The 56143-nt window shown below is 38.9% G+C and carries 67 protein-coding genes, 1 other RNA gene and 1 pseudogene (1 of these 69 cut by a window edge); 50 read left to right on the top strand and 19 right to left on the bottom strand.

The features are described 5' to 3' along the window. The 15 genes from O3798_RS00345 to O3798_RS00275 all read left to right on the top strand — a co-directional run. Positions 1-54 carry the 3' end of a branched-chain amino acid ABC transporter permease gene (locus O3798_RS00345; protein WP_285252194.1) on the top strand. Its footprint begins 909 nt before the window's first position, so 54 of the gene's 963 nt are visible here — the last part of the coding sequence; its start codon lies beyond the left edge, outside the window; its stop codon occupies positions 52-54. Further along, the gene (locus O3798_RS00340; protein WP_371462426.1) at positions 51-824 is read left to right on the top strand and encodes an ABC transporter ATP-binding protein; all 774 of its coding nucleotides are present in this window, start codon (positions 51-53) and stop codon (positions 822-824) included. The genes O3798_RS00345 and O3798_RS00340 overlap by 4 nt, the downstream gene beginning before the upstream one ends. Beyond that, complete coding sequence (locus tag O3798_RS00335; RefSeq protein ID WP_048710981.1) at positions 825-1529, top strand: ABC transporter ATP-binding protein; 705 nt, start codon at positions 825-827, stop codon at positions 1527-1529. A gap of 2 nt (positions 1530-1531) precedes the next feature. Further along, the gene (locus O3798_RS00330) at positions 1532-2173 is read left to right on the top strand and encodes a CBS and ACT domain-containing protein (RefSeq protein WP_371462424.1); all 642 of its coding nucleotides are present in this window, start codon (positions 1532-1534) and stop codon (positions 2171-2173) included. Positions 2174-2863: 690 nt separating this feature from the next. Continuing rightward, on the top strand, positions 2864-3658 hold the full coding sequence (locus O3798_RS00325; RefSeq protein WP_371462422.1) for a hypothetical protein: 795 nt from the start codon (positions 2864-2866) through the stop codon (positions 3656-3658). A 247-nt stretch (positions 3659-3905) separates the two neighbouring features. Beyond that, on the top strand, positions 3906-5135 hold the full coding sequence (locus tag O3798_RS00320) for a MalY/PatB family protein (protein WP_371462420.1): 1230 nt from the start codon (positions 3906-3908) through the stop codon (positions 5133-5135). Between the two features lie 10 nt (positions 5136-5145). Further along, complete coding sequence (locus O3798_RS00315; protein WP_371462417.1) at positions 5146-5532, top strand: RidA family protein; 387 nt, start codon at positions 5146-5148, stop codon at positions 5530-5532. Between the two features lie 113 nt (positions 5533-5645). Next, positions 5646-6170: a hypothetical protein gene (locus O3798_RS00310; RefSeq protein ID WP_285252188.1), complete on the top strand. Its 525-nt coding sequence runs from the start codon at positions 5646-5648 to the stop codon at positions 6168-6170. Between the two features lie 43 nt (positions 6171-6213). After that, positions 6214-6726, top strand: coding sequence for a hypothetical protein (locus O3798_RS00305; protein ID WP_371462412.1), 513 nt, complete (start codon positions 6214-6216; stop codon positions 6724-6726). Between the two features lie 13 nt (positions 6727-6739). Continuing rightward, positions 6740-7195, top strand: a complete 456-nt coding sequence (locus O3798_RS00300; protein ID WP_371462406.1) for a hypothetical protein — start codon at positions 6740-6742, stop codon at positions 7193-7195. Between the two features lie 14 nt (positions 7196-7209). Beyond that, a complete protein-coding gene (locus O3798_RS00295) occupies positions 7210-7659 on the top strand; it encodes a hypothetical protein (RefSeq protein ID WP_371462404.1) in 450 nt (149 codons plus the stop codon). A 72-nt stretch (positions 7660-7731) separates the two neighbouring features. Further along, positions 7732-8085 (top strand): hypothetical protein, encoded by a 354-nt coding sequence (locus O3798_RS00290; protein ID WP_371462402.1) that lies wholly within the window; start codon positions 7732-7734, stop codon positions 8083-8085. Between the two features lie 71 nt (positions 8086-8156). After that, the gene (locus O3798_RS00285; RefSeq protein ID WP_048711055.1) at positions 8157-8606 is read left to right on the top strand and encodes a hypothetical protein; all 450 of its coding nucleotides are present in this window, start codon (positions 8157-8159) and stop codon (positions 8604-8606) included. 57 nt (positions 8607-8663) lie between these two features. After that, positions 8664-9113: a hypothetical protein gene (locus O3798_RS00280; protein WP_048711054.1), complete on the top strand. Its 450-nt coding sequence runs from the start codon at positions 8664-8666 to the stop codon at positions 9111-9113. An 88-nt stretch (positions 9114-9201) separates the two neighbouring features. Further along, entirely contained in the window at positions 9202-10455 is a 1254-nt protein-coding gene (locus O3798_RS00275; RefSeq protein ID WP_048711053.1) for an NAD(P)/FAD-dependent oxidoreductase, read from the top strand. A 285-nt stretch (positions 10456-10740) separates the two neighbouring features. Here O3798_RS00275 and O3798_RS00270 read toward each other — a convergent pair whose 3' ends face one another. After that, the gene (locus O3798_RS00270; protein ID WP_048711052.1) at positions 10741-11100 is read right to left on the bottom strand and encodes a hypothetical protein; all 360 of its coding nucleotides are present in this window, start codon (positions 11098-11100) and stop codon (positions 10741-10743) included. A 146-nt stretch (positions 11101-11246) separates the two neighbouring features. Here O3798_RS00270 and O3798_RS00265 point away from each other — a divergent pair, with 146 nt between their 5' ends. The 4 genes from O3798_RS00265 to O3798_RS00250 all read left to right on the top strand — a co-directional run bounded on the left by O3798_RS00265 (position 11247) and on the right by O3798_RS00250 (position 15224). Beyond that, positions 11247-11957, top strand: a complete 711-nt coding sequence (locus O3798_RS00265) for a hypothetical protein (protein ID WP_371462400.1) — start codon at positions 11247-11249, stop codon at positions 11955-11957. Between the two features lie 23 nt (positions 11958-11980). Continuing rightward, positions 11981-12736, top strand: a complete 756-nt coding sequence (locus tag O3798_RS00260) for a DUF4336 domain-containing protein (protein ID WP_371462398.1) — start codon at positions 11981-11983, stop codon at positions 12734-12736. A gap of 152 nt (positions 12737-12888) precedes the next feature. Beyond that, positions 12889-13167 (top strand): DUF6110 family protein, encoded by a 279-nt coding sequence (locus tag O3798_RS00255; protein WP_048711049.1) that lies wholly within the window; start codon positions 12889-12891, stop codon positions 13165-13167. Positions 13168-13379: 212 nt separating this feature from the next. Then, complete coding sequence (locus O3798_RS00250) at positions 13380-15224, top strand: heavy metal translocating P-type ATPase (RefSeq protein ID WP_371462396.1); 1845 nt, start codon at positions 13380-13382, stop codon at positions 15222-15224. Between the two features lie 497 nt (positions 15225-15721). Here the strand turns inward: O3798_RS00250 and O3798_RS00245 are convergent, their stop codons facing one another. Further along, positions 15722-16483 carry a D-alanyl-D-alanine carboxypeptidase family protein gene (locus O3798_RS00245; protein WP_371462394.1) on the bottom strand — a complete coding sequence of 254 codons (762 nt, stop codon included), beginning with the start codon at positions 16481-16483 and terminating at the stop codon, positions 15722-15724. Positions 16484-16684: 201 nt separating this feature from the next. On the opposite strand from O3798_RS00245, the gene guaB reads away from it, so the two are divergent. From guaB to recR, 16 genes are all read left to right on the top strand, one after another. Further along, positions 16685-18163 carry an IMP dehydrogenase gene (gene guaB, locus O3798_RS00240; protein WP_371462392.1) on the top strand — a complete coding sequence of 493 codons (1479 nt, stop codon included), beginning with the start codon at positions 16685-16687 and terminating at the stop codon, positions 18161-18163. 893 nt (positions 18164-19056) lie between these two features. Further along, positions 19057-20865 (top strand): glutamine--fructose-6-phosphate transaminase (isomerizing), encoded by a 1809-nt coding sequence (glmS, locus tag O3798_RS00235; protein WP_371462390.1) that lies wholly within the window; start codon positions 19057-19059, stop codon positions 20863-20865. A gap of 453 nt (positions 20866-21318) precedes the next feature. Next, entirely contained in the window at positions 21319-23208 is a 1890-nt protein-coding gene (locus O3798_RS00230; RefSeq protein ID WP_371462388.1) for an N-acetylmuramoyl-L-alanine amidase family protein, read from the top strand. A gap of 335 nt (positions 23209-23543) precedes the next feature. Then, the gene (locus O3798_RS00225) at positions 23544-23996 is read left to right on the top strand and encodes a low molecular weight protein-tyrosine-phosphatase (RefSeq protein WP_263090157.1); all 453 of its coding nucleotides are present in this window, start codon (positions 23544-23546) and stop codon (positions 23994-23996) included. 1 nt (position 23997) lies between these two features. Beyond that, positions 23998-25119, top strand: coding sequence for an AI-2E family transporter (locus O3798_RS00220; protein WP_371462386.1), 1122 nt, complete (start codon positions 23998-24000; stop codon positions 25117-25119). After that, positions 25106-26401, top strand: a complete 1296-nt coding sequence (locus O3798_RS00215; protein ID WP_371462384.1) for a hypothetical protein — start codon at positions 25106-25108, stop codon at positions 26399-26401. The genes O3798_RS00220 and O3798_RS00215 overlap by 14 nt, the downstream gene beginning before the upstream one ends. A 4-nt stretch (positions 26402-26405) precedes the next feature. Beyond that, positions 26406-26900, top strand: a complete 495-nt coding sequence (gene tadA / locus O3798_RS00210; RefSeq protein WP_371445411.1) for a tRNA adenosine(34) deaminase TadA — start codon at positions 26406-26408, stop codon at positions 26898-26900. A 122-nt stretch (positions 26901-27022) separates the two neighbouring features. Then, positions 27023-27289 carry a SemiSWEET family transporter gene (locus O3798_RS00205; protein WP_048782409.1) on the top strand — a complete coding sequence of 89 codons (267 nt, stop codon included), beginning with the start codon at positions 27023-27025 and terminating at the stop codon, positions 27287-27289. Between the two features lie 218 nt (positions 27290-27507). Further along, positions 27508-28053, top strand: coding sequence for a DUF6609 family protein (locus O3798_RS00200; RefSeq protein WP_371462382.1), 546 nt, complete (start codon positions 27508-27510; stop codon positions 28051-28053). Between the two features lie 214 nt (positions 28054-28267). Continuing rightward, complete coding sequence (locus O3798_RS00195) at positions 28268-28498, top strand: hypothetical protein (protein ID WP_371462380.1); 231 nt, start codon at positions 28268-28270, stop codon at positions 28496-28498. A 305-nt stretch (positions 28499-28803) separates the two neighbouring features. After that, on the top strand, positions 28804-29619 hold the full coding sequence (locus O3798_RS00190) for a hypothetical protein (protein WP_371462378.1): 816 nt from the start codon (positions 28804-28806) through the stop codon (positions 29617-29619). Between the two features lie 721 nt (positions 29620-30340). Next, positions 30341-30440, top strand: an RNA gene (gene ffs, locus O3798_RS00185) — signal recognition particle sRNA small type. Positions 30441-30509: 69 nt separating this feature from the next. Beyond that, positions 30510-32654 carry a UvrD-helicase domain-containing protein gene (locus tag O3798_RS00180; protein WP_371462376.1) on the top strand — a complete coding sequence of 715 codons (2145 nt, stop codon included), beginning with the start codon at positions 30510-30512 and terminating at the stop codon, positions 32652-32654. A gap of 62 nt (positions 32655-32716) precedes the next feature. After that, a complete protein-coding gene (dnaX, locus tag O3798_RS00175; protein WP_371462374.1) occupies positions 32717-34441 on the top strand; it encodes a DNA polymerase III subunit gamma/tau in 1725 nt (574 codons plus the stop codon). A gap of 17 nt (positions 34442-34458) precedes the next feature. Beyond that, positions 34459-34776 carry a YbaB/EbfC family nucleoid-associated protein gene (locus O3798_RS00170; protein ID WP_048713938.1) on the top strand — a complete coding sequence of 106 codons (318 nt, stop codon included), beginning with the start codon at positions 34459-34461 and terminating at the stop codon, positions 34774-34776. An 18-nt stretch (positions 34777-34794) separates the two neighbouring features. Continuing rightward, on the top strand, positions 34795-35391 hold the full coding sequence (gene recR / locus O3798_RS00165; protein WP_371462373.1) for a recombination mediator RecR: 597 nt from the start codon (positions 34795-34797) through the stop codon (positions 35389-35391). 468 nt (positions 35392-35859) lie between these two features. Here the strand turns inward: recR and O3798_RS00160 are convergent, their stop codons facing one another. From O3798_RS00160 to O3798_RS00080, 17 genes are all read right to left on the bottom strand, one after another. Beyond that, positions 35860-36549: a hypothetical protein gene (locus O3798_RS00160; protein WP_371462371.1), complete on the bottom strand. Its 690-nt coding sequence runs from the start codon at positions 36547-36549 to the stop codon at positions 35860-35862. Continuing rightward, positions 36528-36683 (bottom strand): hypothetical protein, encoded by a 156-nt coding sequence (locus O3798_RS00155; protein ID WP_371462369.1) that lies wholly within the window; start codon positions 36681-36683, stop codon positions 36528-36530. Before O3798_RS00155 ends, O3798_RS00160 begins: the two co-directional genes overlap by 22 nt. Next, complete coding sequence (locus O3798_RS00150) at positions 36676-37215, bottom strand: tetratricopeptide repeat protein (protein ID WP_371462367.1); 540 nt, start codon at positions 37213-37215, stop codon at positions 36676-36678. The genes O3798_RS00155 and O3798_RS00150 overlap by 8 nt, the downstream gene beginning before the upstream one ends. Positions 37216-37277: 62 nt before the next feature. Beyond that, on the bottom strand, positions 37278-37742 hold the full coding sequence (locus O3798_RS00145; RefSeq protein WP_371462365.1) for a hypothetical protein: 465 nt from the start codon (positions 37740-37742) through the stop codon (positions 37278-37280). Between the two features lie 297 nt (positions 37743-38039). Beyond that, the gene (locus O3798_RS00140) at positions 38040-38621 is read right to left on the bottom strand and encodes an Imm26 family immunity protein (RefSeq protein WP_371462363.1); all 582 of its coding nucleotides are present in this window, start codon (positions 38619-38621) and stop codon (positions 38040-38042) included. A 144-nt stretch (positions 38622-38765) separates the two neighbouring features. Beyond that, on the bottom strand, positions 38766-39170 hold the full coding sequence (locus O3798_RS00135) for an NTF2 fold immunity protein (RefSeq protein WP_371462361.1): 405 nt from the start codon (positions 39168-39170) through the stop codon (positions 38766-38768). A 23-nt stretch (positions 39171-39193) separates the two neighbouring features. Further along, positions 39194-39778, bottom strand: coding sequence for a hypothetical protein (locus O3798_RS00130; protein ID WP_371462359.1), 585 nt, complete (start codon positions 39776-39778; stop codon positions 39194-39196). A 69-nt stretch (positions 39779-39847) separates the two neighbouring features. Further along, a complete protein-coding gene (locus O3798_RS00125; protein ID WP_371462357.1) occupies positions 39848-40300 on the bottom strand; it encodes a hypothetical protein in 453 nt (150 codons plus the stop codon). 96 nt (positions 40301-40396) lie between these two features. After that, positions 40397-40774, bottom strand: a complete 378-nt coding sequence (locus O3798_RS00120) for a DUF4279 domain-containing protein (RefSeq protein ID WP_371462355.1) — start codon at positions 40772-40774, stop codon at positions 40397-40399. 22 nt (positions 40775-40796) lie between these two features. Then, the gene (locus O3798_RS00115; protein WP_371462354.1) at positions 40797-41117 is read right to left on the bottom strand and encodes a hypothetical protein; all 321 of its coding nucleotides are present in this window, start codon (positions 41115-41117) and stop codon (positions 40797-40799) included. Positions 41118-41262: 145 nt separating this feature from the next. Continuing rightward, on the bottom strand, positions 41263-41682 hold the full coding sequence (locus O3798_RS00110; protein ID WP_371462353.1) for a DUF2750 domain-containing protein: 420 nt from the start codon (positions 41680-41682) through the stop codon (positions 41263-41265). A 2-nt stretch (positions 41683-41684) separates the two neighbouring features. Further along, positions 41685-42113 carry a DUF2750 domain-containing protein gene (locus O3798_RS00105; RefSeq protein ID WP_371462351.1) on the bottom strand — a complete coding sequence of 143 codons (429 nt, stop codon included), beginning with the start codon at positions 42111-42113 and terminating at the stop codon, positions 41685-41687. 362 nt (positions 42114-42475) lie between these two features. Beyond that, positions 42476-42991: an SMI1/KNR4 family protein gene (locus O3798_RS00100; RefSeq protein WP_371462349.1), complete on the bottom strand. Its 516-nt coding sequence runs from the start codon at positions 42989-42991 to the stop codon at positions 42476-42478. An 82-nt stretch (positions 42992-43073) separates the two neighbouring features. After that, positions 43074-43823 carry a hypothetical protein gene (locus O3798_RS00095; RefSeq protein ID WP_371462347.1) on the bottom strand — a complete coding sequence of 250 codons (750 nt, stop codon included), beginning with the start codon at positions 43821-43823 and terminating at the stop codon, positions 43074-43076. An 87-nt stretch (positions 43824-43910) separates the two neighbouring features. Continuing rightward, positions 43911-44285 carry an ankyrin repeat domain-containing protein gene (locus tag O3798_RS00090; RefSeq protein WP_371462345.1) on the bottom strand — a complete coding sequence of 125 codons (375 nt, stop codon included), beginning with the start codon at positions 44283-44285 and terminating at the stop codon, positions 43911-43913. Between the two features lie 352 nt (positions 44286-44637). Further along, positions 44638-44955, bottom strand: coding sequence for a hypothetical protein (locus O3798_RS00085; RefSeq protein ID WP_371462343.1), 318 nt, complete (start codon positions 44953-44955; stop codon positions 44638-44640). 71 nt (positions 44956-45026) lie between these two features. After that, a complete protein-coding gene (locus O3798_RS00080; protein WP_371462341.1) occupies positions 45027-45503 on the bottom strand; it encodes a hypothetical protein in 477 nt (158 codons plus the stop codon). Between the two features lie 640 nt (positions 45504-46143). Here O3798_RS00080 and O3798_RS00075 point away from each other — a divergent pair. The 15 genes and pseudogenes from O3798_RS00075 to O3798_RS00005 all read left to right on the top strand — a co-directional run. After that, positions 46144-46551 carry a hypothetical protein gene (locus O3798_RS00075; RefSeq protein WP_371462340.1) on the top strand — a complete coding sequence of 136 codons (408 nt, stop codon included), beginning with the start codon at positions 46144-46146 and terminating at the stop codon, positions 46549-46551. Positions 46552-46561: 10 nt separating this feature from the next. Then, on the top strand, positions 46562-46942 hold the full coding sequence (locus tag O3798_RS00070) for a TIGR02328 family protein (protein WP_371462338.1): 381 nt from the start codon (positions 46562-46564) through the stop codon (positions 46940-46942). Continuing rightward, positions 46935-47402 (top strand): hypothetical protein, encoded by a 468-nt coding sequence (locus O3798_RS00065; protein WP_371462336.1) that lies wholly within the window; start codon positions 46935-46937, stop codon positions 47400-47402. Before O3798_RS00070 ends, O3798_RS00065 begins: the two co-directional genes overlap by 8 nt. Positions 47403-47413: 11 nt before the next feature. Then, entirely contained in the window at positions 47414-47899 is a 486-nt protein-coding gene (locus O3798_RS00060) for a hypothetical protein (RefSeq protein ID WP_371462334.1), read from the top strand. Positions 47900-47919: 20 nt separating this feature from the next. Beyond that, on the top strand, positions 47920-48396 hold the full coding sequence (locus tag O3798_RS00055; RefSeq protein WP_371462333.1) for a hypothetical protein: 477 nt from the start codon (positions 47920-47922) through the stop codon (positions 48394-48396). A 28-nt stretch (positions 48397-48424) separates the two neighbouring features. Continuing rightward, positions 48425-49453 carry a hypothetical protein gene (locus O3798_RS00050; protein WP_371462331.1) on the top strand — a complete coding sequence of 343 codons (1029 nt, stop codon included), beginning with the start codon at positions 48425-48427 and terminating at the stop codon, positions 49451-49453. A gap of 9 nt (positions 49454-49462) precedes the next feature. Continuing rightward, complete coding sequence (locus tag O3798_RS00045; protein ID WP_371462329.1) at positions 49463-49936, top strand: hypothetical protein; 474 nt, start codon at positions 49463-49465, stop codon at positions 49934-49936. 11 nt (positions 49937-49947) lie between these two features. Beyond that, the gene (locus tag O3798_RS00040) at positions 49948-50454 is read left to right on the top strand and encodes a hypothetical protein (protein ID WP_371462327.1); all 507 of its coding nucleotides are present in this window, start codon (positions 49948-49950) and stop codon (positions 50452-50454) included. Between the two features lie 11 nt (positions 50455-50465). Then, positions 50466-50930, top strand: coding sequence for a hypothetical protein (locus tag O3798_RS00035; RefSeq protein ID WP_371462325.1), 465 nt, complete (start codon positions 50466-50468; stop codon positions 50928-50930). A gap of 24 nt (positions 50931-50954) precedes the next feature. Then, positions 50955-51641 carry a YjjG family noncanonical pyrimidine nucleotidase gene (locus O3798_RS00030; protein ID WP_371462323.1) on the top strand — a complete coding sequence of 229 codons (687 nt, stop codon included), beginning with the start codon at positions 50955-50957 and terminating at the stop codon, positions 51639-51641. 126 nt (positions 51642-51767) lie between these two features. Next, positions 51768-52658 (top strand): alpha/beta hydrolase family protein, encoded by an 891-nt coding sequence (locus tag O3798_RS00025; protein WP_371462321.1) that lies wholly within the window; start codon positions 51768-51770, stop codon positions 52656-52658. A gap of 757 nt (positions 52659-53415) precedes the next feature. Then, positions 53416-54660 carry a DUF6161 domain-containing protein gene (locus O3798_RS00020; RefSeq protein WP_371462315.1) on the top strand — a complete coding sequence of 415 codons (1245 nt, stop codon included), beginning with the start codon at positions 53416-53418 and terminating at the stop codon, positions 54658-54660. A gap of 374 nt (positions 54661-55034) precedes the next feature. Continuing rightward, positions 55035-55292, top strand: a complete 258-nt coding sequence (locus tag O3798_RS00015) for a tryptophan synthase alpha chain (RefSeq protein ID WP_371462313.1) — start codon at positions 55035-55037, stop codon at positions 55290-55292. Further along, positions 55243-55527, top strand: coding sequence for a helix-turn-helix transcriptional regulator (locus tag O3798_RS00010; protein ID WP_371462311.1), 285 nt, complete (start codon positions 55243-55245; stop codon positions 55525-55527). Before O3798_RS00015 ends, O3798_RS00010 begins: the two co-directional genes overlap by 50 nt. Before the next feature lie 40 nt (positions 55528-55567). Beyond that, positions 55568-56143 (top strand): annotated as a pseudogene (locus O3798_RS00005) (hypothetical protein); the annotation flags it as partial.

Raw genomic sequence — 56143 nt, 5'->3', positions numbered from 1 at the left:
CTAGGAGACTTCAAGTTTTCTAAGAAGAAAGAAACAAAGGAGAGTGGGAAGTGATGTTATTAGAAGTTAATGGACTAACAAAAAACTTTGGCGGACTTTCTGCTGTTTCTAATGTTTCGATGAAAGTAAACAAGGGCGAACTCATCGGACTCATCGGGCCAAACGGAGCTGGGAAAACGACTTTCTTCAACTTGTTAACAGGGGTTTATGAGCCAACAGAAGGAACGGTTAGCTTAGAAGTAGACGGACAGTTGAAAAACTTAAACGGTCTACCACCTTACAAGCGTACAAGCCTTGGAATGGCGCGTACCTTCCAAAATATTCGCTTATTTAAAGACTTATCAGTACTAGAAAATGTAATGATTGCCATGCACGCACACTCGAGTGATTCATTGTTCTCAACATTATTCCGTACGAAAAAATACTATGATACAGAAGCAAAAATGCGCGAAGAAGCAGTGGAATTGCTAAAGATTTTCAACTTGGATTCACTTAAAGATGAAAAGGCGAAAAACTTAGCATACGGGCAACAACGTGAACTAGAAATCGTTCGTGCCTTAGCGACAAAACCAAAAATCTTATTCTTAGATGAGCCGGCAGCAGGGATGAACCCGCAGGAAACAGCTCAATTAACAGAATTGATTGCTAAAATTCAAGCAGAGTTCGATTTAACAGTCGTGTTAATCGAGCACGATATGTCGCTTGTCATGAAAATTTGCCAACGCATTTACGTGTTGGAATATGGAAGACTTCTTGCAGAAGGGACTCCAGAAGAAATTAAACAAAATCCTGCAGTTATTAAAGCGTACTTAGGAGGTGAGTAGATGTTAGAAGTTAAAAATTTATCAGTTCATTACGGAATGATTCAAGCCGTACGTAATGTAAATTTTAAAGTTAACGAAGGGGAAATCGTGTCTCTTATCGGGGCAAACGGTGCTGGGAAGTCAACCATCTTGAAGACTTTATCGGGACTCATCCATCCTTCAGAAGGCGAAATCCTATACTTAGGTGAGAACATCGCTTCAACATCTGCGAAGAAAATCGTTGAGAAAGGGCTCGTGCAAGTGCCAGAAGGACGTCACGTATTCCCAGGATTAACGGTAAAAGAAAACCTTGAACTAGGGGCATTTCTACGCAAGGATAAAGAAGAAATTCAAAAAGATATGGAAGCTGTCTTCGAGCGTTTCCCAATCTTGAAAGAACGGAAAGACCAAGATGCACAAACGCTCTCTGGTGGGGAACAACAAATGTTAGCGATGGGCCGCGCGTTAATGAGCCGTCCAAAACTATTGTTCCTCGACGAACCTTCAATGGGGTTAGCGCCAATCTTCATCCGCGAGATTTTCAAAATCATTCAAGAAATCCAAAAGACAGGGACAACGGTTTTACTTATCGAGCAAAATGCGAAAATGGCATTGTCGATTTCAAATCGTGCGTATGTACTAGAAACTGGATCAGTGGTATTGAGCGGTACAGGACAAGAGTTGTTAGAAAGTGATGAAATTCAGAAAGCATATCTAGGAGGGTAATCATGGAAGTTAAAGATTATATGTCAACCAACGTTATTACAGTAACGCCTGAAACAACGGTTATGAAAGCTCTAGACTTAATGAAGGAGCACGACATTCACCGCTTGCCAGTTGTGGAAGATGGTAAGTTAGTCGGACTGTTAACAGAAGAACTTGTTGCAGGGCATTCACCTTCAATGGCGACAAGCCTATCGATGCATGAGTTGAACTACTTATTAAACAAGACGGCTGCAAGCGAAATTATGCAAAAGCAAGTTTTAACAGTGAAGGCTCATATATTATTAGAAGAAGCGGCGTCTCTGATGCGTCAACAAAAAGTCGGCGTCCTGCCAGTCGTAGATGCGCGTGGACACGTGGAAGGGATTATTACCGACAAAGATATTTTCGATGCCTTTATCGAAATTTCTGGATACAACACTCCAGGTTCTCGTTTATTCATTGAAATTAATGAGGATAAACCAGGTCCTCTGGAAGAAATTTCAAATGTGTTGCGCGAAAACAACGTGAACGTTTCGACAATTTCTGTATTCCATCGCGATGGGAAAGTGCAAGTGGTGCTTCATGTGGACTCTACTGAGCCCGATGAAGTAGCGGACTTTATCGCACAAAAAGGCTATCGCGTGATTTCAGTGATGAGAAAATAGTGGGAACTACGTCCCCCTAGGATAACTCCATAGTATTGATAATAGAGGCACCGGGCCAAGTCTACGTCTTGGCTCCTACCGAGCTTCAAACTGCCACTTAGAAATAAATTTCTTAGTGGCAGTAATTCACATCGGTTGCTTCTCTCTATTATTCATACTATGGAATCCTAGGGGGACTCCGTTTTTTTACCAATTCTGTGATGCGCAGTTATCACGTGATGTCGTTTTGCGGAGTCCGCACTTCATCTTTGGCAAGAAACGGGAAAAAGATTTAAAAAGTGATAGAAATAACTGCACCAGCCTGAGCCTTGGTCTCAGGCCTTGCGAAAGTCAAAGAGCTCCAAAGCGATTCTAGCTATGGAGCTCTAATTCTTTTCGCATGCGAATCGTTATTTCTATGACTATAGAGTCCAAGGATTTTTTTGCAGCGCTACCTTAGTTTTTTCATCGCTAATCACGATTTTGTGATGAACTTGCATCGGGCTCAGTCTTCATCTCAGCTCCTATCTTTGTAGTGTTCATACTATAGAGTCCAAGGATTTGATTAAAATCATGTAGATTAAATACAGTGTTGAGTGGTATTATATAGGTGAAAGCAGAGTAGTGAGAACGTGCTATTTGTATGTTGGTTATGTAGAATATTTTTTCATTTTGATGGAGCCGTCTTTTGAACGGAAGGAGATCTTAGAAATGGTTTTCAAATTAAAGAAAATATTTTTAGTCGTAGTCAGTGGATTGTTTGTAGTATCTTCAATTTTCTCAACGGTTTATGCAGCGCCGGAACTTTCGACAGAGGAATTGCATCAGGTGTTAGATGAGTCGATGGAGAAAAGTAATCAACAGGTCAAGGACAAAGAGCGTTCTTCCGAGAATGGGGTTCCTTTCGATACAAAACATACAATCTTTGTGTTTGGTGATAAGAAGCTAAAAGATGTTAAGTCCGAAGAGGAATTAAAACAGTTAATCCAACAAGCTGATGATGGGACAATCACTACTAAAAACAGCGGGTGGTTAAGTGCGCAAACCTTATTAAATGGGATGAATAAGGAGTTTTGGATTTCTGAAGTTGATGGTCGTTTACAAACGAAGTCGGGCAGCTATGCAGATAAACCACAGGATTTTGAATATCAGAAAATTTCTGAACTTTTAGGAGAGGAATATAGCAGTGATACCAAAGGAATACTAGTTTTCAATGTGGATTATGATACTCCTTTTGGTGGTATTACTGTTTCAAAAGTATTTCCGAATGGAGATGTAAAAATTGGATTGTTATACGACGTAGAAAAGCAGACAGTTCAAGCAAATAAGGGATGGTATTCTTTAAAGGAAATTCAGGAAATGGTTCAGAAGTATCATGAAAATGACCAGAAAGCTTCCGTCGGGCAAATGTCAGGAGCAGCAGAGAATTTACTCTATCCAGCAATCGGCGTGGGAGTCTGTGTTATCGGAGTGATTGTTTTCTTTCTAAAAAAACGAAAAGTATAGCGTGATTTTAGCGATGAAAAAGTAAGTTAAAGGGTTAAAGCGTTGTTTTAAAATCCTTGGGCATCTGCATAGTTATTTCTATGACTATAGAGTCCAAGGATTTTTTTGCAACGCCACCTAGAGTGCCTTTTTTCATCGGGAATCACGCTTTTTATGGAGAGCAGGCATCGGGCTGAGTTCGCGGAGGGCGTTGAGTGGAGGCGGGGGACGGTGTATAATGGTGGGGAGATTCAAGGAGGTTTTGCGGATGGAATTTGATTTTACTACGGAATATGACAGACGTGGAATGGACGCGCTAGCTGTTGATGGGCTGGGGTTAATTCCAGGGAAGTCGCCAGATAGACCGAAGAAAGGCTTCGATGTGATTCCGATGTGGATCGCGGACATGAGTTTTCCAACCGTGCCAACGGTGATTTCGGCGATGCAAAAACGATTGGAACATCCGATTTTCGGGTACTTTATGCCTTCTAAAGAGTACTACGAGAGCATTATTCAGTGGCATGCGCGCCACCATCAAGTGACTGGGTTAACTCGTAAGCATATCGGTCATGAAAATGGCGTGCTTGGAGGAGTCGTGTCGACATTAACTTCGTATGCTGCGCCTGGAGATGCGGTATTAGTGCATAGTCCAACCTATGTCGGCTTTACGCAGTCCTTAAACGATAATGGGTTGAAGGCCGTGCATAGCCCGCTTGTGAAAGACGAACAGGGCGTTTACCGTATGGATTTTGAGGATATGGAGCGAAAAATCAAAGCGCATAAGATTCATGTGGCGATTTTCTGTTCACCGCATAACCCGAGTGGTCGTGTATGGGAGAAAGAAGAAATCGAACGCGCGATGGAGATTTACCGTAAGTACGATGTGATTGTCGTGTCGGATGAAATTTGGTCAGATATTATTTTTAAAGGCCATAAGCATATCCCAACGCAGTCGATTTCAGAAGATGCAAAGAATCGTACAGTAGCCATGTATGCGCCAAGTAAGACGTTTAACTTGGCAGGGCTCGTGGGTAGTTATCATGTAATTTACAATGATGCGTTAAGAGACCGTGTCGAGTCAAAAGGGATGAAACCGCATTATAACGCGATGAATGTGATGTCAATGCATGCGTTAATCGGGGCGTATCAAGAAGAAGGGTACGAGTGGCTGGAAGAATTGCGTGAAGTGATCGAGAAGAATGCGGACTATGCGTGCGACTTTATTCACCGTGAATTTGACGGCGTTGAAGTCACCAAACCTGAAGGCACGTATATGCTCTTTATCGATTGTTCGAAGTTTTTAGAAAAACACAATCTGACGCTGGAGCAGCTCGAAAAACGCGGCTGGGATGTCGGCGTGGCTTGGCAAGACGGCAAGATGTTCTTCGGTGAAGGCTGTATCCGTATCAACCTTGCATTGCCGTACGCACGTCTTGTAGAAGCGTTTGACCGTATGAAAAAATATGTATTCGTGGACACTGTGCCACCATTAGACTAGGAGGATTTCCATGACAAAGAAAGTAATTCAAACAGAAGAGGCTCCAAAAGCAATCGGGCCTTACTCACAAGGAGTAGCCTACACAGGAGAAACGATTGTCGTGTCTGGACAGTTGCCAATCGTTCCTGAAACAGGGGAGTTTGCAGGAAGTGATATTGCAAGCCAAACCCATCAATCATTGAAAAATATCCGTGCGATTTTAGAAAGTGCAGGGGTTGGAATGGATGCAGTCGTGTCGACAACCGTGCTACTAGCGGACATCAACGACTTTGCGAACATGAATGAAGTATATGGAGAGTATTTTGCTTCTCCTTATCCAGCGCGTATGGCGTTCCAAGCAGCAGCCTTACCAAAGAATGCCCTTGTGGAAATCCAAGCGATTGCTGTAAAAAGATAAATGAATTGAGCACTTGCGTCATCTGGCGCAGGTGTTTTTTGTTGGTGGTTTTCTTCTACACTGCGAGCGGTTGTGATAAAATAAGGGAAATAAGAAGAAAAGAGGCGATATGAGTGCAGGCTGTAGAACAACCAAAAAAATCAAAACTATGGGCGCTGTTAAGCGGAATACTAGGAATTAGTTGGGGACTACTATTCGTAGTGGTACCGTTCTGTTTTCTACCTCAAACTTTCTGGGGAGTAATGTTTATTTTATTCTTTTCATTTACACCTAATGTCAAAGAATTTGCGGAAGTCCTTCAAGGAGCATACACTGCATTAGCCATCATTTCGATTGTTGTTTGGATACTGCTAATCATTTCTATCTATGCAAAACGCTATTATCGAGGCGACCGTCTGGTTCCTCGCTGGATTTCGACTCTGCTTGTTGTTGCTAGCATCCTTGGAGTCGTTTCAACCCTTCCTTATAATCTAGTAGCAGTACCATTTCTTAGAAATACCATTTATCAACTGCAGATAACAGGGGTGTTAAAACTTCCAGTATTCTTTATGTTTACGGGGTCAGCCATTTTATCGGTTATTTCAGGAATCGGCTATCTCATTTCGTTAAAGAATTTTCGGAAAAAGAGACATGAGTAGTTGTGATAAAATAAGGGAAACAAGAAGAAAAGAGGCGTTGTGAGTGCAGGCTGTAGAACAACCAAAAAAATCAAAACTATGGGCGCTATTAAGCGGAATACTAGGAATTGTATGGGGTGGACTCATCTTTGTGGCGCCGTCTTATATCTTGCCGAATATTTTTTCGATTGTCATTTTTAGTATTGTTTTTCCATTTACCGCACCCTCAGAAGAAACCCTTCAGATTCTGCACCAAACGCAGATGATGTTTATTTATCTCGTTGTGTTTATTTGGGTGATGTTTATTGTCGCTAGAATTAGTCATCGCTATTATAAAAAGACGGGCGAAATTCCGTATTGGATTACAAAAATCTTTTTACTGGCAGCCAGTTTAGGAGTTATTGCGACGCTGCCGGTTCTCGTTTCCTATATTCCAGGATTAACAGGTATCAATGATGTAACACTTCAAATCGGTGGAATGGGATCCGTTCTCATTATCACGGGCGGAGTTTCTGGACTATTGGGGTTAATTTCTGGAGCTGGATATTTAATTTCGTTAAATCGATTTGACAGTTAGAGGAGATGAGTAGATGAAAGATAAAAGATGGGCCAAAATTAGTGCGTTCGTGGGGATTCTAGGTGGCCCTTTAGCGCTCTTTTTCGCATTGGTGTTATTGGCGGCCGGAATCGGCGCCAGTCGTGATGGAGCGATGGTGGCCCTTGCGTTATTAGTGACGACATTTGTAATTATTTTTTTCGTAGCGTTGAAAAGTGCGCACTATTATAAAGAGGATGAACGTGTGAATCAGGTGGGTGCCAATTTATTTGTGGCCTCAAGCGGAGTAGGGTTCGTTGTCACCTTACTGCTTGCTTTGGTAAATATTCCAATGTTTAGCGGACTCGTTGATTGGATAATGGACGCGTTATTCGACGGAAGTGAGGGCTTTGAACGTGTACTTGGTCTAATGTTTCTATCATCGATTTTATCCGTGGTCTGGGGCATTTATTATGCGATTTGTCTAAGGAAATTTAAAGAGTTGGACTAAGAAAGAGGTGTAAGATGGAAGATTTAACATGGGCGGTACGATGTGCTAATGTCGGCATTAAGGGAGGAGCGCTTTTGCTAGTGGCTACTGTAGTACTATTTGCTGCAGGGCTCGGAGCAGATGGGTTCCTATTTACGATAGCAGCCCTATTGATAGTGGCTACTTATGTGACCATCTTCGTCGTCTCTCTTAAAAGTGCTATTTATTATAAAGGAGATTCCCGAGTTAAGAAGTGGGCCTCGAACTTATTTTTACTGGCAGGGATTATAGGCTGTGTTCCAATCGTTATCGTGATTCTTAGTAAAGTTCTGTTCTTAGATCAAGCCTTGCTTCAATTCTTTGATGTGATTGAGGAAGAAGTGGATATTTTTCTAATTCTCTTTCCACCTATCGTAGTCGTTGGGGTTCTGTCGATTATTAGTGGGCTCGGATACGCTTCTTGCTTGAAGAACTTTAAAGAATAATGGTTTGGAAAGGCTCATTTGGTGGGGTTTATTAAGGGATTTGAGAACTGAAGACTTAAAGGAGACAAGAATATGAAAAGTAAAAAATGGGCTAAAATCAGTGCGTTTGTAGGGGTTCTAGGCGGAATATTTTTAACAGTATCTCCGCTGATTTTGTTTATCGTAAGGAATGAGCAGTTGGCTAAAATTATCAGTATTCTAGTAATTTGTACGTGGGCGACTATTTTCTATGTAGCCATAAGAGCTAAAATTTACTATAAGAAAGATAAACGAGTCGCGAAGTCGGTTACTGATTGGTTTTTGTTAGCGGGAATTCTAGGGGTGATTCCAATTTTTATCTATTCCCCACTAATGTTTATTGTTGGAATTTTGTCAATTTCTGGAGGTGCTGGGTACGCTAGCTGTATTCAAGATTTAGAAGATTAGTCCGGAACGAAGCTTATTCTATGCTTTTGATCAGGAATTTTGAGGACTAAAAACTTAAAGGAGAAGAAAATATGCAAAGTAAAAAATGGGCAATCTGGAGTGCGTATGTGGGCATTATTGGAGGGGCATTTTTAATGGTGTCTCCCTTGGTATTACTCGCTGCAGGAATCGGAGCAAACGGATCGGCGATGGGTTTCATAGCAATTCTAATGCTGTGTACGTATGTGGCGATTTTCTGTGTGGCTTTGAAGAGTAAACTTTACTATAAAGGAGATGACAGAGTTTCTACATTCGTAGCTAATACGTTTGTCTTATCAGGGGCTATCGGCTGTACTCCAATCTTCATTTTTATTGTAGGCCGTATTCCCTTCTTAAATGACTTATTATATTGGTTGTTTAGTGCTATTCCTGCTGTACAGGATGCCTTCTCTCTCTTATTTCTATTGTTAGTATTTGTCGCCCTTCTATCGATTTTGAGCGGCATTGGGTATGCGGTCTGCTTGAAAAACTTTAAAGAGTAACGGTGCAATATAGGATATAGAAAATTCGGTAAACCGATTAAAAGGGGATTGTATTTGATGAAAGATAAAAAATGGGCAATGATTAGTGCTTTGGTAGGGTTTATTGGTGGTGGTTTTTCAGTCCTATCACCATTTCTGTTAACTTTTGCGGCAATTGCGAAAAGTGATTCGATACAGAATACCGTTCAATATGGTATGTGGATATTGAATCCTCTCGTATTCATTGTCGCTATAAAAAGTGCGCTCTACTATAAAGATGACGAACGAGTTCCTAACAAAGTCTCAAACTTATTTGTTTTAGCAGGGGCAGTGCTGCTTATTCCGGTAGTACTCACACTTCTAGCAACAGTTCCAGGTTTAGAGGCCATCAACGCAGTCGTTATAAATATCATCAGTAGTTTCAGTAGAGGCTTAGAATTGTATTTTGGCCCGTTGCTTATGGGTGGATGTTTGTCGGTTCTTTCAGGCGTTTCTTACTTCCTATGCGCGAAAAACTTTAAAGAGTGATAGATAACTTTAAGCTTAGAGAGTTTCTCTAGGCTTTTTTATTTTGCATGCTTTATAATGGTTTGGACAAAGAAAATTGGAGGCAAGTATGAAAGTTATTGTTATTGGTGGAGGAACGAGCGGATTGATGGCATCAGTCAGTGCGGCGATGCATGGGGCTGAAGTTGTATTGCTTGAGAAGAATCCAACACTTGGAAAGAAATTATTACACACGGGTGGAACGCGTTGTAATGTGACGAACCGTCGTACCCCAGAAGAAATCGTGAAGCACATTCCGGGGAATGGACGCTTCTTATATAGTGCCTTTTCGCAATTTGATAATCAGGATATTATTCAGTTCTTCGAGAGTCGCGGCGTGCGATTAAAGGAAGAGGATCACGGGCGTATGTTCCCAGTGACGGATTCGGCAAAGACGATTCTAGAGACGTTTATTCAGGAGATTAAGAAATTAGGCGTGCAAGTGCGTACGAATGTGAAAGTGAAGACGATTCGTTTGAGCGATGGAGCCGTGCGAGTAGTGGAGCTGGATAATGGCGAGCAACTCGAAACTGATGCGGTTATCTTGGCGACGGGTGGGAAATCTTATCCGAAGACGGGGTCGACAGGAGACGGGTATGGTATCGCGAAAGTAGCTGGCCATACGATTACACCGCTCTTTGCCACAGAAGTTCCGCTAACGAGTGGCGAGGAGTTCATCAAGAAGGGCGAGCTTCGTGCGTTGTCGCTTCGCAATGTGGCGCTTAGTGTCTTAAACGGTAAAGGGAAGCCTGTTGTGACGCATCAGATGGATATGATTTTCACGCATTTTGGGGTGAGCGGTCCTGCTGTCTTACGTTGTTCAAGCTTCGTGCATCAAGTGCAGGAGAAAGAAGGCAAGAAGGACGTCGTGATGAGTCTGAATGCTTTGCCTGACATGAGCGACGCCGAACTCGATGCACAGTTTCGTTCGTTTGTGGAGGATGCACCTCTAAAATCCATTAAAAATCACTTAAAAGGGTTACTTCCTGAACGATATGTAGAATTTTTACTAGAAAAAGTGGGGATTAGCGACCAAACGGCGGTCAATCGTCTAAGCGACGCCAACTGGGCACAGATTAAAGAAGCCCTTACGAATTTCCGCTTTACCGTCAATGGCTCATTGCCGATTGAGAAGGGATTTGTGACAGGTGGAGGCGTTCATTTGAAAGAAGTGAACCCGAAAACTTTAGAGTCGAAATTAACCCAAGGATTGTATTTCTGCGGAGAGCTGTTAGACATCCACGGGTACACTGGTGGGTACAATATCACCGCAGCTTTTGTAACGGGTTACGTTGCCGGTATGCATGCATCTTTGGGGTATTAAATTTCTAGAAAATTGGGATTAAACGTCACAATTTCTTCATAAAACTTGGTTATAGTAATTGTATTCCCAAATAAGAATTATTTACTCCCAAGTAAATAAAACTCTATCCTTTTTTCCTCTCGTTTCTGACGGGAGGTTTTTTGTTGTGTAAAATAAAAAAAGCAGTCCGAAGACCGCTTTATCAAAGTGAACATTGGTGGAGTGACCTTTCCACATCTCTTTCAGACCACAAGGGTGCGATAGCTGCCTGTTCTATCCTCAATGTTCTTTGTAAATATATTATACTTAAAACTTTTTAATTCGTCCACTATTCAAATAGTTTTGCAGTTTATTATCGGTAATAACGTACATTGTTCTTACGTCTAGATATTTATCTAATTTAACAGCTAACAGAACATTTTCGTTTGTCACTTTAATGAACTGAATTGATTGACCATCTGGGTGTAAACCAACGTAGTTAGGCTCGTTAATAACCAGATGTATTTCATTAAAACTCTTTTCAAAATCCAAAAATTCTCTCTTATGTTTTTTCATATGCTTTTTCCGCTTAGAAGAAAGAAAAATTTCTTTTCCTTCCAAATCAGGATCGAGATTTAAAAGGTTTATAATTTTATCGTTTAATATTCCTACTACTTTTTCGCTCATTATATTTTACCTGTGCTGCTGAATTAAAAATACCTGTTCAATATAAAATATGAAATTTTATTAAGAAAGGACTTTTTATAAAAAGTAACTGAACACACCGTGAATTTATGCTACAATAGGCCTATTGACAGTGTGAGGAGTTTGTGATGGCAGAGAAGAAATTAATGGAGAAGGTTGTACGAAAAGTACTACACTCATTTCCAAAAGTGAATATGCCGGACCCGTTTGTCCCTTATCCGATTCCGTATCCGCCGCTTGCCAAGAGTCGTTTCGAGATTTTCGTGCATGTGGCTGAGCGTGGCAATGGTCCGCTGGGGCACGTGGATTTATGTATCGATGGCTACGTCTATTCTTATGGGAACTATGATGAGCGCGACTTGAAGCTCGGGGGCTGGATTGCTGAAGGTGTTCTGATTAAGGCACCGCGCGAGGAGTATATGCTCTTTTGTAAAAACCACTACCAAAAAGCGTTGCATATTTATACGATTGATGTGACGGATGAGCAGATGGATAAGATTCATGCGTATTTGGCGAAGATATTAGAGCCGACGACGCTGTGGCAACCAACGAGCGAGGCGGTGTACTATAATCCGACCTTTGACCGCTTTGAGGAAATGTACGTGTACTTTATGGCGCAACAGATGGATACCGTGTTCTATAAATTCAATCGTTCAAAATTCATGACGTATAACGGTTGGACGAGAAACTGCGTCAGTTTCGCGGATCATGTGGCAAAAGTGCTGCATGAGAGAGCGTTGCGTGCCAAAAATATGGTCTTCCCTGCGCAATACCATAAACGTCTCCAAAAACTCCTAAAGAAAAACTCCCCGCTGATTACGAATTATGAAGTGTATTAGTCTATAAAAATTGGTGGATTTATATGAAATGTTCAGTGAAACTATACGAGCCATTGTATACGTTGAAGGCTATCGATGAGGATATCTGGATTGTTGATGGTGAAATTGTTGAGATGAATTTTAAAATTACTCAAGTGCCTTTTAGCACTCGAATGACAGTGGTGCGATTGGAAAATAATGACTTATGGATTCATTCTCCTATTCATTTAACACCGCAGTTGCGAAGTGAAATTGATGAGCTAGGTCATGTGAAGCATATAGTTGCTCCAAATAAATTGCATTACGTATATATGGAAGAGTGGAGTCAAGCCTATCCGGATGCGAAACTTTGGGCGACAAAAGGATTGGAGAAAATTTTTGACAACTCTCCATATATCCAAAGTTATACAATCTTAGATAAAACAATCGACATTAGTTGGCTAGATGAAATTGATTATCTTCCGTTTGAAGGAAGTGCCGTTATAGAAGAGTCAGTATTTTTCCACAAAAAGAGTAAAACGTTAATTCTAACGGACTTAATTGAGAATATTGAAGTTGGAGAAGAGTGTTCATGTTTGCATCGTTTCTTGTTTAAAATCGGGGATAATACATATCCAAAAGGGCATACTCCAAGAGATTTAAGAATGACATTCTTTTTTAATAAGGAAACAGCTCAAAAGTGTTATCAACAAATAAAAGCGTGGAATCCTGTCAATGTTCTATTTGCACATGGAAAATGTTTTATTGGAAATGCTGAGGAAAAATTACCACAGGCATTCTTTTGGTTAGAGAAAAAATAAGCTACCTTGTAGAAAAACAAGGTAGTTTTTAGTTTGAAAGCGAAAGAGACCAACAGAATCTTAAATTTTTCATTATTGAAATTCGGAGTTTAAATCTGTATACTATAATAAGAATTGAATAATTCTAATTAGAAAAAATGGAGGTAATCATAATGATTAAAGAACTTATTAGTTTAGGAAAATTTGCTAAAAAATCAAGTGTATTTGCGGGAGGAGTTTTATTTGGATCGTTAGGATTAAAACTATTAGCGAGCAAAGACGCAAAGCATGTATATGCTAAAGCGGTCGCTACTTCTTATAAATTAAAAGATGGTATTGACGCAACTGTTTCTACTGTAAAACAACATGCAGATGATGTCTTAGAAGAAGCAAAAGACTTATATGCTGAAGAAAAAAGTGCAGAATTAGTAGTAGAAACTAGTGAAAAATAATGAAGTTTATTATTAAACATCAATCAAACTCTAGAGTACGTTTAGAACTCCCTTTTACATGTCCGCATTCAGTCCAAATGTATTTAGAGGAACTAGCTTGCACAGTCCCAGGTATTGAAAAACTGCACTTTTATAAAGATTTAAAACATGTAGGAGTTTATTTTACTCAAGGGAAAGTTCAACAAGTTCAAAGGTTTTTATCTTTGATTCAAATGGAGAACGTAATTGAAAAACAAAAAGAAGTCCAGTGGCTAGTCGCTTCTTCACCATATGATATTATTTCAACGCATCTCTATAGAAGAATGCTTTCAAAAGTCCTTCTTCCAACACCTATTCGTATGGGATGGATACTTATGAAAATGGTGAAGTTTGGAAAGGCTGCTTTCCAATCAATTTGTGAGAAAAAACTTTCTATGAGTTTACTCGATTTTGTGGCGATATCAACTTCTGTGGCGATGGGAGACCATAAAACAGCTGATATGATTATGTTCCTATTAAATTTAGGGGATGATTTAGATGCTTGGTCTCAAAAGAAATCGATTGAAGAGCTCGAAAAAAACTTAACAAATAATATTTATGAAATATGGATTGAAAAAGAAGGCGAGCGCTTCAAAAAAATGAGCAATCATGTTGAAGTAGGAGATGTTTTCGTTGCTACGGAAGGTCAAGAAATTTACTTTGACGGAAGAGTTGTCAATGGAAGAGGCTACTTAAATGAAAGTTCATTAACAGGTGAGTCTTTCCCTGTCTCTAAGAAGATTGGGGATATGGTCTACGCTAATACAGTTGTAGAGCATGGCGAGCTACTAGTAGAAGTGACGAATAAGCAACAAAACTTACGCTTGCAGCAAATTGTTCAGCTGATTAAATCGAGTGAATTTCATCAATCGAAACAGCAAAAGCAATTAATGGAAAAAGCTGACGGATTAGTGAAATATAATTTCATCGGGATGGCGCTGACTTATTTATTCACACGCTCAGTCTCTAAAGCACTCACTTTCCTATTAGTGGATTATTCATGTGCGTTAAAATTATCTTCACCAGCAACTTATTTAACAGCCATTAAAGCAGCTTCTAATCAGGGGATTGTCATTAAAGGATCTAATTCTTTAGATGAATATGCACAAGTTGATACTTTTGTTTTTGATAAAACGGGGACATTGACAACTGGAGTTCCAAAAATTCAACGAATTATTGCGTATGAAGGATATGATGATGAGGAAGTTTTACGAATTGCAGCTTGTTTGGAGGAACATATTTACCACCCGATTGCGACGGCTGTTGTTAAGAAGGCAGAAGATGAGGGGATTGAACATGAGGAAATGCATGGGAAATTAACTCACGTAGCTTCAAAAGGAATCGTATCATCGATTGATGGAAAAAGAGTCGTCATCGGAAGTTTGGAATTATTAGAAGATGAGAAGACGACTATTTCCAATGAGCAAAAAGCGGTGATTGAAGAATATAGTCAAAAATACAACTTACTTTATTTAAGTTATGACGGAAAATTAATTGCGATTTTCCTTATTGATACTCCGTTAAGAGGAGAAGCGATTGCATTATTGAAAGAGTTAAAAGAAAAAGGAAAACAGATTGTACTTCTTACAGGGGATACACAAAAACGTACAGAAACAATTTGCTCGCTGATTCCATTTGACAGAGTTTATACACAAGTGAAGCCCGAAGAAAAGCATCAAGTAATTGAGCAGCTTCAAGAAGAAGGTCATCATGTTTTGATGATTGGAGACGGAATTAATGATTCTGCTGCACTCTCTCTTGCAAATGTAGGTATTGTTATGGCAGGTGCTTCAGATATTGCTCGTCAAGCCAGCGACATCTTATTCTTAAATGAACAATTAACGGGATTAGAGGTTTTGGAAAATATAACCGAACAACTGAATCGCCAATTAGATGCCAATTTAAAACATACAGTAGGTATTAATTCGTTCTTAATGGGATTAGGTTTGATTGATATTGTTTCTCCTAGTCTATTAGCGGTATTACATAATGTGACCACAACGTTCATTATCGGTAAGAGTTTGACGTATATTCAATAATAAAATAAAAAGCAAGGTGAATTCACCTTGCATTTTATTTTTGTGTCAGCTGATTACAAATTATGAAGTGTATTAAAGGAAGCTACCTTGAAATTTTTCAAGGTAGCTTATAATTTTGTAGTTATTCCATGTAGTTGAACTCGAAAAGGCATAGGCTTAAGCTTTTCGGGTTTAGAGTTAAAACTGCAAATAATTTGTACTGTATTGTCTTATTTTATTAACTTATATTCCAATGTAATTTGCAATGCCCACACCCAAATCCTTCGCACTGTGAAGGATTTTGCACGACTCGTGCCGAGTCCTTTGCGTTGTTCCAGTCCAACGTTCCATTTCTGAGCGCGATGCCTCATATCCTATAGTTGAGTTCGCCTTCGCAGAAATCCAAAACTTCGCACTGTGAAGTTTTGCTTCCCAAACCATACGCACATCGTTTTTTTACGATGCTTGCGTTGGTTTGGTCCAGTGATCGATTTCTAACCGCGAAGTCTCACATCCTGCTATTCATACCCTCCACCAGCAACTCCAAAGTACTCTTCCAAGCTTAAGCCGGATTGGTAAATGGCAGTGGCTTTGTCACCGACGTAGCGCAAGTGCCATGCTTCGGGTTGGTAACCTGTGATGGCTTCCTTGCCTGGTTGGAATCGAACAATGAAGCCGTACTCGTGGGCATGCGTATGAAGCCAGTGGATGGCGTCGCTGTATTCTGGGCCGTCGAGTAAGTTTCCGTGGGAGTCGAGGATATCGAAGGCGAGTCCTGTTTGGTGTTCGCTATATCCAGGGCGGGCAGAGTACGTGTCTGCGGCCGCTTGTCCTTCACGGTCTACATAGTCATTATAGAGTTTGGTTTGATAGTCGTAGGAACGATATCCGCTGTACGAGTCACTAATTGGATAGCCGAGTTCTTGCATGCGGTGGATTAATGCGCGGACTTGTTGTCCAGCCGTTGGGTCTTCTCCGGGCGCGTACGTCGACGGTAGTGCGTGTTTTTTATTAACGATGATGTCATATCCAAGGGAAAGGTCTGCGTTGCCACTTGCAGCCTGCGCTTGCGTAGTGGCTTCAGTTGCAGTAGTCGCTTCAGAAGAAGCCTCTGTACTTTGAACCATTGTTGTTGTTGTACTTGTTGTCGTGCTCGTTGTTTCTACAGTAGTCGCCTTTGAACTCGTGGTCGTTTCAGCGGGAGTGTTCTTGCTCGAACAGCCAAGGAGAATGAAGCTTAGTGCAACTGTTGGTAAGAGTTGTTTTTTCACAGAAATCATCCTTTCTTTTTTCACTATAAGTGTAGCATAATTCCGAAGGCTTGGGCGGTATTTTTGTGAAAAATTAAACTCTCATTAAAAAACGAACAATTAAAGATGAAACTTCCATGAATTAACAGGTTTTTCTATACAAAAGCTTGCTTTTTCTTTTAAAAGTGGTATATTATTCGGTAATAAATTCAATCACTGGAGGTTTGTGCTATGTCAAAATGGGAAACAAAATTTCAAAAAGAAGGATACACGTTCGATGATGTTTTACTAATTCCAGCGGAGAGTCATGTCTTGCCAAATGACGTGGATTTACGCGTGCAATTAGCTAAAAACATTCGTCTCAATATTCCTTTAATGAGTGCAAGTATGGATACCGTTACTGATTCAACAATGGCGATTGCGATTGCGCGTCAAGGTGGATTAGGCGTCATTCATAAAAACATGTCTATTGCAGAACAAGCAGAAGAAGTTCATAAAGTAAAACGTTCAGAAAGTGGCGTTATCATCAATCCATTTTTCTTAACACCTTCCCATAAAGTACAAGATGCCGAAGACCTCATGGCAAAATACCGTATTAGCGGTGTCCCAATCGTAGACGACTTAGAAACACGTTACCTCGTTGGGATTTTGACAAACCGTGACTTACGTTTCATCTCAGATTATTCGATTTCCATTGACGAAGTGATGACAAAAGAAGACCTCGTAACAGCTCCAGTTGGAACTTCCCTCAAAGATGCCGAAGCGATTCTTCAAAAACATAAAATCGAAAAACTTCCTTTAGTAGACGACAAAGGCTGCCTCGCTGGTTTGATTACGATTAAAGACATCGAGAAAGTGATTGAATTCCCGAATGCCGCTAAAGACGAACACGGACGTTTACTCGTGGCCGCAGCGGTTGGTATTACTTCAGATACATTCGAACGTGCAAAAGCATTGCTAGACGCAGGTGCGGACGCCATCGTGATCGACACTGCGCATGGTCATAGTGCCGGCGTAATCCGCAAAATTAAAGAAATTCGCGAAACATTCCCAGATGCAACATTGATTGCCGGAAACGTAGCGACAGGGGAAGGAACACGTGCCTTATTCGAAGTAGGCGTGGACGTTGTAAAAGTCGGAATCGGGCCAGGTTCTATCTGTACAACTCGTGTCGTTGCCGGTGTAGGTGTTCCGCAAATCACAGCGATTTACGATGCCGCAACGGTGGCGAAAGAATTTGGCAAAGCGATCATCGCAGACGGTGGGATTAAGTACTCAGGAGATATCGCCAAAGCTATCGCAGCGGGTGGACATGTGGTCATGTTAGGAAGCATGCTTGCCGGGACAGATGAATCTCCAGGTGAATTCGAAATCTTCCAAGGACGTCGCTTCAAGACATACCGCGGAATGGGAAGCTTAGCAGCGATGGAAAATGGTTCAGGCGACCGTTACTTCCAAGCGAAAAACGAAGCCAACAAACGCGTGCCAGAAGGAATCGAAGGGCGTGTAGCTTACAAAGGTTCTGCCGCGGATATTATCTTCCAAATGGTCGGAGGTTTGCGCTCTGGTATGGGGTATGTGGGGGCGCATAATTTAGAAGAGCTTCGCGAGAATACACAGTTTGTGCGTATGAGTGGTGCGGGGCTAAGAGAAAGCCATCCGCATGATGTTCAGATTACTAAAGAAGCACCAAACTATTCAATATCATAAAAAAACAAAAGCTATTAACCGAAGGTTTTTGGATATCTTCATAATAGCGATAATAGCTGTACCGGACTGAGCCTGTAGTCTCAGTTCCTCTCGACTCTCAAACTGCCTCTAGGGAATTAAATTCCCAGAGGCAGTAATTCGTTTCGAGTACACTCGCTATTATTGCTATTATAGAATCCAAAACCAGGTTAATAGCTTTTTTGAATTGAATAGTTAAGCCGAGAAGGAAAGGAACATCATGTGAGCCTTTCACCACTCACGACGAACTGGTATTCTCTTTGAGAGGCAGGGAGGGGAAAGGACAGCCAATCGCCTTTAATCGCTGGTTTTGAATTGAATAGTTAAGCCGGGAAGGGAAAGAACAGCATGTGAGCCTTTCACCACTTACGACGAAGTGGTAGTCTTTTTTTGAATGCGGGGAGAGGATAGAATAGAGTGTGTGCTGGATGATAAATATACAAAAGTTTCGGAATGGGGACGGAGTTGTACTATTGAAGTGTTAGAAAGTGGTACCTACTGAATGGATGTCTATAAATGCAATAAGGGTGCGGTTTTATGAGGGGTAGGGTTAAGGTTTGGTTTGGAAAAGGTTAGGAAAAAGGAAAATTAGTTGTTTTTTTGGGTGGTCATCGGTTATGATATACATGTTTCTGAAAATTTATGAAAGCTTTGAAAGGAAGCGACAAGGATAGCGCCAGGCCTGTTTGAAAAACAGGTGACGAGGAATGAGTTTATCGAAACACTCGGCGGATGACTCAAGGCAGTGCAGTCTACAGTTTCATACAAACCATTTTTGCAAGGAAATGACAAAATTGAAACAGCACCAGAAACATAATTAAAATTACAATAAGAAGAGGACTGAAAAGGACCTCTGATAAAAGGAGTTAAAAATTATGTGCGGAATCGTAGGATGTATTGGACACGGAAAAATCCAAACAGTAGTATTAAACGGATTAGAAAAACTTGAGTATCGTGGATATGACTCAGCAGGATTATTTATTATGGACGAAGATGGATCAACACAATTAGTGAAACGTGTTGGACGTATTCAAAATCTTCGTGATGCAGTGGATGAAGAAATTCCAGCATTTGCAGGGATTGGGCATACTCGTTGGGCAACACACGGACCAGCAACTGAAAACAACGCTCACCCTCACCAATCACAATCAGGTCGTTTCACATTAGTGCACAACGGCGTAATTGAAAACTATGACGAATTGAAAAAAGAATTCTTAAGTGACGTTGATTTCAAATCTCAAACAGATACAGAAGTTGCCGTAAACTTAGTAGAATACTTTGCCAATAAAGAAAACTTATCAGGGAAAGAAGCGTTCCGTCGCGCATTGAAAGAAATCCGCGGATCATTTGCTTTCGGTTTATTAGACAGCGAAAAACCAGGCGTTCTTTACGCAGCAAAACATAAGAGCCCATTATTAGTAGGGGTTGGCGAAGGCTTCAACGTGATCTGTTCAGACGCAATGGCAACAATCGCTGAAACAGACCGTTACATCGAAATTAAAGATGAAGAGTTAATCACATTAACTGCAGACTCTGTAGAAATTGAAACAATTGATGGCAAACCAGTAGAACGTGCACCATTTATCGCAGAATTAGATGCAGATGATTTAGAAAAAGGGGCTTACGCTCACTACATGCTTAAAGAAATGGATGAACAACCAGTTGTTCTTCGTAAAATCATCCAAAACTATCAAGATGAAAATGGTCAATTAACAGTTGATAAAGAAATTTTAGACAGCATTTTAGCAAGTGATCGCATTTATATCGTAGCTTGTGGAACAAGTTATAATGCAGGTTGGGTTGGTAAAGAGTTATTTGAACAATTAGCAGGAATCCCTGTAGAAGTTCATCTTGCAAGTGAATTTGCTTATCATCAACCATTATTATCACAAAAACCATTCTTCATTTTCTTATCACAAAGTGGAGAAACTGCAGACAGCCGTCAAGCGTTAGTAAAAGTAAATGAACAAAACTACCCATCATTAACAATCACAAACGTGAAAGGCTCTACATTATCTCGTGAAGCAACTTATACATTATTATTACATGCAGGTCCAGAAATTGCCGTAGCATCTACAAAAGCATACACTGCTCAAATTACTGTAATGGCAGTAGTTTCGGATGCGCTTCGTGCAGCTAAAGGGTTAGTGGCTCCATTTGATATGAAACACGAATTAGGTGTTGTGGCAGCTTCAATTGAAGGAGTATTATCTGACAAACAAGCCGTTCAAGATTTAGTCAAAGAGCGCTTATTAGAAACTCGCAATGCTTTCTACATCGGTCGTCACTTAGATTACTATGTAGCGATGGAAGCAGCGTTGAAATTAAAAGAAATCTCATACGTGCAAACTGAAAGTTTTGCCGCAGGGGAATTAAAACACGGAACAATTGCTCTTATTGAAGAAGGAACTCCAGTAATCGCATTGTTAAGTGAACCTGTTGTTGCGAGTCACACTCGTGGAAATATCCAAGAAGTGAAAGCTCGTGGCGCAGTTGTAACAACAATCGCGATGGAAGGCGTTGAGCAAGAAGGCGATGATTTCGTCGTTCCAGCGGTACCAATTTTATTAGTACCATTAGTATCCGTAGTGGTAACACAATTAATTGCGTACTACACTTCTCTAGGTAAAGGGTTAGACGTGGATAAACCGCGTAACCTTGCCAAATCAGTTACAGTGGAATAGAAAAAATGGTGGACGGCTGTCCACCATTTTTTGTTTTCGAAGGACGCAAAATCCATTTGAAAAGGAGGTAGCCCAAAGGGCTTACGAATAAACTCCAGACCGAAGGGATGTCTCTATAGTTGCTACAATAAGGGTACCGGACTGAGCCTGTAGTCTCAGTTCCTACCAAGCTTCAAACTGACTCTAGGAAATAAATTTCCAGAGTCAGTAATTCACATTGGTTGCACTCCCTTATTGTTGCTACTATGGAATCCCTTGGTCTTCCGTTTATTCTTCGCCCTTTGGACCTTATTTCAAATGGATTTTGCCAAATCTTCGAGTAAAGTAAGTAAAACAAAAATGTGAAAAGAATAACAGTTGATATTGAAAGTAAGCTGAAAATTCTGATATAATTTTTTTAACTGTAGTGGTAGAAGCGTGTGTGAAGTAGGTTAAGGAAAAAGGAGATAGAAAATGGAAGCTTTTTGGGTAATATCAGTCTTGTTAACAATAATATTTATTAGTATTTATTGGGGGAATCTAAAAACGATTCCAGAGTATTTGATATGGAAACGGAAAATGAAAGATATTCATAACCATAGCGAAGAGAGTATTAGAGAAAGCTTGAGGCAAATCTCGATAAACAGCTTTGAATTTCATGGTGAATCTATTCCCTATGGTCGAGCCCAATGGTTTGTTTCGTCAGAAAAAGCTTTTCATAAGAATTTTCAAAATGCTGAATTTGAGTATTTTGGATATTCACCAATCAAAAGTAAAAAGCTGGAAGAGTTTAAAGAATATGGTTTGTTATTAACTCAATACGGGCTTTTTGAGAAAATTCAGATAAAGGAAAGAGAAACCGCTAATGTTCAGTTCTATCCTTTTGCAACGCTGTGGAAAGTTGAAATAGATCCGGATGGAGATTTGATTTTTTATTATCCGTATGGAGTGATTAAAAAGCTTCACTCAAATAATTGTTTACATAATAGCGTTGGAGAATTTAGAAAGATAATTTCATCAGGATATACTAATGATGTGGAATTGGAAAAACTTAACAAAAGATTGATTGAAATAGGTCGTTGGAATATAACAGACAAAACAATCTCTAATGGTACAAAAATTGGATTTCTATCTTCGTTTCTTTTGACGATGAATGAATATTTTAAAAAAATCCAAATGAATTCTATTGTCAGTGCCCCACAAGGACATGGTCATGCTGCAGAGTATGCTAATAATGTAGTTGATGTGTTAAAACATCCTTTTCAAGAAGTTAAACAAGTTGGTCAAAACAACGCTCCGAACGGTGCAGATCGTATCGTCGGCAATCAAAATATACAAACAAAATATCATTTTAATGCAAGAAGTACCGTTAACTCGGCATTTGACTCAAATGCTGATGGAGGGATGTATCGTTATGAAGGGATGCAATTGGAAGTTCCTAAAGACCAGTACGATGAATGTGTAAAAATAATGCAGGAAAAAATTAGAGATGGGAAAGTACGTGGTGTTAAAAATCCTTCTGATGCAAAGAACATTATTCGAAAAGGAAATGTTACCTACGGAGAATCTAAATTAATTGCAAAAGGGGGTAATCTTACTTCTATAAAATACGATGCTATAGATGGCGCAATTCATAGTATTCCAGGGGTGACGCTTAGCTTTATAATTGTTTTTGCAAATGCAAAATGGAGTGGAAAAAGCACACAAGAAGCTGCAAAAATAGCAACTAAATCTGGAGTTAAAGTTTTGATAATAGGAACATCTATTTATACGGTCTCGCAACAAGTAAGTAAGATTTTTACAGCTAAAATTAATACGGTATTTGGGTTAAATTTTAAAGCAAATCAAGTTGCGATGAAAACAGGGACAGCTCTTACTATTATGGTAGTTGTGGGTCCTGATTTATTCAGAGTACTTTCAGGAAGGATTTCAAAGGAACAATTTTTCAAAAATATGGTAGTTGCTGGAGGTGGAATGATTGGAGGAGCCATTGCTGGATCAGCTGGAGGCCCAATCGGTGCTATGGTAGGTGCTGTTGTTGGCGGTATTGGTGTAAAGAAAATAATGGATTGCTTCATTGAAGATGACAATGTTAAAATGTTTGGTATCTTAAAAGAGGAATATATTGATTTAGTTATGGTAATGACATTATCAGAAAATGAATTTGAAGAATTACAGTGGTTGATTTTTAACGAGAAAATCGAAAAATTTTTAAAAGATATGATTCGTAAAAAAGATAGTAGAAAGTTCGCTAGAGATTTTATTGAGGGTGAAATAGAGCATTTGCTTTCTAAGAGAATGCCAATCGCTGAAAGTGAGATTTTAGAAGCAGTAGAAATTGAGAAAAATGTTTTTGCTGCCTAAAAAATAAATAAAGAGTGCAGACAAGATTACGGAAAATCATGCGGATTTTATAATCGCAGTAATAGGGGATAGCATTCGAAGTGAATTACGGACTCTTTTAGAGTCCGTTTGAATCTCGAAAGTGCTTGAGACGTAGGCTCAAGCCGGTGCCCCATTACAGCGATTATAAAAAAATCCGCAAGGATTTGAAGGAATCTTGTCTTTGTTTTCTACAGGGGATATTTTAGAAAATTTAGTTCGTTCGAGTAAGCTATAACACCACACAGACATTTTTTTGCGAAGGGGGTGGCTCGTATGTTATAGTGAAGGGAAAGAATGGAAAGCGAGGGACGGTCATGAAGGTTGTGTTCGTCTGCCTGGGCAACATTTGTCGTTCGCCGATGGCAGAAGCTGTATTTAGAAAAATGGTTCATGAAGAAGGATTGGAAGATAAAATTACGATTGATTCCGCTGCGACAAGTACGTGGGAGCATGGGAATCCGGTGCATCACGGCACTCGGAAGAAACTCGAGGAGCACGGCATTTCCGCAAAAGGGCTTGTGTCACGGACGTTGGATGCGACGGACCTGGACGCAGACTACATTCTTGGAATGGATGCGTCGAATGTGCGTAATATTCACGCTTTTGTCGATGGAAAATCGGATGCGACGGTGGCTCGCTTGTTAGAAGTGGCAGGAGTGCCGCGCGATATTGCCGATCCGTGGTATACAGGAGACTTTGACGCGACGTACCGTGATGTGATATTGGGATGCAATGCGCTCTTAGAACAATTAAAAAAGGAATTATAGTATGGATAAGATTAGAAAAGATTGGGCAGTGATGATTGCTCTGGCGGCTGTTTCGTTACTTGTCGTCTTGAATTTTAGCGCCATCCTCACATGGATTTCCGAATTTATTGGGATGATGTTCCCGCTTATTTTAGGGATGATTTTGGCATTTGTTTTAAACGTGCCAATGAAGCGAATTGAACAAGTGTTGGAGAAGATAAACTTCCCGCAAAAGCTGCGTAGAAGTGTCGCAATCCTGAGCATTATTGTGATTCTGCTTCTGATTATTTCGCTGTTGATTTGGATTATTGCGCCGATGATTGCTAAAACCGTGTCACAACTGGGCGATAGTGTAAATCACTTACTATTCGTGGTTGCGGATTTTGTACAACATTCAAAATTAATGCAATCCAGTGAAGTGAGTCAGATTACCGACTCACTAAGTCAAAGCAATATCGTATCGTCTGTCATTACATTCCTTGGCGGATTTACAACGAATATTTCAGGGCTCTTCTCAAATGTGTTCTCTGTAATTGTGGGGATTTTCTTCATGATTAATATTCTCGCAAGTAAGGAAATGCTCGCACGTTTAACGCTTCGCATTCTTAATGTGGTCTTGCCAAAAGATAAAATCGAGCACATTACTTATGTTGGGGAAGTCATCGTGGATACGTATGACCGTTTCTTGATGAGTCAAATCATCGAGGCGGGAATCGTTGGGGTTATGATTTTTGCTGGATACTCTCTTGTAGGGTTGCCATATGCAGGACTTGTTGGGGTGCTGTCCGGAGTACTCTCATTCATTCCGTATATCGGGCCGTTTATGGCGTGCGGAATTGGAATGCTTTTCACCTTTACAGAAAGCCCAATTCAAGCACTCATTTCACTTGTCGTCTTTATGATCGTTCAAATAGTGGAAGGAAATGTCGTCTATCCGATGGTTGTCGGAAGTTCAGTAGGATTACCAACCGTTCTGACCCTTGCTGCGGCGTTAATCGGTGGAAATCTCTTTGGTTTAGTAGGAATGATTTTCTTCATACCAATTTTTGCCGTGATTTACCGTTTCGTGAAAGAATGGGTGGAGAAACATGAACAAGCTGCTTCAGTGGTAGCTGTAGGAGGTATTATTGATGAAGAAAATTAGTGAACTAGGGATTACAGGGAAAAAGCTCCTAATTGAAGGGATTGCATTCCTTATTGCTGGGGTGTTGCTCCTAATCTACGGACCAAGCTTCCCAGAATTGATGTTACGTCTGTTTTTAACATTCTTATGGGCTCGTGAACTATGGAATTTCTTGTTCCGTTGGTTTAGTAAGGCGGCGGCAAAAGATCCATTATGGCTGAATGTTGCTAAATTTTTCCTTTACGGATTTTTAGCAGGAAATCAATTTTTTATCTCGCTTCCGATTGCGATTGTCAGTATCTTGATGGGGCTCAATGAAGTGATGAACGCGGGAATTAGTGGTGTGACGTACTATATTTATGTCAAAGACGGCATCCGTCCGCGATTCCGCTTGCTTATTGATACCATTTGGCTTTCAGTTGTCGGGATAGCCACTTTAATTGCGATTGGGGGCGACGGCAACTTGCAAATGTTCTTCCTTGCGCTTTATTTCATCGGGCTTGGGATTACCAATATTCGAGACGGCTGGTTCTTTGAGGCCGAAGTTGGAAAGAAAGTCCTTCGCAGACGCTTGCGTCGAGGGATGCCGCTCGTGTTTGCTGCACTGATCCCTCGCGTAACCTTGCAGAAAATCAATGATGCGTTGGAACTTGGAGAAGGCGAAACGGCTTCAGAAATTTACGACCGTTCTAAAGAAAATGCCGAACCAAACTTAGAAATGTTTATTCACGTCACAAAAGACGGATTTGGGGCAATCGGGCATGTCGACCTGTGTTACAAGGGACGCATTATTTCATTCGGAAACTACGATACGAATTCAGAGCGACTCTTTGGAGCGATGGGGGATGGGGTTCTTTTTAGTGCCGACCGTGAAAAATACATTGAATTTTGTAAACGCGAAAACCATAAGACCTTACTGGGATATGGTCTCGCCTTGTCTCCGGAACAACTCGCAGCTGTCGATAAGGAAATCGCCAAACTGATGTCGCTGACAGTGCCTTGGGATCCGCCGCAAATGGTGAAACCGAAGCGTCCTGGAATCGACAAAGAAGAACCGATGTATGCCTACAAGCTCAAACAAGAAGCAGATGCACTCTTGTATAAATTTACCTCTTCAAAATTCAAGACGTATTTTGTCATGAGTACTAACTGCGTATTGCTAGCAGACACAATTGTCGGAACAGCAGGAACCGATATTTTAAGCGCCCGAGGATTTATTTCCCCAGGGACGTATCAAGATTACTTAGATAAGGAGTTTGAGAGACCGCACAGTCTAGTCGTGACCAAGCGCGTCTATCAGTAAGAACATGGAACTTCAGGAAAAAGAATTCTTTATGAGGGAAGCGTTGAAGGAAGCACAGAAAGCCTACGACCAAGCGGAAGTGCCAATCGGGGCGGTTGTCGTACTGAACGGTGAAATCATCGGTCGTGGACATAACTTACGCGAAAAAGAACAAGACGCCACCCTTCACGCTGAAATCAAAGCGATTCGCCAAGCAAACCAGCACCTTGGAAGCTGGCGACTCGAAGACTGCGAACTCTTCGTCACGCTGGAACCTTGTCCGATGTGTAGCGGAGCGATGATTCTCGCGCGTCTCAAAAAGGTGACATTCGGCGCTTTTGACCCGAAAGCTGGGACAGCAGGCACCTTTATGAATCTGCTTCAAGACGAGCGGTTCAACCATCAAGTCGAAGTCGAGCAAGGCATCTTGGAAGACGAATGCAAAGAGATTTTGCAGACCTTCTTCAAAGGCCTCCGCGAACGCAATAAACAACGAAAACAAGCACAGCTTTCCGAATAGGGGCTGTGCTTTTTAATATTCTTAACACAAACTTATACTTGTAAACGGTTATCTACTCTTGAAAAACATTTTCTTTTTATATATTATTTTACATAGTTCGAAAAAGGAATGGAGCAGATAGTATGAAATTATCAGAAAAACAAACACAAGTCTTAGGTTGGATCGCAACATGTATGTCTGTGGCGATGTATGTAGCTTATATTCCGCAAATTATGAATAACTTAGCCGGAAACAAAGGAGACTTCATTCAACCACTCGTTGCCGCATTGAACTGCTCATTATGGGTGTACTATGGACTCTTCAAGCCAGACCGTGATATCCCGCTAGCAGCTGCAAACGCACCAGGAATCTTCTTCGGTCTAGCATCTGCTTTAACAGCATTATTATAATAATGACAAGCACAGCTTCGATTGCGAGGCTGTGCTTTTTTGATTTCTACGGAACACGTTACTGCTATTATAGAATCCGCAGTTCCTTCAAAATCGATACAATTATGACTTTAGAAATGCAAAGCGACGACAAAAGTGTAACGGATTGAAATCCGATATTTACAGGAGTAGAATAGAGGATGTCGTTAAAAGTTTCAAAGTTAACTGGAGGAATACGTATGTCATTTTTAGGTTATAACAAAGGAGAAACATTAGAATTCAACTACAAAAAGGCGTGTGGCTTATGGCTCATCGCAGTCGCATTCGTGATTGCACTTGCGACAGTTGTCGGTGGAGAACAAATCATTAATATGCAGGTCTTCAGTATCGGCTATATGGTGAGCTTCTTTTCTATCAATCTAAATAAAAAAGTCCTTCATAAGTTTTCGGATGGTACTTCAACACCTTTCCAACGAAAAGTGTCCTTATACTCAGTAATTCTTTTATTTATCTTATTAGTGTTATTAGGTGGCCCATTCTTCGAAACAGAAAACTGGAGACTCATTTGGTTAGGCGCGCTCCTTGCAACAGGAATTCATTTCTTCCCGTACTACTTCGTTCATGGGAAATCAATGATTTTCCTAGGATTGGCATGCGTGATCAATGCAGCGGTCGGATACCTTTCTCCTCAAAGCTCTCTCGTGACTATCGCCTATATCGATGCCTTTATTAAATTAGCCTTTGGACTTTACCTATTCTTCTTATCTAAACCATCCAAAGCATAAATTATTTTAGAGAACAAACAGCAAATCAATTTGGTTTGCTGTTTTTTTAATGGTTGATTTCTGCGGAACTTTGCGGATTTCTTCATAGATAGCAGTCCTTCGAAATCAATCCAACCATGACTTTAGTAATCCAAAGCAATGACAAAAGTGTCTATTGTACAACTCCTTAAAGTGGTTTAATAAAGACAAGCAAAACAGTTAAGGAGCGATTCACATGAAAATCAAAATCAAAATCAAAAAGCAAGACACAAAGCAGCTTACAAAAGACCTAATGATTGTAGCGCTTATCGTCAATGCATTAGCCCTTGTCCTACACCTGGTTTTAAACCTGTTTACAGGCCCATTATTGATCCCTATACTCACAAGCAATTTTATCTTTATCCTTCTCCCAATCATGTACCTAGCAGAGGAAGCTAAGAAAAATAAAGAAGCTCGCAACCGGTAAGCATAAGCGAACATTACTTAGTTACTTTGTTTGAAGATTATAATTTCAAGCAAAGTCAACGAATCCATAAAGGGTTTGGACAATGTTCTGACACACTTGAAAGCATATTTGAGTAACACTCCGTAACTCTACTTGAGTGTTTACACAAAATTATTGACAGTATTCTAAATTCATTAAGTAATATAAATTTTATTTGCTATAATAAAGTAAATCATATCGTAAAATTGGATAATTTATTTCAAAGAAGTACACACTAAGTGGAAATTAGGATATTTATCCATTATTTATGAGCAAGGAGACAACACATGGGCATTATTAAAAATATTCATAATTTTTTTCTTAAAAAAACCTCTTCTCCCTTCCCACATCAACAACCTTATTTAATATTTGGAAAAGAATTAAAGGAGATGGATAGTCCCTTATTTGATGATGTACTACCTTGGGCTGGTGAACTAATACCTGGAACTAAACTAACTATTTCTGACTTAATATTCCTCTGGGTTATAAGTAGATTTGGGAGTGACTTTAATTCTTATCCAATTCATCTTTCAAGAAACTATGGTATTACTTCTCCAATAGATAGCGTAAAAAAACTAATTAATTTACAATTAGTTAGTGAGGATTTTATTGTTACAAAACTTGGTACTGACACAATTAATAAACATCGTAATTATATTGAACTACATAAAAACGGATGGACAACAGATGAAGAAAAGCAATGTAATCGTGAAAGACATAATCAATTTTTGAAAGAATACTCTGAGTGGCTTGTACAAACAGGTGAATACGAACAAGGAATACTTATAAAGAACAATCTAGAAATCAATAAAAAGAGAGATGAGTGTTACCAAATATTTCAAAAAGGAGAAGAGTTAAGTAAAAAAAAGAAATACGATGATTCTAATAAGCTTCTCTTGCCTTTATTAGAAAACAATTATGTGGATTTTCATGCTCCTCTTTATGAAAGAATTGCTAAGAACTATCGTGGATTGAAAGATTATAAAAAAGAGATAGATATCTGCCAAACATTCTTAAAAAATATTCAACCTCTCTATGGTGGTGATATGTGGATTAATGTATTTACAAAACGTATTGAATATGCAAATAATAAAATGAAATAAAATATTGCCCAACGGTAGTGTAAAATAGGTTGTGTAAACACAAAAAGGAATAAATCCGTTATAGTAGAGTTGCGAAACATTAGATACGCTGCAAAGAATTGTACCAAAAAAGTAGAGCAAATTCGTGAGTAAAACATGAAAAATAAAGAAGATCGCAACCAGTAAGCACAAGCGAACATCTTAGATAGTTTTTCCTTCGGGAGAGACTATCTTTTTTAGTGTCTCTTTTGCCATCCCTCGGCACGTATTCACTTTAGAAAACAAAGCAGATTCTCTTGAAAAAGAAACATCACATAGAGAAGCACGAAACCCCATCGTTGGCGGTAGGGAGCAGACATATACTCTCTTCACGTTGATTTCGGAGAATCTTGCGGATTCTATAGTAGCAGTAACGTGTTACGCATTAAATGCGAATTAGGAGGTGTAGGAATTCATTCCGTACACCTCCTTTGAGGCTTTAAAGGCGAGAGACTCAAAGAGGCTCGAACCGGTGCAACGTTACAGCTACTATGAAGAAATCCGCAAGCATTCGAAGAAATCAACACCCGAAAGGGTGGCCTTAAAAAAGAGAAAATAACTGTGGAGCACCCCTCTAATTCCTACCACCAACCCCCATGGGATAGCCCCATCCGCACTCTCTATGTGGAGCGGTTTGGTTTATTTCTTTTTCAAGCAAAATCTGCTTGCTTTTCGAGGAGAAGTTTTGTATAATAGTACGTGCCGTTAGGCCGTATGGCAATAGCGAACTTATGAATCGAGTCAGGTCCGGAAGGAAGCAGCTATAAGTAACGTTCGCTATGTGCTGTATGTACATAGAAGAAGAATCAGGCTGGACCAACGGTTCAGCCTGTTTTTATGAAAAGAGTATCCAGTGGAGGGAGAATAGTCGCATGAAAAATCAGAGTTTCCAAGAAGAAGTGCAGCACTTAGAAATCGTGCAAGACTTAATGGAACAAAAAGTGGCGATCGAGAAAAACCGATTGCAAGAACGCGACCTGGATATCGCTAGACAAGATACCATTCAGTATGGAGTGCAACAATTAGAAAACCAATTGGAATCTCCATACTTTGGAAGAATTGACGTTCAATTTGAAAAAGACGAGAGAGTTGAGAAGATGTACATCGGACCTGCAACTTTCTTTGACGAAGACGACAATGTGCAAGTGTATGACTGGCGAGCTCCAATCGCAAGCCTATTTTACGAAGGAACATTAGGAGAGCTTCAATACGAAACACCAAATGGCTTCGAGAAAGCTCAGGCCTTCTTAAAACGCGATATCGTCATCCGTAAGGGTGAATTAAAATCTGTTTATGACATTGAAAATGAAGAATCATTATTGATGGATGCCTTAAGCGCACCAACAAACCGTGACGGACACCTAGAAGGAATCACGGCGACGATTCAAAAAGAACAAAATGAAATTATTCGTTTAAATCCAAAAGACTGGTTCATCGTGAATGGATGTGCCGGAAGTGGGAAGACAACGATTTTACTACAACGCATTGCGTACTTGATGTACCAAGCAAAAGACAAGCGTATGAGCGATATGCTCCTGTTGTCGCGTAACCAATTATTTGCAAAATACGTTTCACACGTAATTCCAAGCTTAACGGGAAGTGAGTTGTACCAACAAACATTAGCGCAACATACCATCGAGCTTTATCGCAAAATGTATTTGCATAAAACAACGGCGCTAAGCCAAGTCCCAACGCGCAAAGTGTATTTAACAGACAGCGAGTGGATTGCGCTTGTACACCGCAATATAGAAGGCTTATCGGCGAAAGATTTACCATACCGTGCCATCGGGATTAAAGGACAAGCCGTATTTACGATGAAAGACTATCAAAAACTCGTCGAAAGCGTGAATACAGCACTGCCGTTGCAACAACAATTAACGCAAATGCAAACCGTGCTCGAGCGTACGTTGAAACGCCGTCTCACGAAGTTCTTTATGTCTGAAAAGGCAAAAGCGGTCTATGAATCAATGAACGCGATGCAAATCGAAGTGTTGATGAAAGACGTGGAGACAAAGAGCGAGACAGAGTACTACCAAGCGCTTGGACAAAAAGTGTTCGAGAAGGAAGTACAAGAGGTAACGCAACAAGTGGAAATGTTCGCATTCGTGGATATTGCCGCTCTTGTGGTGAAATGGATGCCCGAAGCCAAAATTCGTCGCCAAGAACTTGGTAAGACGGACAACGCGCCACTTCCATTGAAGAAGATTGAAGGCAGCCGCATGCAAGTCACTGCAGAAGGAATCCGTCTGTTGCAATATGTCGCAACACGCGTGACGCCAGTTCGTGACTATACAGGCTTCAGCCACCTCTTCATCGACGAAGTGCAAGACGTGTCACTCTTATGGCTTGGAACATTATCCAACTATTATTTCCGTGCGAAATTCACAGTAGTGGGAGATACCTTCCAATCGTTCTCAACGGCTACAACGATTTTCACATTGGAAAAACGACACCCAGAACTCGTGGACTTGATTTTTGCAAACCGCACGTTAACGCACCGCAACTTAGCGATTAGTTACCGTTGTACGGCGCAAATTTCACGTTTTGCAAACGGGATTTTAAACTGGCCGCTGGATAAAAATGTGTTCCCACGTTCAGGAGCAGAAGTAGCGGTATACTTAGAGCAAGAAGGCCAAGAAATGGCGCGCTTAAACACGTTACTAGAAGAAAGTCCAAAAGGCTACCATACGACAGCGATTCTTTGCCGTACGATGGACGAAGCCAAAGCGTTGTACCAACAGCTCGACCAAGATGACATTGCGCTTCTGGAAGATAGCAGCGAGTCGCTGGGCAGCCGCTTCGTGTTAACGACGATTCAAGTGGCCAAAGGGATGGAGTTCGACGAAGTCATCATTTGGAACGCGACAGACGAAGCGTACCATACGATGAAAGAACAAATGATGTTGTACACCACATGTACACGTGCAAAACACCAGCTCTCACTCATCACTCGAGCAGGCAAAGAGAGCCGCTTTATCAAGAATTCGAAAGCACCGATGAAACGAATTTGGCAGTAGAATTTTTAGCAAATCTATACTAGAATAGAACTGTAAAATTTTGAAAAAGGCAGGGAAGTAAAATGGCTTATCAAGCATTATATCGAAAATGGCGTCCTCAAACGTTCGATGATATGGTCGGGCAAAGTGCGGTCACGCATACATTGAAGAACGCGATTAGCAATCACAAAACGAGTCATGCTTACTTATTTACAGGACCTCGTGGGACAGGGAAAACGAGTGCCGCGAAGGTGTTTGCAAAGGCCATTAACTGTCCAAATCAAACAAACGGCGAGCCATGTAACGAATGTGAGATCTGTAAAGGCATCACGAACGGAACGATTGGCGATGTCATCGAAATCGATGCTGCCAGCAACAATGGTGTCGAAGAAATCCGTGATATTCGTGACAAGGCGCGTTATGCACCAACGCAAGCCGAATACAAAATTTATATTATCGACGAAGTGCATATGCTCTCAACAGGAGCCTTCAACGCACTGTTAAAAACCTTAGAAGAACCGCCTCAAAAGGTCATCTTCATTCTCGCAACAACGGAACCGCATAAGATTCCAGCGACGATTATTTCGCGTACGCAACGTTTTGACTTTAGACGCATTACGTCGCAAGAAATTATCGACCGCTTGGCGTATATTCTAGACCAAGAAGGAATCGAATACGAACCGGATGCCTTAAGCGTGGTGGCAAGATGTGCCAACGGAGGAATGCGTGACGCCTTGAGTCTGCTCGACCAGATGATTTCATTTGGCGACGGCAAGGTGACGCTAGACGAAGCGATTCAAGTGTCGGGAAGTCTGACAGACGACTTGATGATTGATTTCGTGAAAGACTTACAAGAAACAAAGGCTGAAGAAGCCCTTGAAAAATTACAACAGCTCTTCAAAATCGGGAAAGAAGCCAGCCGTTTAGTAGAAGAATGGTTGGAATTTGCTAGAGACCTCCTCATCGCGAAACAAAGTGGCGAGGCAATCGGTCGTAGCGAGCGATTCCTTCAGTTCAAAGACGAAGTGGAACCAGAATTCTTATACCGCTTTGTAGAGGCGTTAAACCAAACGCAACAAGAAATGCGCTTCACGACAAAACCAACGATTTCGCTGGAAGTGTTGACGATTAAAATGGCGCAACCATACACATTGACGCCAAGAACAAGTTCTGGTGCACCCGCAATGCCAAGTAGCGAAGAAGTGCAACAACTGCAACAACAAATCGCGCAAATGCAGCAGCAAATGAACGCGTTGTTGCAAGGCGGCGCTCCTCAAGTTCAACAAGCACCAAAAACGCAGGCGCCAAGACCAACGCGTGCGGCCTTTAAGCCAAACACGATGGCCATCCAAAAAATCTTGACGGAAGCGACTCGCGAAGACTTGTTGAAGGTACGCGACTTGTGGGGCGACTTACTCAGTTGCTTGAACCCGCAAGAACAAGCGCTGTTGAGCCAATCAACGGTGAATGCGGCGGGGCCAAATGGATTCGTCCTCGGATTTGCGTACGACCACTTGTGTGACATTTCAGAAACAAGACCAGGATTCCGTGAGGTCATCCAAGAACATCTGGAACGCCTTGGTGGCTACAGTGGGACGTTCGTGGCAGTAACACAACATCAATGGCCACAAATTCGTGCGGATTTCTTACAAGAACGCAAGAAGAACCAAGAAGAGGAAGCTGTTTCCATCGTGACGGAAGAACCGGCCGTGGAAGATTCCCTCACACCAGAAGAACAAGCATTTGAACAAAAAGTAAACGACACGATTGAACTCTTCGGGGAAGACATCGTGCAAATCGAAGAATAGATACGGAGGAATTAAATATGCGTGGAATGGGAAATATGCAAGGCATGATGAAACAAATGCAAAAATTGCAAAAACAAATGGCGCAAGCTCAAGAAGAGTTAAACCAAACAGAATACACAGGAACTTCTCAAAGTGATTTAGTAAAAGTGACTGTGAACGGGAAACGCCAAGTCTTAAACGTGGAAATCAAACCAGAAGCGGTGGATCCAGATGATGTAGAATTATTACAAGACTTAGTGTTAATGGCGACAAATGATGCGTTAACGCAAGCAGAAAAAGCCAACGACCAAACAATGGGTCAGTTCACGAAAGGATTAAACATCCCAGGATTTTAATCGATTGGAGGTTTGAGCATGCATTATCCAGAACCGATTGCACGATTGATGGATAGCTTTATGAAGCTGCCGGGAATTGGTGCGAAGACGGCTGCACGACTTGCCTTCTTCTGCATGGATATGCGTGAAGAAGACGTCTTAAATTTTGCGAATTCGCTCATCAGCTGCAAGCGTGACCTGCATATGTGTTCCGTTTGTGGAAATGTGACGCAAGAAGATCCGTGCGAAATTTGTTCGGATACTACGCGTGACCGTACGAAGATTCTTGTGGTGGAAGATGCCCGAGATGTGATGAGTATGGAGCGGATGAAGGAATATAAAGGGCTCTATCATGTGCTTCACGGGGTGTTGTCTCCGATGGAAGGGACGGGGCCGGATGATATTAATATTACGTCGTTGATTACGAGGTTGCAGGATCCGGAAGTCCAAGAGGTTATCATCGCGACTAATGCGACAGCGGAAGGCGAAGCGACTGCCATGTACTTGTCACGTCTTATTAAGCCAGCTGGCATTAAAGTAACGCGTCTGGCTCATGGGCTAGCGGTCGGAAGCGACATCGAATACGCAGACGAAATGACTCTCTTCCGTGCCATCGAAGGACGAAGAGAATTGTAATAAAATCTATTGATTCAATGAAAATGAAAGTTAAGACGTTGTCTTAAATCGCCCTCTGGGGACATCTTCATAGTGATGATAGTAAAGGCACCGGATTGAGCCTAGGTCTCAATCCTACCAAGCCTCAAAGAGCCACAGGAGAATAAATTCTCTTGTGGCTCTATTTCGCATTGGTTGCTTTCTCTTTACTATTCACACTATAGAGTCCCCGAGGGCTTTTTTAAGCCAACGAGACGCTTTGAATCAATAGATTTTATTTTTTGCTTCAACAGCACGGGAGAGAGTGCGTTTCGATGTGTGCGGAGCTAGGGATGAGCAGGGGGTTACTCTCTGAGGCTTATGAGGTGACAGGTCATGGCGGTGCTTGCCTTCCGGTCTTGGAAAGGAAACAATGCGAATGTCTTAAATCGCCCTCTAATTCACATCGATTGCTTTATCCATGCTTTGCAGAGCATATTCTTGAGATATTTAATATAAAGTTAAATTCTTTTCTGTGCTTTTATATATGTCTGTATAGAAATAAATTCTATTATCTTTTATCTCTTTCAGATAAACCAAGTCTTCGATACCACCAATATACTCAATGGATAAATCATCTAAATTTAATATTGCAAGCCTAAATCCAACAACCAAAAATCGTCTAATGAAAACTGGAATATATATTTTTCTATTGAAATACAACAAAGGCCCTCCAAAACCCTGTTCTTGAATAATAACTTGACTGTTAATGGACAGACTTCCAACTAGGGGAGAACCTTGATTAACTTCCATCAAATCAATGTAACTGACTTCCCATTTGTCAAACAAAAAATTTTCTTGAAAGTCTAAAGGAGTTTCATTCAAAACTTTTAACTTAGACATTTTTATATTTTTTCTTGTCAAAGAATTGAAATCTTCTTCTATTTCTACAAGGAGTTTACCAACTTCATTATTAAATGGCCAAGAATCAATTACTATCCGAGACAATAAAAATTCTTTTCCTTTTTTTTGTTGAAAAATACTTTCTGAATTTAGACAATTAATCATGTCATATAGTTCATTTTTTATAGAAATCAACTGCTGTTTATTTGTATAACTATATTCATCACAATTATTAATCATTTTATCAATTTCGACTAAAACTATATTAATCTTTTTTATAAATTGCTCCTGATCCATTGTCTTATTAACCTTTCTAAGTCATTATTATATTTTTGTGTTTGTCCGCCATGCAACCCAAAACCTTGAGGTATAGCTTTACCTTCAAGAATAGTTGTTCCTGGTTTCACTTTAAATTGAGCAATATTAGTCATGTGATTCATTTTGGTTTGACTGCGAGGCTACTTCTGGTAGTTTGGCACCATTTCTATGTGCCTTTTTAGCCCAAAATATGGCTTTTTCTTTATTGCCTTGTGTAAAAAATAAATCAGCTAAATTGGATTGGGCAATTGGATGTCCATTTTTTGCCGCTATCTCTAGCCATTTAAATTCCAAATCTTGATCTAAAGATACAAACATATGGTATTGATATAATTTGAATGCTGAATTTTTATCTCCATTAGTGGCGTTCTCTTCGAGAATATGAATTTCTTCATCTGAAATCCAATAAGTACTACCTGTTGATATGAAGTTAGTCATTTTTTCATTTCTTTCTGGATGTTTTTTACATGATATTAAAGGTGTTAATTTCACGTTACTTGAAAACCAAAGATATTCATTTAGTGCTTTAACTATAGTATTTAATTCATTAGCAAGTTGTTGTCCAAGAGGGTTTGTTCCTTCTGTTTCAGGTTGCCTGAAAATGTATTTCAGACGACCTTGCAAGATTGTTAGATCTTTAACCAACCTACGGCTTCTTTTCTAGAAACCTTGGCTTATGTATTCGATTAACAAAATAATAAGTAGATTTAGGAATTATTTATTAACTTTTCGAGATATTCAATACTTCTGAATAAATAATGTTCTCCTATTTGCTGTATCAAATTTGATGAGTCCCTAAATAATATTTTTTCTAAATACGTTTTTAGAATTATAAGCTCATCTTTTTTTAAGAGATTTAAAGCATGAATGATGTTTTCGGCGGTAGGTATATTTATAATAAATTCTTCTATATTTACTGGGATATCATCATTTCTAATGCCATTACTGATGCTATCAATAATTTTAGGCATTAAATAATTTATTCCTTCTGGTGAAAAAAAGATGAATGGTACTAAATTATGTTCATCAATAATAATTTTCTCTATTGGGGTATATTCATAATACTTAAATTCATCTTTGAATTCCTCTATTTTATAGATATTTTCACGATAAAGTTTTTTGAACAATCCTTCTTTTGGATAATCTCTATAGGGAATTTTTAGGAAGGGCATATTTATCTCCATTATGTTAGATAACTTTTATATTTATAGTGATTGTTCCATACGGTGTATTCGCCGTACCAAACCAGGTTTCTCTAGCCATCGGTCATCACTCTTTGGATGCCGATTTGCTCGCAGTGGAAGTAGTGGGTTTGTTGGCCGCTTTCGCCTTCTTCGTTGGTCCGGTTGTGGACCTGTGCCAAGGGTTCGTGCGTACCGCACACACTTTACGTCGGGATTGGAGGTTTCATATTGGCTACGGCTTGCTACGTTGGGACTGAAGGTTTTGTGTAGGCTACGGCTTGCTTTTCACGCTTTTAAATTCCGGTGGTGAATTTTTTGAAACTCATCCGAAATAAAATCTCCAAATTCTGCAAATAATTCAATAGGTAAATTAAAAATTTCTGGTTTATAACGAATCAGCAGACTTAGGATATGATAATGACTTCTTGGTGTTTCACGTAATTCAATTCTCTCGAGTATTCTTTGTTTACCTTCCTCTTCATCTATTTTTTGTGCAATGGAAAAATCTGCATTGTGAGCCACTTCTAAAGCAGGATTAATGGAAGTAATTTCACTTGGGATTGGATCTTGGTAATCGGGATCTTGAGCAATTATCCGCCAGTCTGACTCTAGCTTTGATTCAAATAAGGTATGACAGTCTAAAACAGTTTTGAATAGGATTGGGTAATTTCCAGCATTTTTATAATCAAATGACTCAACTGGGCTTGAAGTAAACAAATCAAAAATTCCTACAGTGGCACCAAGTTTATTTTTAGCGATTATTCTACCGTAACCGAATAATTTATCGGCTATTTTAAAACAAAATAAATCACCATTCTTAAGATATCTATATAAAGTCTTGTTTTTTTCCCAATTAAATATTTTCATAATACTTTTCCTTTAACTATTGCTTTCTGTCTTTTGGCATCGTAGAGGCCATCTGAAAAGCAGAACCCGTGTGCGCACGTACCGCACACACTTTACGTAGGGATTGGAGGATTCATGCGGCTACGGCTTGCTAATTATTTTAATTTATATATGTATAGAATGCCATTTCCCATCATAACTATCAAATTCTTTTACATTATCTAATTTCCAGAGACCTGTCTGTTTTTTGAATTTATAAAGTCTTTGTACTTCCATTCCAGCGTAAAGCACATCACTTTTTACAGTTATAGAGCTACCTTTTTCTTCTATTTCAATGATTTTCTCGTTATTTGGATTGAATGTTGGAGGGTAGTTGACAGTCATACATTCTAACTTTCCCATTTTTCTTGGTTTATCTGTTAGATATTTATCGTATATTTCCTTTAGTGTTTGTTGCAATATCTCATCAGGAATATCTGTGCCTGCATCAATGTGCTTATTAGCATTGTCTTCCCATTTATACATTTCCATCAGGAAACTATTTAATACTGTTTCGATACTTTCATTCATAATTCAATCCTTTTTAGTTTTGTTTAAGTCGTTTGTACGAAGAATAATCCACCAGATAGATCTCGATCTATAAAAATATATCCTATGTTCTCAGTTAGATAAAAAATTTCATTTACCTTTTCAGGTAGATCCATTCCTAAGATTTGACCTATGAAAATATATTTTTCTAGAAAATCATCACTCTCTTGTTGTAAATATTCAGGTTGTCCTCCTAAAAAACTCATTTCATCTGAATTCTCAATAGGATTAATTGGATAAAATTTATCTAGGTTAAACTTGAACTGATTTTTATCTCCGATGATAACTTTCGTGTATCCTTGAATAGCATCGTCAATTTCAGTAATGTAGTCAAGAAAATAATCTTCTTTGTCATAATAAGAAAAAACGTAAATTGCTTTATCTTTATATTCCTTATCCTGAAAATCTGTTTTAAATTGAGGTGCAATAGTTAATAGATTTTCAATTGGTATAAAAGCAACCAATGCTAACTCATGACCATCTGGCGCTATCACTGTATTTGAATAGTCTAAATCTAGCCCAACTAATATATTATTTATATTGGGTTTACTATCTAAAAAGTTAAAATTAACGTATCCATTTTTGTTCATTTAAATTCTCCTAAAAATTTGAGGGCGTTTCTTACCTGCTTTTTTTAATTTTGGGGGTGCAGTGCAATCTTACTTTTTGGTTTTTTTCTTAGGGTTTAATTCGTCTTTACGCTGCTTATAAAACTGCCAATATCTTTTGTCCTCAATACTAAATGGATAATATCCAGCATCATTATAAGCAATATCAAAATATTTATAAGCTTCATCATATTTTCCAAGGTCATAATAAAAAATACCAGCTAACAGATACGTCCCTGCATTAGTGGTTCCTAAGTCAGCGACACTTAAAGCAATACTCAGCCATTCCTTAGCCTGTTCATATTTTTGATTTTTATAATACAACTCAAACAAAGCAATCGTAACCATTGTCGTTGGATGCGCCCATTGAGTTACTGGCTTGGGTATTAGCTCAAATGCTTCTTTTAATAACTTTTCTTGTTCTAAAAAAGGTTTATTATAAGCCTCACAGACTAAATCATTAATCTTTGATTCTAATTCTGGATTAACTGCATCTAAATTCATAGCATACAACTCCTCAATAAAAATGAAACAAGGTTGTCTGAAAATTGATTTCAGATACCCTTGATATTTGGTGGGACTCGACCTAACCCACGCTTACTAAAAATTATAATGAATGATTTTTAATTCTATACCTAACTCAGATAATAATTGAATTTGATTTAAGGAGATTTTATATTCACGAGTAGCCTCATCGGTGGCCCAGCTGTAAATTATAAGCTCTTTATTTAGTTTATATTTTTTAAATATGTAATTTAAATCCTTCTTTATGCTTTCTATTGTTTTTATAATTTTATTAATTTTTTCCTTTAAATTTTCCTCTTTATCTATGCCAAAAGAATAGTAAGACTGTTCAATTACAAATTGAATCTTTTGGTTTGGTGATGTAAATAAATCTCCCTTGCTATAAAATTCAGCATTTTTAATATTAAGTATTTTGTCTATTTCTTTCATGTTGATGTAATCATTTGATTCCATATAAAATGTTACTTCAATTAAATTATTCAGCATCATCGCAACCAATTCCTGTTCTAATAAATTCAGAAGAATTTTTTCTTCTTAATAAATGTTCTCCAGTTTTATTTTGTTTATAAACATCATAATGAGATACGGCTCGTTTACCAACATAATCACCTTTAAACGCATGTGGATCTGTGCCTATTTGATCTAAAATCCGGTTCAATTCTTTTTGGTTAATTAGTTTACTATCTTTTGTATCTCCGTCATTACAACTAGACGACAATCTATATAAATCTACCCAAGCTTTTACATTTTGAGAATAGTTATAAAAATTGCTTCCTCCCCACAAACCGACCCGCATCAGGCTCATAGTACCTGAAGAAGTTGTAATGCGGCATCGGCATATTGGTTTTGCAGGCAGAAGGGTTGGTATGCGCTATCCGTTACCTTGGTTTCCTCTTTCAGGCGACCTTACGGTTTGGTTGAATCTCGAACTGACCATTCGTTTAAAGATAAGGCAAATCTAAGGCCTCATCATAACTTTCATCTAAGATTTTATTGACTGAGGCAGCAAACTGAATAGCCTTCATATCAATAGTTTCAGGATTATTAGGAATCGGAAAGACAGCTATACCTATATTATTCTCTATTAACCATGGTATCCCATCCTCTAAAAATTCTTCTATCTCAATTTCATAAATATCAGAATTCTTATCCTCAGACTGTGCCATAATTCTTGCGAATTCTAATTCAGGCCATATGGCTAAAGATGAATTTTTCTCATCTCCCCATAATATCCAATCTCCGTCTTTGTCTGCTAAAACATATAAAACTCCAGAGTCAGTTATCCTTTTTAAAGTATGCTCATAACGTTCTTGACTGGACAAATTAAGAATTGCATTTATTGCTTTTTTATGTAAAACCATTGTTAACCTCCTAATAAATAAGGTAAATTAAATTCTTCCCCATACCACTCATAAAAATAATCATTGATCATCTTAGCAAATTCAATTGGATCCAAAATAATAGTTTCTGTTTTTTCATCTATAGGAAAAATAGCTAATCTAATATTACTTTCAGACATTAAAGGAACAGTATCTTCTAGGAAGTTCTCTAGTTCCATTTCATCTATTCTCAATGCTTGAGGATTCCATTGGAGAGCTAACTCCGCAAACTCAGATTCTGGAAAGATCATTAGGTATTCTTTTCCTTCATCATCTTGCAAACATATCCAGTCATCTTTTCCATCTAATAGGTATAAAGTTTCAGTACCGCATATAGTTTTAATAGAATAATCCAATCTTTCTTTAGCTGATAATTTAACAATTGAATCAATTGCTTGTTTTGGCAGGTCCATTATTTAAATCCTTTCTATTTCCGTGAATCTTTGATTTCTTGCTCAGATTTTCCACCACATTTTTACCCAATACAATCCCATTTAACGAATTATTTAATATTTTCAACATAATATATATTCTTTCCTGTATTTGTCTATGTCAATTAGTTTCTCAGCTATCAGGGACAACGAGCTCTAGATAGTATGCCATTACTAATGGTAATAAGATTTTAACGAACAAATAGTTCAGACGACCTCAAAAAAGATATTAAGATGGTCTGAAAAGCAAAAACCGCGTGAGTTCGACCCGAAGGCACACTACTTCAAGATTGAAAGTTTCATACAGGCTAGGGCTTGCTTAATAAATTTATTGAATATTCCAATTAAAAATACTTAAATGGATAAACATTAAACAAATTATTATTTATACTATTTACTGAATTTATAAACTCAGCTTTTACATTATCCGTAAGTATCTCTCCTGCATCTAATAGGTATTCTAAATCTCTGTATAACAAAGCCAACTGGATAAATTGTGAGAAATCTATCCCTAAATTTGTAAATCCAGATCTGGTATACTCTCCAGCATCATGATTATAATGAAAAATGGTATTATCTATTTTATTTAAAAACCATCCATCTCCCTGTCCTGCTTGTCCAACACTCCAAAAACACCTTGATATTTCGGGATAATTACACTCTAAGTATCTATTTTCATTTAAAGCCTCTTTATAATTAAAAAGAGAAATATCAGGTATTATCTCTACCTCCTGATACTTAGTTATGAATAGCAAATAGTTATTATCTAGCTTGGGGAGTTTATCTAACTTTTTAATCTCTACTTTACGCTTAATACATATATTAAAAAAATCCTCGGGAAATAATTTTAATTTGAACATAAAAGTATCCTCCATAAATTTCAAACCATGTATCGGATTCACCAGCCGATCGACTCCTACCGTCCCCTTTACGGTAGGGAAGTTATAAATAAAGTTGAATAGTATTTGTTATTTTTTTTTGTGTTTCAACACTAATTTCCTGGTTAAAATTTTGGATTAATTTTAAAAAATCAATAATTAATTTGATTTGAGTAGTGTTAAATATCGTACTTTGGTTTCTTAGGGCAATATATAAAAATTCAACAACGTAACCATATAAATGAAATTTAGATAAATTAGAAAAAATATATTTTAAACAGCAAGGAGTAAAATATAATAAAGCCTTATTAGTAAAAGCTTGCCACTCTAGTGATTCAAGTATTGAGAGAAAATCATCGTATGTTATCTCAATCCAAGTTTTAGTAGATAGTTGCATTATAGAAAATATATAAGAGTTATCACTATCATCAAAACTTATGATGTTATTTTTATCAACTTTGAAAATTGGAAAAGTAGTCCTAATTTTTTCCTCTAGATAATTTCGTTCTTGTATATATTTTACCTCCGTAAGAAATTTTTCAAATTCACAATATACTCCTAAGTCTTTGCCAAACTTTGAAATATATTCTAAAAAATCATAAATTATATTGATTTCATCTTGGGTTAAAGATTGCAGTAAATCAAATAGTTCACTTACTTCTCCTTGGGATATGTTAGAATAATAGCTAAATAATTCTATGAAACAATCATTATCTATACTAGGATTTTCTATCGAGCTTAGTAAAAGTGTATTTAAATGTAAGGCATTTTCATTTTTTTGTTTATCTGACATTTGATTTTTAATTAATAACATTAGATTGTTTTTTTTCATGTCTTACTTTCTCCATTTTAAGATAGGGCACCATTTGATTGATTTATTATCTATTTTTTATTTACGTTTTTAAAAATCATTTAATAGTTTTACTATCTTCTCTTTATTTTCGCTGGATGAGTTAATTGCAATTCTAACGGCATTTTCTCCAAATTCATTTTGTATATTTTTATCAGATCCATAATCAAGGAGTAAATTCACCATTTCTATATTTCCAAACATGCATGCATAATGTAGGGGAGTGTATCCTAAGTCTCCTTTAAGATCGACCAATGCCCCATTTTGAAGAAATACAAGAGCATCATTTAAAGAATTATTTCTAGCAGCAATATGCAAAACTGTATCATCCATACCTCCTACTTGATTTATATCTTCAATAGTGTCACCCAAAAAATCAGGATGCGTTTCATATTTTTTTAAAATACATAATAATTCTTTTTCCATTAATAATACCTATAGTTGTAAGTTGATAAATTTAATATCTGGATTTTATTTATTACTCGTGACGCAATTTTCTTTATGTTCTTTTTTTAGATTGTTTAATCTGTTTTTACGTTCTTGTATTTTTTGAGCATGACCGTCCTAGCCGTATTCATAGGCTGTTTTGGCTTAGATCGTTACGGAATAAATATTTCAGACGACCCCAGCCGGTATAGTTGAAGCAAGTGAGGAGAGCATAGGGAAGAGGTCGTCTGAAAATTGATTTCAGATACTCTTGATATTTGGCGGAACTCGCCCTAACCTACGACTACTGTTTGTTAAGTTTAAGCCATGATCTATGTTTGTTAAGAGGAGTTTATTGTCCTTGACCAAGAATTTCCTCTCCAATTATTGAATCTAACTCTATCCATGCTTCTTCAAGTTGATTAACAATAGAAGATTCATTTTTATTTGGATCGTCTTTTAAATTGAGATACCAAATATGTGTTAATTTCGGTATTTCATATAAATAAGACGCCAATCTTTTTTCAATTAGATTATGATTATGAGTATAATGCTTTATTTCATTTAAAATTTTTAATAATTCTTGATAGTCCTTTACATCGAATTCAAGATCCATTCTGACCTTATAAATAAAACTATTATTTTCAAGTTTTTCTAATAATTCTTTCATGGTAAACTCCTTTAAGTTATACAAAGCAAAGGATTGCTTCTGCTGGAATAGTTTATTTATTTTTAAAATAGTTAAGCATTCACTCCAATAGAAATAGATAACACATCTTCCTCATTGTCGAGTAGAGATATATCGATAACTTTATCAATTTTATGACTAAAGAATTTTAAACAATAAAAATTAGGTTTGTTTATTAATTCTAGCCAATTGCTAATATTTTTTATTTTGATAATAAACAAGGGGAATAATTCTATTGGTATTTCAACCGAATCATTTATTCCTCCATAAAAGTATACATAAGCAATATCATTTTCCTCTGGTGTAAAAAAATTTAATATTTCATTTTTTATCGATAAGCTAAAATTTTCTTTTGATAATTCTATATTTCTATAGGGGGTAAAAGTACGATTTATTATTTCACATGAGAGTGGATATGGAATGATTTTTTCAGAATCTGAAATTAAATTATTTAAAAAATGAATTTCTTTCATTTTTTTCATTAAATGATTCTGTTTTAAAGTAAAGATCTTATTTTCTAAAGTTGTCATGATATTATTTCCTATGTTGTACGGGTACATTATCTTTGTATTACTCCCAAGAAAATGTACGATTCCCATTATTTCTTTGTCTTTGAAAAAAGAATATCCTCTTGACTCAGATATGTCAACCATTCCTTGCCATCAAAGTACGAAGAAATTTGTAATAAAATCTATTGATTCAAAAGCAGTTTCGTTGGCTTAAAAAAGCCATCGGGGACTCTATAGTGAGAATAGTAAAGCCAAAGCAACCGATGCAAAATAGAGCCACAAGAGAATTTATTCTCCTGTGGCTCTTTGAGGCTTGGTAGGATTGAGACCTTGGCTCAATCCGATCCCTTTACTATCATCACTATGAAGATGTCCCCAGAGGGCGATTTAAGACAACGTCTTAACCATCATTTTCATTGAATCAATAGATTTTATTTATTTGCTTCGAAAGCACGGAAAGGTTCGTTTCCAATCGTGCAGCGTCAACCCGTTTTATTTTTTGCCTTGAAGCAGAGGAAAGAGAAAGGAGCGCATTCATCATTGGGTAATTTCGCGAGGGAATAGGCGGAAAGCGCAAGAAATGGTATAATATGGGAATAAAGTAATTGTTTAGAGGTAAAGAATGAATCAACTGTTTAGAAATTTTATTTCAAAAGAGCGGGTGAATAGTTTTCGCGAGTTAACGAAGACGCTCGTGAAGATGGCGGGAACCGATGAAGTGGTGCCTGAAGAGGATGAAAGTGTGCCTTGGGGTCCGTCAATTCTAGGATTAATTTTCATATTATGGCTTTCTTCTAGTGATTGGCTCAAAAGTGTGACGCAACCGCTGATTGATCAATTTCCGCTTCTTTCGCTATGGCCGTTAGCGTTTCTCTTTCTCTTCCTTCCGATTTTAAATGGGCTAGATGAGTTATGGAAACAACCGCAGAGAAAACGGGACTTACAGGAGTTGATGGCGATTGCCAAACGTGCGGTGGCCGTTTTAAAAGAATATGACTATGACAATTTAGATGACGTGGTTGACGCAGAAGTGGTCATCGACGAATACACCGAGCGATACGGATTATAGGAGGCCTGTGATGAGATTATGGCATGAGGACTTGATTGGGCATCTTCCGCGTCCGCAACTGTTGGGGCAGCACCGCGAATGTTGTGCGCTCAGAGGCAATGGTTGGGGCAAGAAGCATGCGACGGTGGACTATGTATTTACCTATAGCCCGTATGTGCTGTATCAGTACCATACGTTGATTATGGATGAAATGGAGCGCCGTGGGTATAATGTGACGCCGCAGTGGAAAGAGGCTTCGTATCGTGGGAAAGTTTGCCCGCCGTATACAAAAGTGGATGAATGTGCGTGGACGAGTCCGTTATACAAAGAGCACGATGATGCGTATTACAAAGAGTGTATTGAAAATTTAGCACAAAAAGGAATTATCCTGGAAGGAGAAAATCATGTTTAGACTTCTATTGAAAGACGTTGCGACGAAAAAAATGTTAGTGAACTTCCGAGAGTTGACAAGCTACTTAATGAAAGAGGCGGGAATGGATGAGGAACTGCCGGAACTAGTTGACAAAACGGCAACCATCAAAATGATTGCGGGGATGTTTTTATTCATCATAGTGATGCGTACGGGGATTTTATGGAGACCACTTGAGTTTATGGTAAACAAGATTGCCGGAGAAGGGAATGTGATTTTTCTACTCTTACCATTTGTTTCTTTGTACTTGTTTTTAGGATTCTTTTTTCTTCTGTACCGAATCTGGTCTAAAAAAGTACTGACACGTAAACTTGGCGAACTGATTCCAATTGCGGAACGTGCGATTGCAGCGCTGAAAGCAGCAGGACGCGACGACTTAGAAGAGGATATCGAAGACGCAGAATTTCTGATTGAGGATTATAAGAAGAGATTCGGGTTCTAGGGAGACACGAAATGAAATTATTTAGAAAAGCGATTAGACAAAGACGATTAACGCGGATGCGGGAATTGCTTACAGCTGTGATGACGCAAAACAATAGTGAGAATCAGCTTCCTGAGGATGGAAGAACCAAAAGAGGCATTGCTCTTGCGATAGAAATCATTGCTATAATCTCGCTGATTCCCAATCTAGATGTATTTGAGCCTTCAGGAGCTTTTCTTCTAATGGGGTTTATTTTTCCACCGTTTTTACTTTTTGGAATTTTACTAGGAATTGGTACTATACTCCTCATTATAGGGATTCTTTATTCATTTCATTATTTCAGGGTAGATTCTTGTTATCAAGAGTTTGGGAAGTTAACGGAACTAGCCGAAGAAGAGCTTTCTGTATACAAACAAGAGCCGCTGATTCCAATGAGTGAAGAAGCGGAAAGACTTCAGCACTATATGGAAGAGTTGAAGTTAGAAACAGAAGCAAAAAAATCTGAATCGGGTAAATAAAATTTTTGGGGAAATAAAAGATGAAGAGAAGATTTGAAGAGAAAAGAATTGCTAGACTACAACAATTAGTCAATGAGGTCGTGGCTTTATCTAGTATGGAAGAAGAGACAATTAAAGTGCGACCATATAGATATATTCCAAAGATTATATTTAATATTTTTATGTTGTTCGAAATATTTTATCTATTGTCATTAAATAAGAAGGTAGGAGGAATCTTTAATTTCTTGAAAGCTTGGAACGAAGGAAATCAATATGCTGTGAAGTATGCGCTGGAATATGTTAGATATGAACCGTACATTATCGTATTTCTTCCAATAATGATGCTCTTTTTATATTTCTTGCAACTGCATCTTCAAAAACAAGATGTGAGAGAAGTCGTTGCAAGAGCGAATGAAGAGCTCGCGAAATGGGAACACACTCCATCTGCAGAGATTCCGCATGCTGTAAAGGCATTAAAATATCATTTAGAGGAGTTGCGATTAGACTACGACCTTTAACAACCCTTGAACGTCAGGAGGAATGACAATGAATAAGAAACGAAGAGTGAAGGAACGCAACGTAAGACAACTGCGCCAGTTGATTGGAGCAGTGGCCGAGCAAAATGGGGAAGAAGGCACACTACCGATGAGCTTTTCGCTGTTGCGCGCTATTATAACATTCCTTAGTGTCGCTGCAGTGGTGTGCGGAGTGGTGGTGTTCGGAAGCATGGTTGTGGTCGAATCGGGCTTGTTTCATACACTCGCCTTGATGTTTGAAACGTGGAATTCAGAGCTAATCGCAGACGTAGTCAGGGTCCTCTTCGGCTTGGCAATTCACTTTGGCATCATGTTTGCGGCCCTAGCCGTTGTTCTCTACTGCTGCCACAGATCCGTTCGTTGGGAATGGAAAAAACTCGTAGCTCGTGGAAATGAAGAAGTGGCGACGTGGAAAGCTGCACCAAGAGAAGCCAGCCGCGAAGCCGTTGAAGCGCTAGAGGCGTATTTACAGGAACATGCAACGCTTGGCAAACCTTCTAAATTGAAGGAAACAGTACAAGCCGCCGCTACGAGTGTCGGCACTGCGATGGAGAAAGTGAGCAAAGAACACGAAGTACAGAAACGCCTAACAAGTGTCGAATCTTCAAGAGTTCGCGCCTTAAGAAGACTATTGAAGCTTGTCTTGAAGATAAACGGACGAGGAGCACAGCTTCCAAAAAGCTCTTATTGGCTACGCATCTACGTCCTGATTACGGTCGCAATTGCTGGCATCGTCATCGGACTAGTATCTGGATTCTTTACGTATTTGAAACTTTTCATCGCCTGCCTAGTGACGTTGCAATTGAACGTCGCGTTTGGATATCTTGCCTTCATTTGGCCATTTGTCGTTATCTGGTGCATACCGATTGCCGCCTTCGTTGCCGTCTTAGCTTGGCACCGCAGAGAAACGTTTAAGGAATGGAAAGAACTATTGGCACTGGCAGACCACGAAGTCGAAGAGTGGAGTCAAACCACAGCTGCACCAGATGAAGTAGCAGAGTTACAAAAATTTTTGAAAAAAGCACATAAGTACTATTAGGAGGACATTATGAACTATAAAAAAACGATTTGGCAGTCTCAAACGACAAGACTGCGTGAACTCATTCGCATTGTAAACCGTAGAAGCAAACAACCGCGCGTCCTGCCAAGAGATAATCGTCAGGTTCGACTCTTTTGTATGCTCTTCTTTGGAATCATCACGCTCTATACGATTATGACGACAGGCTTCCTGGCGGCCATCCTTGGCTCAATCTATATGCTCTTTTCAAGGAAATCCTCACCAGTCATGGACCGAATGTTACCGTACTGGTGGGTTCCGATTTTGTGGGTGGCATTGATTGCGCTTTTCATCCTCATTCTCTGGCTGGCGCGTCGTTCCCTTGTAAAAGAAACGCTCTTCTTACTCGAACACGCGAAAGACGAAATCGCTCGCCAATATGAAGAAGGAAATGGCGTGGTTTCACAAGAAGTCATCGATTTAGAAAATTACGTCGATGACTTACAACGTAATTACCGGTTCTAAGGAGGAAGTAGATGCTTATTTTAGGATATCCAAGAAGACTCGCAGTGAATCAAAAAGAAGTGAAGGAAGTGCGCACCGTTGCCGAGCGACTCGTAACGGAAAGCGGCATTCCTGCCGAATTTCCAGAAGAAACGAAACGCGGGGTGTTCCTATCGCTCTTACTCGGAGTCGTATCGATTATCGCAGCGCTCCTAGTGGCAGGACTGGTCTATCTATTTGTTGAAATCGGTGGAAACATTGTCGGATTCGTACAAGTCCTTGGGATTTTAGCATTCGGATTTTCCGCACTGCTCTTGATATGGTCGGTGTTACTCATTATCACAGCGATTTTATATCGCCGCGAGCAAAACAAGCGCTGGCAGGAACTATCTGCCCTGCTGGATATCATCGATGAAGCCATTATCGTGTTACGTGAAGAAGACCGCAGTTATTTAGCGTTGGAATTAAAACGCGCCGAACGACTCGTGGACCGCTACAATGACGTCCGCCGTGTCGTGACATTGGTGGAACGTGTGTAAGGAGGAGCATTATGGATTTACAAAGAATTCGATACAGAAAAAATGAAGCACAAGAGTTTCGCGCACTGACCGAGCGCCTTGTCGGAGAGAGCGGTCTAGACATCGAGCTGCCGTATGAAAGTCCGGGAGTGCAGCATCTCATGAAGTATTTTTACGTCCTCGTGGGGATCCTCGTGCTCCTGACGATTGGACTCGTGGCATTTATTTTCCATGTGAATGGTGGGAAATCAGAGAACTTTATGATCACCCTCAGTAACGAAGAAATGCTCGTGTTCTTCCCGCTTGTCATCGTGTGGATGTTTGGGTTATTTTTTGCAAAGGCGTTAGACGTACGTAACCAGCTCTTCATCCAAAAAGACATCCGCGCACTCTTGCCGGTTGCCCAAGAAGCACTCGAGGCACTTAGCGGAAACGAAAACGACTACGTGAAACGCGCGAAGTTGCTCGTTAAAAAATACAAAACTTACGGGTTATAATTAACCAAAAAAGAGGTTAGGAACATGATTTATAAAACACTACTATTCGACCTGGATTCAACGCTCTGGGACTTCCATTCGGCCGAGAATTACGCGCTCACGAAGCTCTTGGAGAAGCAGGGCGTGGACGATGTTGAGGCGTATATCGACGTCTACGTGCCGATGAATCGTGCCATGTGGCGTTCGTTGGAAAAGGACGAAATCACGCGTGAGGAGTTAGTCGAAACGCGCTTTGCTAAGTTGTTTGACCACTTCGGTTTTGAAAAAGACGGAAAGGAACTTGCGGCAGAGTACGAAGCCATCCTCGGGACGCAAGGGCAAACGTACGAAGGAGCAGAGGAGTTGCTTCAAGCATTACGTGACGCTGGATACGACTTATACGCTGCCACAAACGGCATTACGACGATTCAAAAAGGCCGTCTCTCGAATTCACCGATTGCCCAATACTTCAAGAAGGTCTTTATCTCGGAAGAAGTCGGGGCGCAAAAGCCAAGTGAAGTCTTCTTCGAACGTGTGGCCAGTGCGATTCCAGACTACGACAAGGATAAAGCCGTCATCATCGGCGACTCGCTAACAGCGGATATCCAAGGTGGGATTAACGCCGGCATCGACACGATTTGGATGAACTTAGCGGCAAAAGAAAACAGAACCACGATTAAGCCAACCGTAGAAGTGAGAAGCTACGAGGAATTATTGGAATTTTTAGTATAAACAATGATGCGACTGCAGGGAGAACTTGCGGTCGATTTTTTATGCAAAAAAGTTGAGGTTCGCACATTTAGCGGGTAGACTACTTAAAAGGGCAAAGACCCTACCAAAAATGAAAGTTGGACATGAATGAAAAAAGTATTAATGGGAATCAGCGTGGCGCTCCTCTTAGCAGCGTGTGGGACGACGACTACGAACCAGGCGACCACCGCGCAGACGCCACAAACCACACAAGCGCCGCATGTCGAAGTGAAGACAGACGGCACGTATACCATAAAAGAATATGATTTTGATAGTAATGGCAAGGATATCTACGCCCGTGCCTTTGTTCCAGACGTAGAAGGACGGGTGCCACTCGTGATTTTTAGCCACGGACTTGGCGCGAACGTCGAACACGAGGAAGAAGTACAGAAGGCGTTGGCGAAGGCTGGCATTGCAGTCTTCAGTTTGGAATTTGCAGGAGGGTCGTCTTCATCTTCTCCGATGAGTGAAGGGTTGACGACTGAGATGTCGGTTCTAACCGAAGTGCAAAACTTGAAAGACGCTATCCGTATCGCAAGCGGGCTGGAGTATGTCAATCCGCAGAAAATTTATCTCATGGGAAGTAGCCAAGGAGGACTCGTCACGGCACTTACGGCAGAAGAAGTTACCAATATCGCAGGCCTCTTCTTGTTCTATCCAGCATTTTCACTGCCGGACGATATCCGAAGTAGCTTCCCGAAACTAGATGAAGTACCCGAGACCTTTAACTTACTCGGCACGAAAATCGGGAAGAAATACATTACGGACATCTACGACATGGATCCTTACGCGAACCTAGACAAGCTCGCGATCCCTGTGCATATTTATCACGGCAAAGATGACAATATCGTGCCACTCACGGCCTCCCAAAAAGCAATGAAGCGCCTAAAAGATGCCCGCCTCACAACGCTGGAGGACACAGGCCATGCCTTAACGCCAGAGCAGCAAGCACAAATTGGGTTTGAGATTGCGGATGAGATTTATAATGGGATGAAGTAAAGCGACATAGAAAATTAAATACAACAAACAGGAGAAGCCGGGGCGAGTGCCTCGGTTTTTTTGTGTGGGTTAAACAAAAAATGGATAGTAGTGGGAAAAATAATACTTAAAATGATGGAATGAGATAAAACAAAAAACCTACCATTTAAGACAGGTTTCTTTTGTAAGTCATATATAGAGGCTCTGCCCTGCAAACTACCCATTGTTTAATCGTATCTAAGTAATTTGGAATATTGTTTAAGATGATAAAATTCGAAGCATCAATTAGTAATTGTAAAAATGAAATAATTAATGAGATTTTTTTCATCGTAATCACCTCCTTAGTAGTCTTTCTTTGAAATCCTACTGATTTGGTTATTTTATAATAAATTACAACGATTAAGGGTAGCCACACGGGACCGTGCGTTTGCACGACACAACCTCTAAAAACAATATTATAATAATACTTTTACTCTGTAAATAATTTTGTTATTTAATAATATAACCGTCAGTTAATTTTATGAAAACAGCAAAATAGTAACAGAAGAGAGCAAAATTTTCATATGTGATAATTATCGTATATGTTAATTTTTTATTGTATGGATGGGTGAGAAGTGAGGATTTAAAACTGAAAGAGATATCGTAGATTAGTTAGGTGACTATTCATAAGAAAAAGGGAAACGCTTAGCTATATTAAGATAAACTAAGCAGTAAAAAAAGTTAGTAAATTTAGAAAGGTGTTTTTATGGGCTTTACGAAGAAACAGATTTCCAATTTTTTGGATAATAAAATTTTATTTAGATTTTCGATAGAAGAACAATATGTAATCAATTATAATCATCAGAATGAGGAATATACTTTTGATGAATTAGAGAGAATTTCTAAAAGTAATTTTGAATATTGGAATTCAGTATCGAGAGAGGGTTATTCTCAAGAATGGGAAATTTTAAATAAGAACATTACTAGGGTAAGAGAGTATTTATCAACTATAGAAGAATTAGACTCAGAGAGTATACGTAATTATTTTTATAATAATATACCAAGTAATCGGGAAGAGATAGAGACAGATAAATATTTGTATAAAATCTCAATGAGTTCGCCCATCGATAGAGATGCAGAGTTTGGAAAAATAAAAAACTTTGTTTCTTTTTATATTCAACATTTAACAAATAATCTTAGGGAAGCAGTAATTAATTTTATTCGATTATCCAAAAATATGTATGAGATTGGTTATGATTTATCAAGTACATCTCAATATAGGTTTTATCCTGCGTTATATCTGCTGAAACAACATTTCTCAGATCTTAAGGAAAGTAAGGATGATTTTGAAACTAATATAGTTTTGCCTATAAAGAGTAAACTACAAGAAATAAGTGATGATTCAAATGAACAATATAAAGAAATAACAACTTTTATAGAAACAAAACATAACGAAATTCAGCAACAGTTTGACGAAAAATCTATAGAGTTGAAAGAGTTTCAGAGTTCAATAAATATCTGGCAAGAAGGAAAAGAAGCTAGGCTCAATGATTTAGAAGAGACGTATAAGAATAAACTGTCTTTAGAAGCTCCTGAAGAACTTTGGTATAATCGTTCGAAAGAATATAGGGAAAAGGCAAAATATTGGACGTGGGTTCTTATTGTTTCTGCACTAGCTCTAGTAGGCTTTTTAACAGGATTAGTGATGGTTATACACGATTATTCGTTGGATACTATTCAAGAAATTCCTTTTATTTCTAAATCGTTTATATTAGTTTCAATTATATCTTTCTTTGTTTACATAATTAGAGTACTGATAAAGATAGTAATGTCAAATCATCATCTGGCTACTGAATATGAACAAAAAGCTGCTTTAACAAGGTTCTATCAAGCTCTAACTTATGCAGGAACAGATATTGCGCAAGAAGAAAGGATTATAATAATTCATTCTCTATTTAGTAGAACTGAGACAGGTTTAGTAAAAACAGATAGTTCAAATGATGTAGATGCGATTCTTTCAGTTTTATCGAAGAATGTCCATTAATACAGGGTGGCTAAAGCAGATATCTGCTTTAGCCACTTTTCCATATCTATCGTCTTCTAATTATTCCTCTATTGAATAGTAGTTTTAGGAAGTTATAAAGAAAGAAAAAAATTGAAAAAATAATCAAAAAAATTTATTTCCTCAAAAACACTATTGCTATAAGGTTTATAGCAGGTTATAATTAAGTGTAAACGCTTTTATAAAAATGTCTTACAATGGAGGAGCAAAAGAAATTAATCAGGCATAAGAATACGTTTTAGCCTTAATAATAAGGATTTTGGGAGAATGTTTTTTGAAAACAAAGGAGATGCTTAACTGCCCAAAATTCACTTATAAGTGAATTTTGGGATTCCGCACAATTGGGAGGGAGTTTTATGGCGAAATACAGAGTAACAAAGAAGATGATTGACGAAGTAGAAGGCTTAACGTACGAGGAACAAGTCAAAGTTTTCGCGGTTTTGTTGATATTACAAGAAGAAGGGCTTTCTCCAGAAATACGTGAAAAATGGGAACGGGGGAAGCAAGGGAAAAGATGTTTAAGGATTCCAATTAGTCGGGAAACAGAAGAGGGGGAAACTGAAGATGACTTACCTAACAAAAAGGTTAAATGCATTGAAATCCCGCTGCCCTGAGTTTAAGCAAAATCTGCTTGAAGAATATCATCTTCAAAAGGTCTCTCTAAGAATTATCAAAATGAGATTAGAGTTAGGTTTGTCTCAGAGAGAGATGGCTCATTCTTTAGGAATGTTGGAGTCACAATATTGTCGAATGGAAAAGGGACAACACAATCCGACAGTTCTTTCAATGATAGAAATAGCAGATGTATTTGGATATGATTTTGAAATTAAAATAAAAAAGAAAAAATAGAAATTCATTTTTTTAAAAAGGAGATGGAAATTAATAAGTTATGGACAAAATAGAAAATATGGGAACTAATGAGACTATCGAAATTAATGAAGCTAACGAAATTAATGAAACTAGAAAAACGACATTTACTTCACTAACTCCGGATCTTCTTGAAAAAAATAAGCAAGTATACACGGATGCTCTTGACTATGCTTTTAGTCATGATGATATCAGAAATATCGCAATTACTGGTGTGTATGGAGCAGGAAAAAGTACAGTATGGAATACTTACAAAAATAATAAGTCTAAAGAAAGAAATCTTAATCTGTTTAGAATTAATCCTTTTAAAAATGTTATAACTGTTTGTTTAGGGAAATATTCAGATAAATTAGATAAGAATGAACCTTTGTCCAAAAATGAATTGGATAGCCGTGTTGAAACTCAAATTATAAATCAAATTCTTTCTCAAATTAAGGCTAAAGATATACCGTTAAGTAAGTATAAATTTAAAGGTAATATTTCTTATATAAAATTGATTTTGAATATCCTTCTTACCATGTTTTTTATTGGGTCAATCTCTATTTTTGGAATTCGAAAAGAAATAGTTGAAATTTTAAACAAAAAACTAGAATGGTTT

Origin of the sequence: Granulicatella sp. 20925_1_45, assembly GCF_041433555.1 — a bacterium.
Lineage (GTDB): Bacteria > Bacillota > Bacilli > Lactobacillales > Aerococcaceae > Granulicatella.
The sequence above is the reverse complement of the archived record's forward strand: the minus strand, read 5'-3'. Positions and strand labels throughout refer to the sequence as shown.

What these genes read in the sequence shown, in the direction of transcription:
- O3798_RS00335 (WP_048710981.1), top strand. Translation starts at nt 825, where the DNA reads ATGTTAGAAGTTAAAAATTTATCAGTTCATTACGGAATGATTCAAGCC.
- O3798_RS00330 (WP_371462424.1), top strand. Translation starts at nt 1,532, where the DNA reads ATGGAAGTTAAAGATTATATGTCAACCAACGTTATTACAGTAACGCCT.
- O3798_RS00325 (WP_371462422.1), top strand. Translation starts at nt 2,864, where the DNA reads ATGGTTTTCAAATTAAAGAAAATATTTTTAGTCGTAGTCAGTGGATTG.
- O3798_RS00320 (WP_371462420.1), top strand. Translation starts at nt 3,906, where the DNA reads ATGGAATTTGATTTTACTACGGAATATGACAGACGTGGAATGGACGCG.
- O3798_RS00315 (WP_371462417.1), top strand. Translation starts at nt 5,146, where the DNA reads ATGACAAAGAAAGTAATTCAAACAGAAGAGGCTCCAAAAGCAATCGGG.
- O3798_RS00300 (WP_371462406.1), top strand. Translation starts at nt 6,740, where the DNA reads ATGAAAGATAAAAGATGGGCCAAAATTAGTGCGTTCGTGGGGATTCTA.
- O3798_RS00295 (WP_371462404.1), top strand. Translation starts at nt 7,210, where the DNA reads ATGGAAGATTTAACATGGGCGGTACGATGTGCTAATGTCGGCATTAAG.
- O3798_RS00290 (WP_371462402.1), top strand. Translation starts at nt 7,732, where the DNA reads ATGAAAAGTAAAAAATGGGCTAAAATCAGTGCGTTTGTAGGGGTTCTA.
- O3798_RS00285 (WP_048711055.1), top strand. Translation starts at nt 8,157, where the DNA reads ATGCAAAGTAAAAAATGGGCAATCTGGAGTGCGTATGTGGGCATTATT.
- O3798_RS00280 (WP_048711054.1), top strand. Translation starts at nt 8,664, where the DNA reads ATGAAAGATAAAAAATGGGCAATGATTAGTGCTTTGGTAGGGTTTATT.
- O3798_RS00275 (WP_048711053.1), top strand. Translation starts at nt 9,202, where the DNA reads ATGAAAGTTATTGTTATTGGTGGAGGAACGAGCGGATTGATGGCATCA.
- O3798_RS00270 (WP_048711052.1), bottom strand. Translation starts at nt 11,100, where the DNA reads ATGAGCGAAAAAGTAGTAGGAATATTAAACGATAAAATTATAAACCTT.
- O3798_RS00265 (WP_371462400.1), top strand. Translation starts at nt 11,247, where the DNA reads ATGGCAGAGAAGAAATTAATGGAGAAGGTTGTACGAAAAGTACTACAC.
- O3798_RS00260 (WP_371462398.1), top strand. Translation starts at nt 11,981, where the DNA reads ATGAAATGTTCAGTGAAACTATACGAGCCATTGTATACGTTGAAGGCT.
- O3798_RS00255 (WP_048711049.1), top strand. Translation starts at nt 12,889, where the DNA reads ATGATTAAAGAACTTATTAGTTTAGGAAAATTTGCTAAAAAATCAAGT.
- O3798_RS00250 (WP_371462396.1), top strand. Translation starts at nt 13,380, where the DNA reads ATGGAGAACGTAATTGAAAAACAAAAAGAAGTCCAGTGGCTAGTCGCT.
- O3798_RS00245 (WP_371462394.1), bottom strand. Translation starts at nt 16,483, where the DNA reads ATGATTTCTGTGAAAAAACAACTCTTACCAACAGTTGCACTAAGCTTC.
- guaB (WP_371462392.1), top strand. Translation starts at nt 16,685, where the DNA reads ATGTCAAAATGGGAAACAAAATTTCAAAAAGAAGGATACACGTTCGAT.
- glmS (WP_371462390.1), top strand. Translation starts at nt 19,057, where the DNA reads ATGTGCGGAATCGTAGGATGTATTGGACACGGAAAAATCCAAACAGTA.
- O3798_RS00230 (WP_371462388.1), top strand. Translation starts at nt 21,319, where the DNA reads ATGGAAGCTTTTTGGGTAATATCAGTCTTGTTAACAATAATATTTATT.
- O3798_RS00225 (WP_263090157.1), top strand. Translation starts at nt 23,544, where the DNA reads ATGAAGGTTGTGTTCGTCTGCCTGGGCAACATTTGTCGTTCGCCGATG.
- O3798_RS00220 (WP_371462386.1), top strand. Translation starts at nt 23,998, where the DNA reads ATGGATAAGATTAGAAAAGATTGGGCAGTGATGATTGCTCTGGCGGCT.
- O3798_RS00215 (WP_371462384.1), top strand. Translation starts at nt 25,106, where the DNA reads ATGAAGAAAATTAGTGAACTAGGGATTACAGGGAAAAAGCTCCTAATT.
- tadA (WP_371445411.1), top strand. Translation starts at nt 26,406, where the DNA reads ATGGAACTTCAGGAAAAAGAATTCTTTATGAGGGAAGCGTTGAAGGAA.
- O3798_RS00205 (WP_048782409.1), top strand. Translation starts at nt 27,023, where the DNA reads ATGAAATTATCAGAAAAACAAACACAAGTCTTAGGTTGGATCGCAACA.
- O3798_RS00200 (WP_371462382.1), top strand. Translation starts at nt 27,508, where the DNA reads ATGTCATTTTTAGGTTATAACAAAGGAGAAACATTAGAATTCAACTAC.
- O3798_RS00195 (WP_371462380.1), top strand. Translation starts at nt 28,268, where the DNA reads ATGAAAATCAAAATCAAAATCAAAAAGCAAGACACAAAGCAGCTTACA.
- O3798_RS00190 (WP_371462378.1), top strand. Translation starts at nt 28,804, where the DNA reads ATGGGCATTATTAAAAATATTCATAATTTTTTTCTTAAAAAAACCTCT.
- O3798_RS00180 (WP_371462376.1), top strand. Translation starts at nt 30,510, where the DNA reads ATGAAAAATCAGAGTTTCCAAGAAGAAGTGCAGCACTTAGAAATCGTG.
- dnaX (WP_371462374.1), top strand. Translation starts at nt 32,717, where the DNA reads ATGGCTTATCAAGCATTATATCGAAAATGGCGTCCTCAAACGTTCGAT.
- O3798_RS00170 (WP_048713938.1), top strand. Translation starts at nt 34,459, where the DNA reads ATGCGTGGAATGGGAAATATGCAAGGCATGATGAAACAAATGCAAAAA.
- recR (WP_371462373.1), top strand. Translation starts at nt 34,795, where the DNA reads ATGCATTATCCAGAACCGATTGCACGATTGATGGATAGCTTTATGAAG.
- O3798_RS00160 (WP_371462371.1), bottom strand. Translation starts at nt 36,549, where the DNA reads ATGGATCAGGAGCAATTTATAAAAAAGATTAATATAGTTTTAGTCGAA.
- O3798_RS00155 (WP_371462369.1), bottom strand. Translation starts at nt 36,683, where the DNA reads ATGACTAATATTGCTCAATTTAAAGTGAAACCAGGAACAACTATTCTT.
- O3798_RS00145 (WP_371462365.1), bottom strand. Translation starts at nt 37,742, where the DNA reads ATGCCCTTCCTAAAAATTCCCTATAGAGATTATCCAAAAGAAGGATTG.
- O3798_RS00140 (WP_371462363.1), bottom strand. Translation starts at nt 38,621, where the DNA reads ATGAAAATATTTAATTGGGAAAAAAACAAGACTTTATATAGATATCTT.
- O3798_RS00135 (WP_371462361.1), bottom strand. Translation starts at nt 39,170, where the DNA reads ATGAATGAAAGTATCGAAACAGTATTAAATAGTTTCCTGATGGAAATG.
- O3798_RS00130 (WP_371462359.1), bottom strand. Translation starts at nt 39,778, where the DNA reads ATGAACAAAAATGGATACGTTAATTTTAACTTTTTAGATAGTAAACCC.
- O3798_RS00125 (WP_371462357.1), bottom strand. Translation starts at nt 40,300, where the DNA reads ATGAATTTAGATGCAGTTAATCCAGAATTAGAATCAAAGATTAATGAT.
- O3798_RS00120 (WP_371462355.1), bottom strand. Translation starts at nt 40,774, where the DNA reads ATGGAATCAAATGATTACATCAACATGAAAGAAATAGACAAAATACTT.
- O3798_RS00115 (WP_371462354.1), bottom strand. Translation starts at nt 41,117, where the DNA reads ATGCGGGTCGGTTTGTGGGGAGGAAGCAATTTTTATAACTATTCTCAA.
- O3798_RS00110 (WP_371462353.1), bottom strand. Translation starts at nt 41,682, where the DNA reads ATGGTTTTACATAAAAAAGCAATAAATGCAATTCTTAATTTGTCCAGT.
- O3798_RS00105 (WP_371462351.1), bottom strand. Translation starts at nt 42,113, where the DNA reads ATGGACCTGCCAAAACAAGCAATTGATTCAATTGTTAAATTATCAGCT.
- O3798_RS00100 (WP_371462349.1), bottom strand. Translation starts at nt 42,991, where the DNA reads ATGTTCAAATTAAAATTATTTCCCGAGGATTTTTTTAATATATGTATT.
- O3798_RS00095 (WP_371462347.1), bottom strand. Translation starts at nt 43,823, where the DNA reads ATGTTATTAATTAAAAATCAAATGTCAGATAAACAAAAAAATGAAAAT.
- O3798_RS00090 (WP_371462345.1), bottom strand. Translation starts at nt 44,285, where the DNA reads ATGGAAAAAGAATTATTATGTATTTTAAAAAAATATGAAACGCATCCT.
- O3798_RS00085 (WP_371462343.1), bottom strand. Translation starts at nt 44,955, where the DNA reads ATGAAAGAATTATTAGAAAAACTTGAAAATAATAGTTTTATTTATAAG.
- O3798_RS00080 (WP_371462341.1), bottom strand. Translation starts at nt 45,503, where the DNA reads ATGACAACTTTAGAAAATAAGATCTTTACTTTAAAACAGAATCATTTA.
- O3798_RS00070 (WP_371462338.1), top strand. Translation starts at nt 46,562, where the DNA reads ATGAGATTATGGCATGAGGACTTGATTGGGCATCTTCCGCGTCCGCAA.
- O3798_RS00065 (WP_371462336.1), top strand. Translation starts at nt 46,935, where the DNA reads ATGTTTAGACTTCTATTGAAAGACGTTGCGACGAAAAAAATGTTAGTG.
- O3798_RS00060 (WP_371462334.1), top strand. Translation starts at nt 47,414, where the DNA reads ATGAAATTATTTAGAAAAGCGATTAGACAAAGACGATTAACGCGGATG.
- O3798_RS00055 (WP_371462333.1), top strand. Translation starts at nt 47,920, where the DNA reads ATGAAGAGAAGATTTGAAGAGAAAAGAATTGCTAGACTACAACAATTA.
- O3798_RS00050 (WP_371462331.1), top strand. Translation starts at nt 48,425, where the DNA reads ATGAATAAGAAACGAAGAGTGAAGGAACGCAACGTAAGACAACTGCGC.
- O3798_RS00045 (WP_371462329.1), top strand. Translation starts at nt 49,463, where the DNA reads ATGAACTATAAAAAAACGATTTGGCAGTCTCAAACGACAAGACTGCGT.
- O3798_RS00040 (WP_371462327.1), top strand. Translation starts at nt 49,948, where the DNA reads ATGCTTATTTTAGGATATCCAAGAAGACTCGCAGTGAATCAAAAAGAA.
- O3798_RS00035 (WP_371462325.1), top strand. Translation starts at nt 50,466, where the DNA reads ATGGATTTACAAAGAATTCGATACAGAAAAAATGAAGCACAAGAGTTT.
- O3798_RS00030 (WP_371462323.1), top strand. Translation starts at nt 50,955, where the DNA reads ATGATTTATAAAACACTACTATTCGACCTGGATTCAACGCTCTGGGAC.
- O3798_RS00025 (WP_371462321.1), top strand. Translation starts at nt 51,768, where the DNA reads ATGAAAAAAGTATTAATGGGAATCAGCGTGGCGCTCCTCTTAGCAGCG.
- O3798_RS00015 (WP_371462313.1), top strand. Translation starts at nt 55,035, where the DNA reads ATGGCGAAATACAGAGTAACAAAGAAGATGATTGACGAAGTAGAAGGC.
- O3798_RS00010 (WP_371462311.1), top strand. Translation starts at nt 55,243, where the DNA reads ATGACTTACCTAACAAAAAGGTTAAATGCATTGAAATCCCGCTGCCCT.